The organism is Pseudomonas sp. Marseille-Q1929 (assembly GCF_017316265.1).
Taxonomy (GTDB): Bacteria; Pseudomonadota; Gammaproteobacteria; order Pseudomonadales; family Pseudomonadaceae; genus Aquipseudomonas.
On the sequence record NZ_JAFLWU010000014.1, the window covers coordinates 57,672 to 114,980 of the forward strand.

The 57,309-nt window shown below is 62.5% G+C and carries 47 protein-coding genes (2 of these 47 running past the window's edge); 22 read left to right on the forward strand and 25 right to left on the reverse strand.

The genetic code is table 11. From position 1 onward, the window contains the following. The 3 genes from J1G37_RS16490 to J1G37_RS16500 form a co-directional block, all read right to left on the reverse strand. Positions 1-516, reverse strand: the 5' portion of a protein-coding gene (locus J1G37_RS16490) for a cytochrome b (RefSeq protein WP_207043411.1). It extends 42 nt beyond the left edge of the window; only the first 516 of its 558 coding nucleotides appear in the window; it begins with the start codon at positions 514-516; its stop codon lies off the left edge, out of view. 114 nt (positions 517-630) lie between these two features. Then, complete coding sequence (gene phnX, locus J1G37_RS16495; protein ID WP_207043414.1) at positions 631-1,458, reverse strand: phosphonoacetaldehyde hydrolase; 828 nt, start codon at positions 1,456-1,458, stop codon at positions 631-633. Then, positions 1,455-2,576 (reverse strand): 2-aminoethylphosphonate--pyruvate transaminase, encoded by a 1,122-nt coding sequence (locus J1G37_RS16500; protein ID WP_207043416.1) that lies wholly within the window; start codon positions 2,574-2,576, stop codon positions 1,455-1,457. Before J1G37_RS16500 ends, phnX begins: the two co-directional genes overlap by 4 nt. A 111-nt stretch (positions 2,577-2,687) precedes the next feature. On the opposite strand from J1G37_RS16500, the gene J1G37_RS16505 reads away from it, so the two are divergent. Beyond that, positions 2,688-3,545 carry a LysR substrate-binding domain-containing protein gene (locus tag J1G37_RS16505; protein WP_207043418.1) on the forward strand — a complete coding sequence of 286 codons (858 nt, stop codon included), beginning with the start codon at positions 2,688-2,690 and terminating at the stop codon, positions 3,543-3,545. Positions 3,546-3,644: 99 nt separating this feature from the next. Then, on the forward strand, positions 3,645-4,352 hold the full coding sequence (locus J1G37_RS16510) for a YebC/PmpR family DNA-binding transcriptional regulator (protein WP_017736911.1): 708 nt from the start codon (positions 3,645-3,647) through the stop codon (positions 4,350-4,352). 133 nt (positions 4,353-4,485) lie between these two features. Here the strand turns inward: J1G37_RS16510 and J1G37_RS16515 are convergent, their stop codons facing one another. Beyond that, positions 4,486-5,778, reverse strand: a complete 1,293-nt coding sequence (locus J1G37_RS16515; protein WP_207043420.1) for a protein kinase — start codon at positions 5,776-5,778, stop codon at positions 4,486-4,488. Positions 5,779-5,817: 39 nt separating this feature from the next. Further along, positions 5,818-6,900 (reverse strand): cell division protein ZapE, encoded by a 1,083-nt coding sequence (gene zapE, locus J1G37_RS16520; protein ID WP_207043426.1) that lies wholly within the window; start codon positions 6,898-6,900, stop codon positions 5,818-5,820. Positions 6,901-7,124: 224 nt separating this feature from the next. Between zapE and J1G37_RS16525 the strand changes: the two genes are divergently transcribed. From J1G37_RS16525 to J1G37_RS16555, 7 genes are read left to right on the forward strand one after another with little or no spacing between them, the layout of a single operon-like run. Continuing rightward, a complete protein-coding gene (locus J1G37_RS16525) occupies positions 7,125-7,616 on the forward strand; it encodes a spore coat U domain-containing protein (protein WP_207043563.1) in 492 nt (163 codons plus the stop codon). Next, positions 7,610-8,152: a spore coat protein U domain-containing protein gene (locus tag J1G37_RS16530; RefSeq protein ID WP_207043428.1), complete on the forward strand. Its 543-nt coding sequence runs from the start codon at positions 7,610-7,612 to the stop codon at positions 8,150-8,152. Before J1G37_RS16525 ends, J1G37_RS16530 begins: the two co-directional genes overlap by 7 nt. 18 nt (positions 8,153-8,170) lie before the next feature. Beyond that, positions 8,171-8,704 carry a spore coat protein U domain-containing protein gene (locus J1G37_RS16535; protein WP_124528891.1) on the forward strand — a complete coding sequence of 178 codons (534 nt, stop codon included), beginning with the start codon at positions 8,171-8,173 and terminating at the stop codon, positions 8,702-8,704. A gap of 47 nt (positions 8,705-8,751) precedes the next feature. Then, positions 8,752-9,204 (forward strand): spore coat U domain-containing protein, encoded by a 453-nt coding sequence (locus tag J1G37_RS16540; RefSeq protein WP_207043564.1) that lies wholly within the window; start codon positions 8,752-8,754, stop codon positions 9,202-9,204. A gap of 26 nt (positions 9,205-9,230) precedes the next feature. Further along, positions 9,231-10,013, forward strand: coding sequence for a molecular chaperone (locus tag J1G37_RS16545; RefSeq protein ID WP_207043430.1), 783 nt, complete (start codon positions 9,231-9,233; stop codon positions 10,011-10,013). A 42-nt stretch (positions 10,014-10,055) separates the two neighbouring features. Then, positions 10,056-12,449, forward strand: coding sequence for a fimbria/pilus outer membrane usher protein (locus tag J1G37_RS16550; protein WP_207043431.1), 2,394 nt, complete (start codon positions 10,056-10,058; stop codon positions 12,447-12,449). 10 nt (positions 12,450-12,459) lie between these two features. Continuing rightward, a complete protein-coding gene (locus J1G37_RS16555) occupies positions 12,460-13,452 on the forward strand; it encodes a spore coat U domain-containing protein (RefSeq protein WP_207043432.1) in 993 nt (330 codons plus the stop codon). Here J1G37_RS16555 and J1G37_RS16560 read toward each other — a convergent pair. Then, positions 13,449-14,186 (reverse strand): anti-sigma factor, encoded by a 738-nt coding sequence (locus tag J1G37_RS16560; RefSeq protein ID WP_207043433.1) that lies wholly within the window; start codon positions 14,184-14,186, stop codon positions 13,449-13,451. The genes J1G37_RS16555 and J1G37_RS16560 overlap by 4 nt on opposite strands. Beyond that, complete coding sequence (locus tag J1G37_RS16565; protein WP_124529016.1) at positions 14,183-14,689, reverse strand: sigma-70 family RNA polymerase sigma factor; 507 nt, start codon at positions 14,687-14,689, stop codon at positions 14,183-14,185. The genes J1G37_RS16560 and J1G37_RS16565 overlap by 4 nt, the downstream gene beginning before the upstream one ends. Before the next feature lie 169 nt (positions 14,690-14,858). Here J1G37_RS16565 and J1G37_RS16570 point away from each other — a divergent pair, with 169 nt between their 5' ends. Together J1G37_RS16570 and J1G37_RS16575 are read left to right on the forward strand one after the other, a co-directional pair. Beyond that, on the forward strand, positions 14,859-15,941 hold the full coding sequence (locus J1G37_RS16570; protein WP_207043434.1) for a catalase family peroxidase: 1,083 nt from the start codon (positions 14,859-14,861) through the stop codon (positions 15,939-15,941). Then, positions 15,938-16,477, forward strand: a complete 540-nt coding sequence (locus tag J1G37_RS16575; RefSeq protein WP_207043435.1) for a cytochrome b — start codon at positions 15,938-15,940, stop codon at positions 16,475-16,477. Before J1G37_RS16570 ends, J1G37_RS16575 begins: the two co-directional genes overlap by 4 nt. Before the next feature lie 39 nt (positions 16,478-16,516). On the opposite strand, the gene J1G37_RS16580 is transcribed toward J1G37_RS16575, so the two are convergent. Both J1G37_RS16580 and J1G37_RS16585 read right to left on the reverse strand, forming a co-directional pair. Beyond that, positions 16,517-17,668 carry a M14-type cytosolic carboxypeptidase gene (locus tag J1G37_RS16580; protein WP_207043437.1) on the reverse strand — a complete coding sequence of 384 codons (1,152 nt, stop codon included), beginning with the start codon at positions 17,666-17,668 and terminating at the stop codon, positions 16,517-16,519. A gap of 465 nt (positions 17,669-18,133) precedes the next feature. Next, positions 18,134-18,484, reverse strand: a complete 351-nt coding sequence (locus J1G37_RS16585; RefSeq protein WP_207043439.1) for a DUF3077 domain-containing protein — start codon at positions 18,482-18,484, stop codon at positions 18,134-18,136. A 131-nt stretch (positions 18,485-18,615) separates the two neighbouring features. Between J1G37_RS16585 and J1G37_RS16590 the strand changes: the two genes are divergently transcribed. Further along, positions 18,616-19,251 carry an XRE family transcriptional regulator gene (locus J1G37_RS16590; RefSeq protein ID WP_207043441.1) on the forward strand — a complete coding sequence of 212 codons (636 nt, stop codon included), beginning with the start codon at positions 18,616-18,618 and terminating at the stop codon, positions 19,249-19,251. On the opposite strand, the gene J1G37_RS16595 is transcribed toward J1G37_RS16590, so the two are convergent. From J1G37_RS16595 to J1G37_RS16610, 4 genes are read right to left on the reverse strand one after another with little or no spacing between them, the layout of a single operon-like run. Further along, positions 19,248-21,173: an acetyl/propionyl/methylcrotonyl-CoA carboxylase subunit alpha gene (locus J1G37_RS16595; protein ID WP_207043443.1), complete on the reverse strand. Its 1,926-nt coding sequence runs from the start codon at positions 21,171-21,173 to the stop codon at positions 19,248-19,250. The genes J1G37_RS16590 and J1G37_RS16595 overlap by 4 nt on opposite strands. Further along, a complete protein-coding gene (locus J1G37_RS16600; protein WP_207043446.1) occupies positions 21,170-21,976 on the reverse strand; it encodes a gamma-carboxygeranoyl-CoA hydratase in 807 nt (268 codons plus the stop codon). Before J1G37_RS16600 ends, J1G37_RS16595 begins: the two co-directional genes overlap by 4 nt. A gap of 15 nt (positions 21,977-21,991) precedes the next feature. Continuing rightward, the gene (locus tag J1G37_RS16605; protein WP_207043447.1) at positions 21,992-23,599 is read right to left on the reverse strand and encodes a carboxyl transferase domain-containing protein; all 1,608 of its coding nucleotides are present in this window, start codon (positions 23,597-23,599) and stop codon (positions 21,992-21,994) included. An 11-nt stretch (positions 23,600-23,610) separates the two neighbouring features. Continuing rightward, complete coding sequence (locus J1G37_RS16610) at positions 23,611-24,774, reverse strand: isovaleryl-CoA dehydrogenase (RefSeq protein WP_207043449.1); 1,164 nt, start codon at positions 24,772-24,774, stop codon at positions 23,611-23,613. A gap of 150 nt (positions 24,775-24,924) precedes the next feature. Between J1G37_RS16610 and J1G37_RS16615 the strand changes: the two genes are divergently transcribed. After that, on the forward strand, positions 24,925-26,562 hold the full coding sequence (locus tag J1G37_RS16615) for an AMP-binding protein (RefSeq protein WP_207043451.1): 1,638 nt from the start codon (positions 24,925-24,927) through the stop codon (positions 26,560-26,562). 692 nt (positions 26,563-27,254) lie between these two features. On the opposite strand, the gene J1G37_RS16620 is transcribed toward J1G37_RS16615, so the two are convergent. The 3 genes from J1G37_RS16620 to J1G37_RS16630 are packed head-to-tail and all read right to left on the reverse strand — an operon-like array spanning position 27,255 to position 29,555. Further along, positions 27,255-28,154 carry a hydroxymethylglutaryl-CoA lyase gene (locus J1G37_RS16620; RefSeq protein ID WP_207043453.1) on the reverse strand — a complete coding sequence of 300 codons (900 nt, stop codon included), beginning with the start codon at positions 28,152-28,154 and terminating at the stop codon, positions 27,255-27,257. A 16-nt stretch (positions 28,155-28,170) separates the two neighbouring features. Further along, the gene (locus J1G37_RS16625) at positions 28,171-28,563 is read right to left on the reverse strand and encodes a MerR family DNA-binding transcriptional regulator (protein ID WP_017737716.1); all 393 of its coding nucleotides are present in this window, start codon (positions 28,561-28,563) and stop codon (positions 28,171-28,173) included. Positions 28,564-28,619: 56 nt separating this feature from the next. Beyond that, on the reverse strand, positions 28,620-29,555 hold the full coding sequence (locus J1G37_RS16630; protein WP_017737717.1) for a LysR family transcriptional regulator: 936 nt from the start codon (positions 29,553-29,555) through the stop codon (positions 28,620-28,622). A gap of 152 nt (positions 29,556-29,707) precedes the next feature. Here J1G37_RS16630 and J1G37_RS16635 point away from each other — a divergent pair, with 152 nt between their 5' ends. Then, positions 29,708-30,937, forward strand: coding sequence for an acyl-CoA dehydrogenase (locus J1G37_RS16635; protein WP_207043455.1), 1,230 nt, complete (start codon positions 29,708-29,710; stop codon positions 30,935-30,937). 120 nt (positions 30,938-31,057) lie between these two features. On the opposite strand, the gene J1G37_RS16640 is transcribed toward J1G37_RS16635, so the two are convergent. Both J1G37_RS16640 and xthA read right to left on the reverse strand, forming a co-directional pair. Beyond that, positions 31,058-32,389 carry a phosphate ABC transporter substrate-binding/OmpA family protein gene (locus J1G37_RS16640; RefSeq protein WP_207043457.1) on the reverse strand — a complete coding sequence of 444 codons (1,332 nt, stop codon included), beginning with the start codon at positions 32,387-32,389 and terminating at the stop codon, positions 31,058-31,060. 214 nt (positions 32,390-32,603) lie between these two features. Next, entirely contained in the window at positions 32,604-33,416 is an 813-nt protein-coding gene (gene xthA, locus J1G37_RS16645; protein WP_207043459.1) for an exodeoxyribonuclease III, read from the reverse strand. Between the two features lie 170 nt (positions 33,417-33,586). Here xthA and J1G37_RS16650 point away from each other — a divergent pair, with 170 nt between their 5' ends. The 3 genes from J1G37_RS16650 (at position 33,587) to J1G37_RS16660 (ending at position 39,700) form a co-directional block, all read left to right on the forward strand. Next, entirely contained in the window at positions 33,587-34,237 is a 651-nt protein-coding gene (locus J1G37_RS16650) for a GNAT family N-acetyltransferase (protein ID WP_124528933.1), read from the forward strand. A 64-nt stretch (positions 34,238-34,301) separates the two neighbouring features. Beyond that, positions 34,302-36,029 (forward strand): autotransporter assembly complex family protein, encoded by a 1,728-nt coding sequence (locus J1G37_RS16655; protein WP_207043461.1) that lies wholly within the window; start codon positions 34,302-34,304, stop codon positions 36,027-36,029. Further along, positions 36,029-39,700, forward strand: a complete 3,672-nt coding sequence (locus tag J1G37_RS16660) for a translocation/assembly module TamB domain-containing protein (protein WP_207043463.1) — start codon at positions 36,029-36,031, stop codon at positions 39,698-39,700. The genes J1G37_RS16655 and J1G37_RS16660 overlap by 1 nt, the downstream gene beginning before the upstream one ends. 115 nt (positions 39,701-39,815) lie before the next feature. On the opposite strand, the gene J1G37_RS16665 is transcribed toward J1G37_RS16660, so the two are convergent. The 7 genes from J1G37_RS16665 to J1G37_RS16695 all read right to left on the reverse strand — a co-directional run bounded on the left by J1G37_RS16665 (position 39,816) and on the right by J1G37_RS16695 (position 51,766). Then, positions 39,816-42,314 (reverse strand): fimbria/pilus outer membrane usher protein, encoded by a 2,499-nt coding sequence (locus J1G37_RS16665; protein WP_207043465.1) that lies wholly within the window; start codon positions 42,312-42,314, stop codon positions 39,816-39,818. Positions 42,315-42,399: 85 nt separating this feature from the next. Beyond that, positions 42,400-43,143 (reverse strand): molecular chaperone, encoded by a 744-nt coding sequence (locus tag J1G37_RS16670; RefSeq protein WP_207043467.1) that lies wholly within the window; start codon positions 43,141-43,143, stop codon positions 42,400-42,402. Positions 43,144-43,214: 71 nt separating this feature from the next. Continuing rightward, complete coding sequence (locus tag J1G37_RS16675) at positions 43,215-43,802, reverse strand: fimbrial protein (protein ID WP_207043469.1); 588 nt, start codon at positions 43,800-43,802, stop codon at positions 43,215-43,217. Between the two features lie 98 nt (positions 43,803-43,900). Continuing rightward, positions 43,901-44,548, reverse strand: coding sequence for a response regulator (locus J1G37_RS16680; protein ID WP_207043471.1), 648 nt, complete (start codon positions 44,546-44,548; stop codon positions 43,901-43,903). A 6-nt stretch (positions 44,549-44,554) separates the two neighbouring features. Continuing rightward, positions 44,555-47,722: a hybrid sensor histidine kinase/response regulator gene (locus J1G37_RS16685; protein ID WP_207043473.1), complete on the reverse strand. Its 3,168-nt coding sequence runs from the start codon at positions 47,720-47,722 to the stop codon at positions 44,555-44,557. Positions 47,723-47,790: 68 nt separating this feature from the next. Continuing rightward, complete coding sequence (locus tag J1G37_RS16690; RefSeq protein ID WP_207043475.1) at positions 47,791-48,978, reverse strand: EAL domain-containing response regulator; 1,188 nt, start codon at positions 48,976-48,978, stop codon at positions 47,791-47,793. Next, the gene (locus tag J1G37_RS16695; RefSeq protein WP_207043476.1) at positions 48,965-51,766 is read right to left on the reverse strand and encodes an ATP-binding protein; all 2,802 of its coding nucleotides are present in this window, start codon (positions 51,764-51,766) and stop codon (positions 48,965-48,967) included. Before J1G37_RS16695 ends, J1G37_RS16690 begins: the two co-directional genes overlap by 14 nt. Positions 51,767-51,929: 163 nt before the next feature. Here J1G37_RS16695 and J1G37_RS16700 point away from each other — a divergent pair, with 163 nt between their 5' ends. The 5 genes from J1G37_RS16700 to vgrG form a co-directional block, all read left to right on the forward strand. Further along, positions 51,930-52,403, forward strand: coding sequence for a MarR family transcriptional regulator (locus tag J1G37_RS16700; RefSeq protein WP_017734195.1), 474 nt, complete (start codon positions 51,930-51,932; stop codon positions 52,401-52,403). Next, a complete protein-coding gene (locus J1G37_RS16705; RefSeq protein ID WP_207043479.1) occupies positions 52,400-53,851 on the forward strand; it encodes an efflux transporter outer membrane subunit in 1,452 nt (483 codons plus the stop codon). The genes J1G37_RS16700 and J1G37_RS16705 overlap by 4 nt, the downstream gene beginning before the upstream one ends. Positions 53,852-53,866: 15 nt before the next feature. Next, a complete protein-coding gene (locus tag J1G37_RS16710; RefSeq protein ID WP_207043485.1) occupies positions 53,867-55,060 on the forward strand; it encodes an efflux RND transporter periplasmic adaptor subunit in 1,194 nt (397 codons plus the stop codon). Next, positions 55,060-56,589 carry a DHA2 family efflux MFS transporter permease subunit gene (locus J1G37_RS16715; protein WP_207043492.1) on the forward strand — a complete coding sequence of 510 codons (1,530 nt, stop codon included), beginning with the start codon at positions 55,060-55,062 and terminating at the stop codon, positions 56,587-56,589. The genes J1G37_RS16710 and J1G37_RS16715 overlap by 1 nt, the downstream gene beginning before the upstream one ends. Before the next feature lie 254 nt (positions 56,590-56,843). Then, a protein-coding gene (gene vgrG, locus J1G37_RS16720) for a type VI secretion system Vgr family protein (RefSeq protein WP_207043494.1) crosses the window boundary here: on the forward strand, positions 56,844-57,309 show its beginning. The gene runs 1,928 nt beyond the window's last position; only the first 466 of its 2,394 coding nucleotides appear in the window; it begins with the start codon at positions 56,844-56,846; its stop codon lies off the right edge, out of view.

Here is a 57,309-nt window from a genome sequence, read left to right on the forward strand (position 1 = left end):
GTTGTCGCGCAGGATGTAGTGGTGGCCAATCCCCGCCAACGCATGCAGCCCGATCAACCAATACCCGGCCTTGCCAAACCACACGTGCCAGCCTTCAATCTCCTTGGCCAGCGCCTTGTTCTCGGCGATCAGCGGCGGCAATTCCATGCCATAGAACATCACCGAGTGACCCTCGGCACTGACGATCAGCCAGCCGGCAATCGGCATGCCGATCATCAACGCATACAACGCGAAGTGCATCAGCGTTGCCAACAGGCTTTGCCATTGTGGCGGCGCCGGGACGATCTTCGGCGCCACGCCCAGGCTGCGGGCAAACAGGCGTAGCCACACCAGCACAAACACCGTGAGGCCGAGCATGAAGTGCATCTCGACAATCAACGTGCGTGCGCCGCTGCCTTTGGGAAACTGGCCGCGCAATTCAATGCAGGCGTAGACCACCGCCAGCAGCACCACCATCAACCAATGCAGCGCAATCGACATGGTGCTGTAACGCGTATCGGAATTTTTCCACGGCATTGCTGGTTTCCTCACTCATCAGGGCAAACCTCCATTCTTTGGTGATGGAGTCCTTTAACTGTATGCCGCTTTTGAGCGCTCTGCCTGGCACATATGCCCTTGTCTTGACCTCCGTCAGTCGCTTTGTGGCATTTCCCCACGCGCCAACCGCGCGTTGATATCCGCGATCACCCCCGGCAGGTCGTTGATCGTGTCGATCAGGTAGTGCGGGCGCGAGCCTTTGAACATTTTTTCGATGCGCGCGCGCTCGCTGGCCAGGGTGGCGCCATCCAGGCCACGGAATTGTGCGTAGCTCAGGCCCAGCGCGTTACCAGAGCAGGTCAGCGCCACGGTCCACATGCCGGCACGGCGGCCTTCGAGGATGCCCGGCACGGTGTCGTCGACCTTCACGCACGCCGCCACATCGTCAATGCCCAGGGCGATCACGTTGGCCAGGGCCTGGGCGGGCCAGGGGCGGCCGTTGGGCACTTCGTCAGTGGCGACCACGTGGTCGGCGACGTAGCCATTGGTTGCGGCCAGGGCGACGACCTTGTCCATCACTTGCTTGGGGTAGCCGGAGCAGGAGCCGATCTTCAGGCCCAGGCCACGCAGGGCGGCGATGGTGTCGAGGGCGCCGGGGATCAGCGCCGAGTGTTCGGCGATTTTCTCGATCTGCAACGGCATGAAGCGCAGGTAGAGCGCGGTCACGTCGTCGTCCGTCGGCGTACGGCCAAACACCTGGCGATAGCGTTCGGCGACCTGCGGCTGGTTGCACAGGGTGCGGATATGGTCCCACTTGCCCATGCCCATCGGGCCACGGGCTTCGTCGATGGACACTTGCACGTCGAACTCGGCAAACGCCTCGACAAAAATCTGCGTGGGCGCGAACGAGCCGAAATCGACCACGGTACCGGCCCAGTCGAGGATCACGGCTTGCAGGGTGTTGGGGTTTTGATAGTTCATGCTGGCGATCCGATAGAAGAAAGAGTAATGCCCATGGCGTGCAGCGCCTCGCCGATGGCGGCGACGGCGGCGTGCATCTCGGCGGCGTCAACGTGGCCGATGCAGCCGACGCGGAAGGTGTCCACCTGGGTCAACTTGCCCGGGTAGAGGATGAAACCCTTGGCCTTGACCCGCTCGTAGAAGTCCTTGAACTGGTAGCGCGGGTCTTGCGGCGCGTGGAAGGTGACGATGATCGGGGCCTGGATCGCGGCCGGCAGGAAACTGCGCAGGCCCAGTTCGGCCATGCCCTCCAGCAGCGTCTGGCAGTTGCGTGCATAGCGTTGCTGGCGTGCGGGCAGGCCGCCTTCTTCTGCATATTGCAGCAGCGCTTCGTGCAGGGCGGCGACCACATGGGTCGGCGGGGTGAAGCGCCATTGGCCGGTCTTGGCCAGGTAGGCGTGCTGCTCGAACAGGTCCATCGCCAGGGAGTGGCAGTTGCCTTGGGCGGCGGCCAATGCCTGTTTGTCGGCGAAGACAAACCCCATGCCAGGCACGCCTTCCAGGCATTTGCCGGACGCGGCGACCAGCGCGTCGAAAGGCACTGCGCGGGCATCGATGGGCAGGGCGCCGAAGGAGCTCATGGCATCGATGATCAGGCGCTTGCCGTGGTGTTTCACCACCTGAGCGATCTCGGCCAGGGGGTTGAGGATGCCGGTGCTGGTTTCGCAGTGGATCAACGCGACGTGGCTGATCGCCGGGTCGGCGTGCAGCAGGCGGTCCACATCGGCGGCGGTGGTGGGGTGGTCTTCGGCGGTTTCAAAGGTGCTGAAGTCGCGGCCGAGCACTTCGCAAATTTTCGCCAGGCGCTGGCCGTAGGCGCCGTTGATCAGCACCAGCACCTTGCCATGGCGTGGCACCAGGGTGCCGATGGCGGCTTCGACGGCGAAGGTGCCGCTGCCTTGCAAGGGCACGCAGTGGTGGCTGGCGGCGCCGTCGATGATCGCCAGCAGTTGCTCGCAGACGCTGGCGGTCAGTTGGTTGAAGCGTTCATCCCACGAGCCCCAATCCATCATCATTGCCTGGCGGGTGCGGGCGGACGTGGTCAGGGGGCCTGGGGTGAGCAGGATAGGCGCGGTCATTGCAGGTCCTCGTCAAGCGTTCGGTTCAAGCTACGGCGCCTAAATTGCAGTTTGGCTTGTCATCAATCAAATTGTTTGTTGTTATGCGAGCTATCAGTGAGGCCGATAGCTATGAACCTATTCCAACTGCGTGCATTCGATGCCGTGGCCCGTGAGGGCAGTTTCACCCGGGCGGCGGCGCGGCTGTTTATCAGCCAGCCGGCGGTGACCGGGCATATCAAGGCGCTGGAGGAGCACTACCAGATCCCCTTGCTACGGCGTACCGCGCGACGAGTGGAGGTGACCGAGGAAGGCGCACGGCTGGCGGCCATCACCCGGGCCATCTTCGGCTTGGTGGACGAGGCGCAGACAATGCTGGAAGCCAATCGCCAATTACTCACCGGGCGCCTGGAAGTGGCGGCCGACGGCCCGCACCTGGTGATGCCGATGATCGCCAGCCTGCGCGCGCGTTACCCCGGCATCACCGTCAACCTGCGCCTGGGCAATGCCCAGGAAACCCTGGCGGCGTTGCTGTCGGAGCATGCGGATGTGGCGGTTCTTACCGGGGTGGAGCCGCGCAATGGCCTGCATCTGCAGGCGCTGGGCGAGTCACGCATCTGCGCGCTGGTACCCGTCAACCATGCCTGGGCCACGCAGGCGGCGGGCATTCGCCTGGAGCAATTGCATGAGCAGATCATGGTGCTGCGCGAGCCCAGCTCCATCACTCGGCGCACCTTTGATGATGCCTGCCAGGCGGCGGCGGTGGCGCCCAAGGTGTTGCTGGAACTGGACAGCCGCGAGGCGGTGACCGAAGCCGTCGCCGCTGAATTGGGGGTGGGCGTGGTGTCATCCATGGAGGTCAGCCCGGACCCGCGCGTCAAGGCGATTGCCTTGCAAGGCGCCGGGTTGGTCAACCGGCATATGCTCGGCTGCCTGGAACGGCGTCGCTCGTTGCGCCTGATCCAGGCGTTTTTCGAGTTGGCGCCCTGACGGTTTTTTGGTGGAACGTTGCGTTTTTGCCCTATAAACTCTGCCCCCAAAGCGCCGGCCAGTAGACGTCTCGGCGCCATGGATATTAGAGAGTGAGTCATGGGCGCACAGTGGAAAGTCAAACATAAAGAAGCGGCATCCAATGCCAAGGGCAAGATCTTCGGCAAGCTGGTGAAAGAAATCACCATCGCCGCCCGCAACGGTGCCGACACCGCCACCAACGCCCACCTGCGACTGGTGGTGGAACAGGCCAAAAAGGCCTCGATGCCCAAGGAAACCCTGGACCGCGCCATCAAGAAAGGCGCAGGCCTGCTGGGTGAAACCGTGCAGTACCACCGCGTGACCTACGAAGGTTTCGCGCCGCACCAGGTGCCGTTGATCGTCGAGTGCGTCACCGACAACATCAACCGCACCGTGGCGGAAATCCGCGTGGCGTTCCGCAAGGGCCAACTGGGCGCTTCCGGCTCCGTGGCCTGGGACTTCAACCACGTCGGCCTGATCGAAGCCTCGCCAGATACCCCGGACGCTGATCCCGAGATGGCCGCCATCGAAGCCGGCGCCCAGGATTTCGAAGACGGCGAAGAAGCAGGCACCACCTTGTTCATCACCGAGACCACCGACCTGGATGCCGTGCAGAAAGCGCTGCCGGAGCAGGGTTTCACCGTGCTGTCGGCCAAGCTGGGCTACATCGCGAAGAACCCGGTGAGCGGTTTGACCGATGAGCAGATGGCTGAAGTCGAGGCGTTCCTGGAAGGCCTGGACAACCACGACGACGTGCAGGATATGTTCGTCGGCCTGGCTGGCTGATTTCTAACTGAATCAACACAGTCCAACATGTGGGAGCTGGCTTGCCTGCGATAGCGGTCTATCAGCTGCTGATATGCAAACTGACCCACCGCTATCGCAGGCAAGCCAGCTCCCACAGTTGTATTGGGTTTTGTCAGGCAGATTTGAGCAGGGCTTCGATTTCTTCGAAGCCAGGACGCGCCAGCACATCCGACTGACAGCAACGCTCGCGCAGTGCCACCAGCTCTTCACTCACCCCCGCCTCAACCCGCTCCAGCAATTCCCCCAGCAACACCCCAAACGCGCGCACTTCAATACGCTGCAATGCCCTGGTTTCCAAGGTGTCCGCCGTGGCATGGAACGACGCCGCGCCAAAATCCCCGAGCAGGCAATCGCCGGCCTCATTCCACAGAATGTTGTGGCCGTACAGGTCGCCATGAGTGATGCCATGGCGGTGCAGGTGCGCGGCCACTGACGCAATGCACCGCGCCATGCGCAAGGCCACGTCCAGGCTGAACAGCGTGCCCGGCGCGTAGACGTCGCGGGTACACGACGCCAGGCTCGGCAGGGCGGCGAGGTTGCGGTAGCTGGGGGCGATCAGGTCCATCACCAGCGCGGCCTGATCATCGGGGTGGCCGACGACACGGCCTTCCACCTTGATCAGGTTGGGGTGTAGCCCGGCGGCGATGCACGCCTGCATTTCGTGCAGCGGCGAGCCGTCGCTGGTGATGGTGCCTTTGTAGAGTTTTACCGCGACGGATTGCCCCGAGGGCTTCCACAGGGCCTTGTGGATCACCCCCGAGGCGCCTTCTCCAAGTACTTCGGCCAATTCCAGCTCGGACCAGGGAATGTCTGGCGTGCTGTCATCGTCAGACAGCTGCACCGCCATTTCCACCGGGTTCCCCGCATACGCCAGCCAGGTCAGGCTTGGCAGCGCCAGCAGCCACTCGGGCAGGCGGGTGAAACGGTTGGAGGCGATGCGCAGCAGTTCAAGGTTATGGCAGTTGGCCAGGCTTTCCGGCAATTGCGTCAGGTGATTGCCGGCCAGCATCAGCTTTTGCAGCAAGGGCCGCTCGCCCAGTTCAACGGGCAACTGGCTGATCTGGTTGTCGGTGAGGATCAGCCAGCGCAACCGTGGCGGTAGCGCGGCGGCGGGCACGCGGGTGATCTGGTTGGCCTTGAAGCCGACCATGCTCAGCGTGGCGCACTGGCCCAGGCATTCGGGCAGTTCGGTGAAGGCGTTATCGGAGCAGAACAGCACGCGCAGGTGCGGCAGGCGGTGCAGGTCGTCGGGCAGTCGACTCAGGGCGTTGCCGCTGAGGTTGAGGATTTCCAGGGAGTCGGCCAGCTCGAAGATTTCCCGGGGGAACTCGGTCAGCCCGCAGGACAGGTCCAGACGCGTGATACCGGCCAATTGGCCGGCCTTGAGTTGGGCGAGGGTATGCATGAATGGCGCGATCTCTGGGCAACGGGGCGTAAATGGTGCTCATGATAGCGGTTGCGCGCGGCTCTTTTGCAATTGTCCGAGGCGACTTGCGGTGCGCGCAAGGTCGATGGCCTGGCCGTGCAAGGCTTGTTCAAGGGGCTGTTCGCCGATCAGGATCAGGTGCTTGTCCCTGTCGTAGAGCACGTCCACCAGGTTGATAAAGCGCTGTTGTACGGCAATCGGGCAATCCGCCAGCGCGGGCAGGCCGTCGATGATCCAGTGGTCGAAGTCGTGGCACAGCAGCAGGTAGTCCATCACCGCCGTGAGCTGCTCGCACAGGTCGTTGAAGGTGAAGGCGATGGTGCGCCCCTGAAGCCTGCGGCATTGTAACTGGCGGTTGCCGACGATCAGGGGCAGCGCCGGGCAATCCGCGGCAGGCAGGCCGAGCGCTTCCCGTTGGCTCGCGGTGCCTGGCCACAGGTAGTGCCCGGCGGTGAAACGTTGCGTGCTGTGGGCTTGGGGCAGGCTGCGGAAGTCCTCGGGCGAGCTGACTTCCAACACGTCCATGCGCGCGGCGATCAGGTCGATCACCGGCTTGAACCGTTGGTGGTACAGCGGGTTGGGCAGCAGGCCAGCGGGCGGGTAGTTGGAGGTGACCAGCACCCACACACCGCGCTGAAACAGCGCCTTGAACAGCCGGCTGATCAGCATGGCATCGCCGATGTCATGCACGTGGAACTCGTCGAAACACAGCACCTGGCAACCGGCCAGCAGCTCATCCAGGGTCACCGCCAGGGCATCGTCCTGTGCACGGTGCTTGAACATGCCCCGGTGCAACCGCGCAAAGAAATCGTGGAAGTGCACACGCTGCTTTTCGGCCATCGGCAGCGCCTGGAAAAAACCGTCCAGCAGCCAGCTTTTGCCGCGCCCCACCGGACCGTGCAGGTACAGGCTGCGGGTCGGCTGGCGTGCCAGCAGGTGCCGGGATTCGCGGGCCAGGGCACTGATGGCGCGGGTTTGCCCGGCGCTGAGGGTATAGCCCTGTTGTGCGGCTTTTTGCGCAAAGAACGTGGTGATAGGCGAGGCGTCGTGGGGCACGGTTTTTTTACCGAGCAAGCGACGGATCAGTGAAAGCGCGGCCAATGGGAATCACTCTGTCTACCGGTGGTCGCCTACTTTAGGGTTGTCTTCGCGTTTTGACCAATACAGAAGGGGGCCTCGCGTTATCTCGAAAAAGCATGACACGTCTGCGTTGCCCGGTGAGCTGGCAGTTTCCCCCTGACTGACTAGGCTCATACACAGCAGTCACCCCTGTACAAGGATTTGGGGCAGTGAAGGGACGAGCAGTATTGGCAGTCATAAGCGCGATGCTCTGCACCACGGCGTACGCTGCGCAGCTTCAGGTCGAAGTGCGCATCGACGTGCAGCGGGGTTGCCAGTTGGTGGGTATCACCCGCGAGGCGGGCATCGAGCAACTGGGCGTGTTGGATTTTGGCAGCGGCCCGCGTCTGGACGACCCGGCCGGGCCCTTGAGTGCGGCCTTGATCAGCCAACGCCAGCCGCGCCTGGAGTGCAACCCCGACACGCCCTATCAGATGCGCGTTGACGGCGGCCTGCATGGTGGCACCGGCGAAGTGCGTTACCTGAGCGCCGTTGCCCCTTCGAGCAAACCCATTCCCTATCGCATTTATGCCGACGCCGCACGGCGCGTCCCATTGTCGGTGGACGTGCCGCTCAGCGGTCGGGTGCCGGATTCCGGCAGCGTCGATTTGCCCCTCTACGGTCGTATTGAACCGCTCAAGGATATTCCCGTCGTTGGGCGTTATTCCGACCTGCTCAAGGTCACGGTCACATGGTGAGTCGCGGCTTGGCCCTTGTGGCAATGGGTGGCTTGTTGCTGCTGGCGGATGACGCGCAGGCGGCGGTCACCGGGCAGATCCACGCGCGTCTGGTGATTACCGCCAGTTGCGAAGTGAGCAAAGGCGCCGACACCACCCCGGTGACCCCGGACAGTGGCTCGGCCGTGCTGGATTTCGGCAGCCATGGGCCGACCTGGGACAACCGCTTGACCAGCGGTGTAACCGATGGCGAGAAGGCGCCGCTGGCCGTGTCCTGCAATCCGTCGCTGGTGAGCAGCTTCACGGTGACCATCGACGGCGGCGTCAACGGTGATGGCACTACCCGGCGCCTGAGCAATGGGCGCCAGACCATTCCCTATCGTTTGTCGGCTGATGCATTGGGGCGCAGCGCCTACAGCATCGGCCAGCAACGCAATTTCGTCGTGACCCGGGGCACCCAAGTACCGATTCCGGTATTCGGCTCGGTGGTGGCGAATACCAGGGCCCTACCGGCCGGCATTTATACAGACACCCTGACGGTGACTCTGGATTGGTAAACCATGAGGATGAAGATCATGCATGCACGTGTATCCAAGGTTGTTTTTCCATTACTGGCACTGGCGTGGGTGTCGGGGTCACAGGCGGCCACGGTGGCCGGGACGATTGGCGCGACCCTGGTGCTGACCAGCAGCTGCCAGGTCAACGGCGCGGCGGCCACCGGGGGGATGAGCTTCGGCGCATTGACCTTCGGCGCCTCTAACAGCTTGTTTACCGAGTCTTCGGGCCAGGTCCTGGGCGGCGGCGGTGGCGCGTTGTCGATCCTGTGCTCGGCCGGCACCTCGCCGACACTGACCGTAGCTGGTGGCGCCAATGACGGCAAGTCCACCGGCGGCACCCGCGCATTGTTCGACGGCGTTGCCAACTACGTGCCTTACGATCTTTATACCGACAGCGGCCACTCGAACCTGGTGGCCATCGGCGGGGTCATCCCTCTCGCCGCCAGTACGGGTGTGGCCCAGGCCGTGAATATCTACGGTAAAGCCACCGGCAAGGCGGGGCTGCCGGCGGGCACGTATACCGATACGATCAATGTGACCCTGACGTTTTAACTGCCATGAAATGGGCGGGATGGGTCGCGCTGTGCATCGGTTGGGGGATGCCGGTGTCGCTGTTGGCCGTGACCAGCCAGTCGTTCCAGGTCAGTGCGACGATCACTCCGGGGTGCCTGGTGGTCAGCGGTGGCAGTAATTACGGCAGCCTGGCGTTCGGCAGTTATTCGGCGCTGGCGACCAGCACCGCGTCGGTGGCGCTGGCCAACTCGGTCGTCTTGCAGTGCACGCCAGGGGTGGCGTTGAGCATGACGGTCGATGGCGGTTTGTATAACAGCGGCGGGCGGCGGATGCAGCTCAACAGCGGCACGGCGAAGGTGGCGTATCAGCTGTTTCGTGATGCGGCGCTGAGCCAGAGCCTGGGCATCAGCCAGAGCGTCAGCGTGGCCTATGCCAACGCGAACAACATCACCTTGCCGATTTACGGCCGGGTGCAGCTACCGGGCAATACGCCTGGGGGGACGTACAGCGACACGCTGCAGGTGCAGCTGACGTGGTAAGGCGAATGGCATAAGGAGTGGGATCTATGTATGCAGCTTCCCGGCAATGGTGGGTAGCGGGTTTGTTCGGTGTGTTGGGGGTGGCGGGGCAGGTGCAGGCGGCCAGTTCGGTGCTGATCTGGCCGATTGACCCGGTGCTGGAGGCCGATCAACAGGCCAGTGCGTTGTGGTTGGAAAATCGCGGTACAGAGACGGCCAACCTGCAGATCCGCGTATTTGCCTGGACGCAGAGCGGGTTTGACGAGCAATACCAGAACCAGCGCGATGTGATCGGCAGCCCGCCGGTGGCGAAGATCGCGCCGGGGCAAAAGCAGTTGGTGCGCTTGACCCGCACCAAGGAAGTGCCGCCAGGCCAGGAGCTGGCGTATCGCATCATCATCGATGAGATCCCCTCTGCGGAGCCCGTAGTGACTGCGGCGGACGGCAAGACTGCAGCGGCGGTGCGCTTTCAGATGCGCTATTCGGTGCCGTTGTTCGCTTACGGCCCAGGCCTTTGGAGCAAGGTTGATGGCGCCCGCGACCGTGACCCTAAAACGGCCGGCAAACCGGATCTGAGTTGGAGGAAGATCAGCGTCGCTGGCCGCAACTATGTGGAGATGCATAACCAGGGCGCCGTGCATGCGCGCCTGACGGATGCCAGCTTCAAGCAGGGTGGCCAGTCACGCCCGCTGGTTGAGGGCCTGATGGGCTACGTGTTGCCGGGGGCGACCATGCGCTGGCAAGTGCCGGACGGCTTGCCGGCCGACCAGCCATTACAGCTGCGGGTCAACGGCGGCACCCAAGTGGAGAGCCTGGCGCCGGGTCGGTAGAGCAGGCGCGACAGGGCAGGGAATAGCCCCGGGTTTTAACGGATGGAGATGTCCATTGATGGACACAAAGCCTTGGTGAGCCAGGTTTGGGCTCGTTGTCTATGGCGGTCGGTATGGGTAGTGGGCGGCGTGTCGGGCCTGGTGTTTGCACCGCTGGGCCTGGCTGCGCCGTTGCCGCCGCCGCCCAGCAGTATGGAGGCTGTCGCCGATGCACAGTTGTTCCTGGAACTGGTGGTCAACCAGCAGGATACCGGCCGTGTGGTTGCCGTCAGCCAGCGTGCGGGTGGGCTGTTTCTGCCGGCGAGCGTGTTGCAGGAGATCGGCATGAAGCTGCCGGGCGAAGTGCCGGTGGAGGTCGACCTGGATAAGGTGCCAGGCCTGCACAGCGACTACGACAGCCAGGCCCAGCGCCTGCTGCTCAACGTGCCGGCGAGCTGGTTGCCGGCGCAGTTTATCGGCAATCGCAACAACTACCCGCGCACCCAGGCGATGACGAGCTTTGGCGCCTTGCTCAATTACGATGCCTACCTCAACGACACCGATGACAGCAGCACCTACCTGGGCATCTTCAACGAAGTGCGCCTGTTCGATACCTGGGGCACGCTGTCCAACACCGGCCAATACCGCACGACCATCGGCCGCGAGCCCCAGGACAGCACGTTCAATAATGGCTACCGGCGCTATGACACCACCTGGCGTTTCTCCGACGATGAGCGCCTGCTGACCTACGAGGCGGGCGACGTGATCAGCGGTGCCTTGCCCTGGAGCAACTCGGTGCGCCTGGGCGGGGTGCAGCTGTCCCGCGACTTCGGCGTGCGCCCGGACCTGGTGACCTACCCGTTGCCGCAGTTCGCCGGGGAAGCGGCGGTGCCGTCGTCGGTCGACCTGTTTATCAACGGCTACAAATCCAGCAGCGCCGACCTGCAGCCTGGGCCTTACACCTTGACCAACGTGCCGTTTATCAACGGTGCCGGCGAAGCCGTGGTGGTCACCACCGATGCCCTCGGACGGCAGGTGTCCACCACGGTGCCGTTCTATGTCACCAGCTCGTTGCTACAAAAAGGCCTGGCGGATTTTTCCCTGTCGGCCGGTAATCTGCGCCGCGACTACACCGTGCGCGACTTCGGCTACGGCCCCGGCGTGGCCAGCGGCACCTTCCGCTACGGGTTGTCGGATGCGTTGACCGTGGAAAGCCATGCCGAAGCGTCCAATGACCTGACCCTCGGCGGCGTGGGTGGCAACCTGCGCCTGGGCAACTTCGGCGTGCTCAACACCGCCATCAGCCAAAGCCAGTTCGACGGCGGTTCGGGCCAGCAACTGAGCCTGGGCTATCAATACAGCAGCCAGCATTACAGCCTGTCCTACCAGCGGGTCGAGCGCCGTGACCAATACGCCGACCTGACCCTGATCGACACCCCGTACGCCAGCCTCAGCAAGCGCAGCGAGCAGGTGACGCTGAGCCTGAACATGAATGACTTTGGCAGCCTCGGCGTGGGCTATTTCGATGTGCAGGCGGCGGACGATTCGCGCACCCGCCTGCTGAACCTGACGTGGAGCAAATCGCTGTGGCGCAACACCAGCTTCTACCTGTCGGCCAACCGCGAGATCGGTGACAGCAACTGGGCCGTGCAAGGGCAACTGATCATCCCGTTCGACGTCTACGGCAGCCTCAGCCTGGGCAGCGAGCGCAGCAACAGCGGGCAGGTGCAACAACGGGTGAATTACAGCCGCGCCGTGCCGGCCGGTGGCGGGGTGGGTTTCAACCTGGGCTATGCCAGCGGCGATGCGCCGACCTATCGCCAGGCCGACCTGACCTGGCGCTTGCAGTCCGTGCAGTTGCAGGCCGGCGTGTATGGCACGCGTGACGCACAAACGCGCTGGGCCGACGCGGCCGGGTCGCTGGTGTGGATGGACAAGGAGTTCTTTGTCGCCAACCAGGTCAACGATGCCTTTGTGGTGGTAAGCACTGGCGGGTTTGCCGGGGTGCCCGTGCGCTACGAGAACCAGGTGGTCGGCGAGACCGATCGCAATGGGCATTTGTTGGTGCCGTGGAGCAGCGCCTACTACCGCGCAAAATATGAGATCGACCCGTTGAACTTCCCCACCAACGTGCAAGTGGCCAACGTTGAACAACGGGTGGCGGTGCGCCGGGGCAGTGGTTACCTGTTGGAGTTTCCGGTGCGCCGGGTGGTGGCGGCCAGCATCACCCTGGTGGATGGCCAGCATCAGGACTTGCCCCTCGGCAGCCAGGTGCGGCATGAACAAAGCGCGGGGTTGGCGGTGGTCGGCTGGGACGGTTTGGTCTACCTGGAGAACCTCGCGGCGCATAACACGCTGCAAGTCACCCTCAGTGGCGGGCAAAGCTGCCAGGCCACCTTCGACCTGGACATCACGCAGGCGCAGGTGCCTCTGATCGGGCCGCTGGTGTGTCAATGAATTAAGGAGCATGCGTGTGCGGGGCAAGGAATGGTTGTGGAGTCTGTGGGTGGCGGTGAGCCTGGGTGTGTCGACGCAGGTGCACGCCGCGTGCAGCGCGGTTGCCACTTCGCCGGCCAGCTTTGGCCCGGTGAGTTCGATGTCGGTGCTTGCCACGGCGCAGCTCAGTTCCACCACCAACGCCGGCCTGAGTTGCACCCCGCTGTTGCTGTCGATACTCGGCAGTGGCGACCAATTCACCGCAAAGATCACGGGGTCGACTCAGGGCGGCCTGCTGGGGCCGACCGGTGATGTGATCCCCTATACGATCTATGGCAACAACTCCACGACGTATCCCATTACGCGAGGCACCACGTTCGACTTTGGCGGCAGTAGCGGTATCGCCCAGAGCTACGGGTTGGTGTTCGGCCCAGGCACCAAGACCTTGCCGCTGTATCTGCGCAGTGTCGCCGGCAGCAACGTGGCGGCCGGCCTGTACAGCGAAACCCTGAGCATTCTGTGGACCTGGAACTACTGTTCAAGCATCAACCTGCTCGGCATTTGCCTGGGCCGCGACAGTGGCACTGGCACGCAGGCGCTGACGGTCAGCATGCTGGTGACCAACGACTGCCTGATCACCACGCCGGCTATCGCCTTCGGCAGTGCCCCGGTGGTCAGTGGGTTTGCCACCGTCAACGGCCAGGCCAGCGTCAATTGCACCAAGGGCAGCGCCTACACCGTCGGCCTCAGCGATGGGCAGCAGCCGGTCAGCGTCGGCGGGCGCCGCCGGATGATTTCCGGCAGCAACTATTTGGCCTACGACATCTTTGTCAGCGCTGGCACCACCCGTTGGGGCAGCGTCGGCGCGGCGCGGCGGGCCAGTGCCACGGCGGACATCAACCCCGGCAACGGCCTGGGTACCGGCAGCCAGGGCTTTAACTACAACGCCAAAATCTACACCGACCAGGCCACGCCGCCCGGGGGCACCTACCTGGATAACGTGGTGCTGGATGTCGGCTTCTAGAGCTTTTGCAGCGCGGGCGCCGGCTGATTCACGGGGCTGACCATCGCATAGTTGTAGCCGCCGCCGGACCAGTAATCGGCCTGCAAGCCATCGGCACTGCGGCTGCCACGGGGCAGGAAACCGTTGTCCGGGCCCGGTGGGCGAATGTAGAAACTGACCCGCCGCCCTTGTTGATCCTCATACAACACCATCGCCGCCGCGCCCTGGTCGGTGCTCAGCAAGCGCCCGCTGACCGGCGCGTAGCCCGCTGCACTCAAGTCCGGCAGGCGGCTGGCCTGGCTGAAATAGCGATCCAGCCAGGCTTGCATGCTGCCGCCGTCTTGGACGTGATAGTCGGCGGGCAGCACACCGTCCTGGGCAAACAGGCGGTAGGCCTGCATGGCATCGGCCATCGGCACCAGGGCCGGTTGCGTCGCTTCGCGCGCCTGCCAACCGCCAATGCCGCCGAGGCTGACGGCGATCAACAGCACTGCCGCTGTAGCGAAATGCCGGCGGGATTGGTGCTTGAGGCGTTGGCGAATCTGCGCCGGGTCCAACTCTGGGTTGGCCGGCTGTTGCAGGGCGCCGCCGAGTGCGGCGCGCAGCAACTGCGCATCCTGCTGCCAGGCATGGACCTGGGCGGCAACGTCGGGGTGGGCGGCCAGATAGGTGTCGAGCACACGGCGATCGCTGTCCAGAAGCTGGTGATCGACGTAGGCATGCAAATCGCGTTCGCTGGGGGGCAGGCTGATCATTTGAGTATCCGCAGGGAAGGGCTGGCAATTTCGCCATCACTGAGTTGACGCAAGGCTTGGCGCGCGCGGGACAGGCGCGACATCACGGTGCCGATGGGCACCTCAAGGATGTCGGCGACTTCCTTGTAGCTCAAGCCTTCGACCGACACCCACAGCAGCAGGGCGCGCTGTTCGGGGTTGAGGCGGTCGAAGGCTTGCAGGGTGGATTGTGCGATGACCGTGCGTTCCACCGACGGCTGCGCGTCGTCGCGGCCGCTGAAAAACTCAAGCATGCGCGCGTAGCGACGGCTGCGGCGGTGGGCGTCGAGGAACTGGCGGTAGAGGATCGAAAACAGCCAGGCACGCAAATCGCCTTCGCTGCGCTTGTCGGCCCAGCGGGTGATGGCCCGTTCCAGGGTGGACTGCACCAGGTCGTCGGCGCTGCTGGCGTTACGGGTCAGGGACACGGCAAAGCGCCGTAGCCTGGGGATGAGTTCACGTAACGCTTCGTCGAGTTCATGCATGGGAGTCGGGTTGGTCACTACGCTGGGACTAGAGAGACGTCCGGCGTTGGCGGTTATTCCAGCTCCGGGGAAATAAATCATAGGCGGGGGAATAGAGCGGGTCGGCGTTCGTCTTAATGCTCCGACCTTATGTTCCACCCCCTAAGGCCTCTGGCCCTGGAGCTCCTTCATGGTAGATCACTCTTCACCGCCCCGTCCTGCGCTGAGTACCGCGAGCCTGATCGCACGCCTGGCCGGTATTGGTGCCGTGGTTACGCTGGTAGCCGGGGCATTTGCCTACGTCAACGGCACGCTCGACCCACAGCGCTTGCGGCCAAAAACCTTGGTCAATGCCTTGGAAACCAATAACGGTGTACACCCGGGTTTCCGGCGCAATCATGCCAAGGGCGTGTGTGTCGCCGGGTATTTCGAGAGCAGTGCACAAGCCCGCGCGTACTCCAGCGCCCAGGTGTTCAGCGCGGCTAAAACCCCGGTGGTCGGCCGTTTTGCGTTGCCCAGCGGTAACCCCTATGCGCCGGACAGCAGCGTGCCGATCCGCAGTTTTGCCGTGCAGTTCAGCCAGGCCAACGGCCAGCAATGGCGCACGGGGATGAACAGCATGCCAGTGTTCCCTGTGGGTACGCCTGAGGCGTTTTACGCGATGCTCAAGGCAGGGGCGCCGGACCCGGCTACTGGCAAGCCGAATCCTTCAAGCATGCCTGCGTTTTTTGCCGCGCACCCGGAGACGGCGGCGTTCCTGGCGTGGGTCAAGACCGCCAAGCCGTCGGCCAGTTACGCGACAGAAACCTACAACGGAATTAATGCGTTTTATCTGGTGGGTGCCGATGGCAAGCGCCAGGCGGTGCGCTGGGAGGTGGTGCCGCAGCGTCAGGATGCAGCAGGTGACACTGCGCCGGCCGGTGCCGATTTTCTCGAAAAGGACCTGGTGCAACGCCTGGCTGCAGGGCCGCTGCGTTGGCAGTTGAACATGACCCTGGCCAACCCCGGTGACCCACTGGACGACGCGAGCAAGACCTGGCCGGGCGAGCATAAGGTGCTGAACGCAGGGACGTTGGTGTTGCAGAGCAGCCAGCCGCAGGCGGAGGGCGATTGCCGCGACATCAACTTTGATCCGCTGATTCTGCCCAGCGGCATCGAAGCCTCCAATGACCCGCTGCTGGCCGCACGTTCAGCGGCATATGCCAGTTCCTACCTGCGTCGTGCCGGTGAAGTCAGTGCGCTGCACAGCGCCCCTCAGGAGTCGAAGCCATGAATGCCCAACCGCGTTTTTTTGCACCCTTGGCGCGTCTGCTGCACTGGCTGATGGCGCTGATGATCATCGCCATGCTGTTTATCGGGGCCGGGTTGGCGGCATCGGTGTCGGAGCGCCATGCGTGGTTGATCCATCTGCACAAGCCTTTGGGGATTGCGATCCTGGCGTTGGTGATTGTGCGGCTGGTGGTGCGTTTTTCCACGCGCCAGCCGCCGTTGCCCGCCGACTTGCCGCTGTGGCAAGTGCTGGCAGCCAAGGCGTCGCACTTGGTGTTGTACGGGTTGATGCTGGTGTTGCCGCTGCTGGGCTGGGCGATGATTTCAGCGGCGGGCGATCCGGTGATGCTCAGCAGCTCGGTGCAGTTGCCCGCGCTGGTGGCGGCGAATGCGCCGTTGTTCGCGGTGTTGCGCAAGGCCCACGGGTTTCTCGCCTATCTGTTGTTCCTGACGGTGCTGTTGCACCTGGCGGCGGCGTTGTTCCATGGGTTGATTCGCCGTGATGGCGTATTGCAAAGCATGACGGGGACCAAGGACTGATCTGGGTTGAGCGGGCGTGCTCGCTCAACCCATCCAAAATCAGCGCAACACGCCGACGATATCGGCGACGGTGCTCAGCACGTCCTTGCCCAATTGCATCGAGCGTTTGCCCGACCAGCCGGTGTGGGGGTTGGGCGCGTCGTCGTTGTCCTTGAAGGGCATTTCCAGGGTCAGCGACAGGCAGTCGTACTGTTCACCAACGGCATTGCAGGCCAGGGTCATGTTGGCCTCACCCGGCAAGTCGCGGGTGTATCCGTGGGTGGTCTGGAAGTCGCGGGTGAGGGCGCTCAGGTGGCTGCGGAAGTGTTTTTCCAGTGCTTCGATACGTGGCGTGTAGCCTGGGTTGCCTTCGCAGCCGGCGGTGAAGACGTAGGGGATTTCTTCGTCGCCATGGATGTCGAGGAACAGGTCGACGCCGTATTTCTCCATCTGTTGCTGGACGAACAGCACTTCCGGGCTGATCTCCTGGCTGGCGCTCTGCCAGGCACGGTTGAGGTCCTGGCCCATGGCGTTGGTGCGCAAGTGGCCATGGAACGCGCCATCCGGGTTCATGTTGGGTACCAGGTAAAGGTCGGCGACTTTCAGCAGTTTTTTCAGTTCGCTGTCACCGTCCTGTTGCAGGCGCTCGATGATGCCTTCCATAAACCATTCGGCCATGTGCTCACCGGGATGCTGCTGGGCAATGATCCAGATATTGCGTCGGCCTTCGCCGCCTTTGCCACGGCGCAGTAACTGAATGTCACGGCCCTCGACGCTTTTACCGGTGGCCAGCAACTGGGTGCCGGCGCGGCTCAAGGCTTGGCCGATCAGCCAGTCGTGGCGTTCGCGGCTGTAGGGCTCGAAATAGGCAATCCACGCATGTTTTTCGCGGGTTTCGAGGCTGATGTGCAGGAGCTCGCCGTCAAAGCGCGTGGGCACGCGGAACCAGTTGATATGGTCATAGGAGGCGACGGCGTTGTAACCGCTCCAGGCGTGTTTATAGGACGACTGGCTCGCGTTGCTCAGGCGGAAGGTGTGGGTGTGGCCCACATGCATGCCTTCGGCCTTGAAGTGAAACCACTGGAAATGTGCGCTGCGGGTGTCGGGTTTGATGGCGAGCAGCAACTGATAGGCATCGCTGGCGTCAAGCACCTGGATATTGCCACTGTCGAAGTCGGTACTGATCCTGATGGAGGTCAAGGCCACGGTCATAGTCTGGTTGCCTGAATATGAGTGTTGTGGCGGATATCTTACACAGGAGCCAGGCAAAATCTTGATGCAAAATTGTTGCAGAGAGGAGGGGGCGTCGTCCTTGACGCGCCAGCAGCTTAGAATCTATGAGATTGATTCTCAAGCGCTAATTCGCAAAGATCCGACCTAGAGCGTTCGTTCGGCTTTCTTTTGGCGATGGTCTTTTGCTACCATGCGCGCCATCAAGCAACACACAGTCTTCATTAGCCTGAAGCCATGCCAGGGAAACTGGCAAAAAAAAGACCCGGCCAAAGAGCCGGGTCAAAAACCGTGATTAGCCTGATGAGGAGATATTCCAAGAGTCCGACCTAAGGTCCCTTGGTCTATCGACTGATCTCGCGATCAGTTAGGTCCAATAATAATCATTATCATTTGCAAGTCAAATGTTTTTATCGTCGGGATAGAAATATTTTTCCTTTGCGCCTGTTAAACGTTTGCCTGGGCCTGCGGCGCACGCAACGATCGCTCCACCATCGCCTTCGCCATATCAATCAAATACACCACTGAAAACGCCAGGTCGCGGTTGTTGCCTTGGTGGCTGCTCGCCGATTCATAGGCGGTGGCTGCGGCGCTGCGCAACAGGTCCGAGGCGTGGATCAATGCATCCTCGTGGCTGATGCCGGGTTTGATGCTGAAGAAGCTGTCGTCCGCGCCGGGTATCGACACCTCTTCTTTCAAGTAATAGTCCAGCGCGCGCTGGGCGGCGCCACTGCTGCGCATGTCGAGAATATCTGCGGTTTCGGGTAAGTCGGGCAGAGAATTCGGGCTTGTGTTCATAAGGGGCGGTACTCCGGTTGGGTGTCGAAAACCTTATGTCCGATGATAGTACGTATCGTATTTATGTCGTTTTATGGATTACTACAAACTGTTTATTGCCCGGGAAAATACCTCACGTATTGTCAGGCCCCATGGATAAATGGATAGCGTTGGTCAAAGCCAACATGAAACACCCCAAGGTCACGCAGACCGAGTTGGCCGAGCGCTTGGGCATGACCCAGGGCGGGGTCGGCCACTGGCTGGCCAAACGACGCGTGCCGAGCGTGGCGGACATGAACAGGGTGCTGGCGGAGCTGGGCCTGGGCTACCTGGAGGTCTCGTTGCAGATTCGCGAACGGTCCGCCGAGGAACCCGGCGCGACGAACCACTACAACCCGTATTTCCGCTACCCGGTCAGCGATTGGAGCGGCCTGTGCGAAGCCCGTGAAGAACGTGCCACCTATGGCACGCCACGCTTCGAGCTGACGGATTACCACGCCCAAGGCGAAGCGTTCTGGCTGCCGGTCACGGGCGATGCCATGACCGCGCCCAGTGGCCTGAGCATCAGCGCGGGGATGATGATCCTGGTGGACCCGGCCATCACCGCCGAACCGGGCAAGCTGGTGGTTGCCCGATGGGCCGACAGCCCACAGGCAACCTTTCGCCAGTTGATGAAAGAGAGCGGCCAGCTGTACCTGGTGCCGCTCAATCCGACGTACCCGAAGCTGCTGCTCACCGACGATTGCCGCATCCTCGGCGTGGTGGTGCAGGCCACGGCGAAGTTCTAGCCCGCCGTGTCGAGTTCCACCAGCGCGCAACCTTCAGCAACCATTTCGCCTTCCTGGCAGAACAGTGCCTTGACCACGCCCGCCTGGGGCGCACGTATGCTGTGCTCCATTTTCATCGCCTCCAGCACCACCAGTTGCGTGCCGGCGTCCACGGTTTGGCCGACCTCGACCAGCACCCGCACGATGCTGCCGTTCATCGGCGCCGTGAGGCCACCCTGGTGAGACTGGTTGGCCTCCACCGCCGCAATCGGATCGAACAGGCTGACCGCGTGCACCTCGCCCTCCCAACGCAGGTACAAGGTATCGCCGCTGCGCACCGCCAGATGCGCGCGACGCACGCCCTGGTGCTCGATCCACAATTGTTCGTCGCGCAACGTCGCCGTTTCTGCCGCCAGCGTCACCAGCCGGTCCTGGCCATTGCAGCGCAAATGCAGGGACACCTCGGCAGGCAGCCCGGCACGAAAACCACGGGTGTCAGCCCACGGCCCATCGCCCACCGGCAAGCTCTGCATAAAGGCCGCACCGGCCGCCTGCCAGAACCCATCGCTCAACGCACCCGGCTCTGGCAGCAGTTCATCCTGATAACGCGGGATAAACCCCGTATCCAATTCAGCCGCCGCAAACGCCGGATGGCCGACGATGCGCCGCAAAAAGCCCAGGTTGGTCTTGAGCCCGCCGACGGCAAACTCATCAAGCATGCTCAGCAAGCGCAGGCGCGCCTGTTCACGGTCTTCGCCCCAGGCAATCAGCTTGCCGAGCATCGGGTCGTAGAAGGGCGACACGCTATCGCCTTGGGCGACGCCGCTGTCCACCCTACGCCCAGGACCTGCTGTCGATTCGCGGTACAGCGCCAGGTGCCCGGTCGCTGGCAGGAAATCATTGGCCGGGTCTTCGGCATACAAGCGCACTTCAATCGCATGGCCGACCAGCGGCACCTGCGCTTGCGTGATGGGCAGCGCTTCGCCCTGGGCGACACGAATCTGCCAGGCCACCAGGTCGAGGCCGGTAATTGCCTCGGTCACCGGATGCTCCACTTGCAGGCGCGTGTTCATCTCCATAAAGAAGAATTCGCCGCGCGCATCCAGCAAGAATTCCACGGTGCCGGCGCCGACATAACCGATGGCCTGGGCCGCGCGCACGGCGGCTTCGCCCATGGCCTTGCGCTGTTCAACGCTCAACCCCGGCGCCGGTGCTTCTTCGACGACCTTTTGATGGCGGCGCTGGATCGAGCAGTCGCGCTCATTGAGGTACAGGCAGTGGCCGTGTCTGTCGGCAAACACCTGGATTTCCACATGGCGCGGCTTGAGCAGGTATTTCTCCACCAGCATCTGCCCATTGCCGAATGAGGACAGCGCCTCACGCTGGGCAGAGGCGAGGGCCTCGGCAAGCTGGCTGACCTCCTCGACCACCTTCATGCCCTTGCCGCCGCCGCCCGCCGTAGCCTTGAGCAACACCGGATAACCGATGCGAGCGCAGGCGTCGCGGAATGTTTCCAGGTCCTGGGCTTCGCCGTGGTAACCCGGTACCAACGGCACGCCGGCAGTTTCCATCAGCGCCTTGGCCGCGGATTTGCTGCCCATGGCGTCAATGGCCGAGGCGGGCGGGCCGAGGAAGATCAAGCCGGCCGCCTCAATCGCGCGGGCAAACCCGGCGTTTTCCGACAAAAAACCATAACCTGGATGAATCGCCTGGGCGCCGCTCGCATGGGCGGCGGCGATCAACTTGTCGATTTGCAGGTAACTCTCGGTGGCCTTGCTGCCGCCCAGGTCAACGCGGATATCCGCCTCGCGGCTATGGCGCGCGTCGCGGTCCGTGGCGCTGTGCACGGCCACGGTGGTCAGGCCCATGGCCTTGGCGGTGCGCATCACCCGGCAGGCAATTTCACCGCGATTGGCCACCAGTACGGTGGTGAGTGTGCTCATGAACGCGGCTCCTGGGACTGCCAGCTCGGCGTACGTTTTTGCAGGAACGCACGCAGGCCTTCCTGGCCTTCGGCGCTGACGCGAATCCGGGCGATGGCATTTTCGCAATAGCGGCGCAACGCCGGTGTGAGGGCGCCGTTACCGACTTCGCGCAGCAAATCCTTGCTGGAACGCATCGCTGCCGGGCTGTTTTGCAACAGGTTGGCGACCCACAGTTCGACCTGCAGATCCAACTCGCTGATCGGATAGCTCTCTGCCAGCAAGCCGATCTCCCGCGCCCGCTGGCCGCCGAAACGCTCGGCGGTCAGGGTGTAACGCCGCGCCGCGCGTTCACCGATGGCCTGCACCACGAATGGGCTGATCACGGCCGGGGCCAAGCCAATGCGCACTTCCGACAGACAGAACTGCGCATCATCGGCGCCGATCGCCATGTCGCAGCAGCTGATCAGGCCCAGCGCGCCACCGTAGGCTGCGCCTTGCACCACCGCCAGGGTAGGGATTTTCAACTTGGCCAGGTTGTACATCAGCTCCGCCAGTTCGCGGGCGTCGTCCAGGTTGGTGTGGTAATCCAGCTCGGCCGACTGCTGCATCCAGGCCAGGTCGGCGCCCGCGCTGAAGTGTTTGCCGCGCCCGCGCAACACGAGAAAACGCAGGGAGGGATCGCCCTGCACCTGGTCGAGGGCGATGATCAGTTCGCGGATCATCTCGGCATTGAACGCGTTGTTCTTGGCTTCACGACTGAGCCACAGCGTGGCAAAGCCACGGCTGTCGGTGATCAGTTCGAGGGTGTTGAAATCGCTCATGGGGTACAGCTCCATTTACATGCGGAACACGCCGAAGCGGCTCGGCTCGATGGGGGCATTCAACGCGGCAGAGAGGGCCAGGGCCAGCACGTCACGGGTTTGCAGCGGGTCGATGACCCCGTCGTCCCATAGGCGCGCGCTGGAGTAGTAGGGGTGGCCCTGGGTTTCGTATTGGTCGAGGATCGGCTGCTTGATCGCGGCTTCTTCCTCGGCACTGAATCCCACGCCTGCGCGTTCGGCCTGCTCGCGCTTGACCTGCACCAGCACGCCAGCGGCCTGTTCGGCGCCCATCACGCCGATGCGCGCATTCGGCCACATCCACAAGAACCGTGGGTCATAGGCGCGGCCGCACATGCCATAGTTACCGGCGCCAAAGCTGCCGCCGATGATCACCGTGAACTTCGGCACCTTGGCGCAGGCCACGGCTGTGACCAGTTTGGCGCCGTGCTTGGCGATGCCGCCGGCTTCGTATTTCTGCCCGACCATGAAGCCGGTGATGTTCTGCAAAAACAGCAGGGGAATGCCGCGCTGGCACGCCAGCTCGATAAAGTGCGCGCCTTTTTGCGCGGCTTCGGCGAACAGGATGCCGTTGTTGGCGAGGATCGCAACCGGGTAGCCGTGCAGGTGCGCAAAACCGCACACCAGCGTGGTGCCGAACAGCGCCTTGAACTCATCGAACACCGAACCATCCACCAGCCGCGCGATCACTTCGCGCACATCGAACGGTTGTTTGGCATCGGCCGGGATCACGCCGTACAACTCTTCGCCGCTGTACAACGGCGCCACGGGCGGGCGTTGCAGCAACTGGCCCTGCTTGCGCCAGTTGAGGTTGGCGACGCTGCGCCGCGCCAATGCCAACGCGTGTTCATCGCTGTCGGCATAGTGGTCGGCCACACCGGAGATCTTGCAGTGCACATCGGCGCCACCAAGGTCTTCGGCGCTGACGACTTCGCCGGTGGCGGCCTTCACCAGCGGCGGTCCGGCGAGGAAGATGGTGGCTTGCTGGCGCACCATGATCGCTTCGTCGGCCATGGCCGGTACATAGGCGCCGCCGGCGGTGCACGAGCCCATCACCACGGCAATTTGCGGGATGCCCTGGGCGCTCATGTTGGCCTGGTTGAAGAAGATCCGCCCGAAGTGCTCGCGGTCGGGGAATACCTCGTCCTGGCGCGGCAGGTTGGCGCCGCCGGAATCCACCAGGTAGATGCACGGCAGGCGGTTCTGCTCGGCGATGGTCTGGGCGCGCAGGTGTTTTTTTACCGTGAGCGGGTAGTAGGAACCGCCTTTCACCGTGGCATCGTTGGCGACAATCATGCACTCGACGCCCTCCACGCGGCCGATCCCGGCAATCACCCCGGCGGCGGGCACGTCTTCGCCATACACCTGATGGGCGGCGAGTTGGCTCAGTTCGAGGAACGGCGAACCCGGGTCGAGCAGGCGGTTGATGCGCTCACGGGGCAGCAGTTTGCCGCGTGAGGTGTGGCGTTCCTGGGCTTTCGCGCCGCCGCCTTGTTGCACATGGGCGAGCAGGGTGTGCAGGGCATCGACTTGTTGGCGCATCGCCGCGCTATTGGCGGCAAATTCCGCCGAACGCGGGTTGAGCTGGGTATGCAAGGTGGCCATGGCGCGCTCCCTCAGCGGGTTTCGTTGAAGAGTTCGCGACCGATCAGCATCCGGCGAATCTCACTGGTGCCGGCGCCGATTTCATACAGCTTGGCGTCGCGCAGCAGGCGGCCGGCGGGGAATTCATTGATGTAGCCATTGCCGCCGAGGATCTGGATCGCGTCGAGGGCCATTTGCGTGGCGCGCTCGGCGCTGTAGAGGATCACGCCGGCGGCGTCCTTGCGCGTGGTCTCGCCGCGCTCGCACGCCTGGGCCACCGCGTAGAGGTAGGCGCGGCTGGCGTTGAGTTGGGTGTACATGTCGGCGACTTTGCCCTGGATCAGCTGGAATTCGCCGATGCTTTGGCCGAACTGCTTGCGGTCGTGGATGTAGGGCACGATCAGGTCCATGCAGGCTTGCATGATCCCGGTGGGGCCGCCGGAAAGGACCACGCGCTCGTAGTCCAGGCCGCTCATCAGCACTTTCACGCCGCCGTTGAGCGCGCCGAGGATGTTTTCTTCCGGTACTTCGACGTCATCGAAAAACAGTTCGCAGGTGTTGGACCCGCGCATGCCCAGCTTGTCGAATTTGCTGCTGCGGCTGAAGCCTTTCCAGTCCCGTTCGACGATGAACGCGGTGATGCCGTGGGCACCCTTTTCCAGGTCGGTCTTGGCGTAGATCACGTAGGTGCTGGCGTCGGGGCCGTTGGTGATCCAGGTCTTGCTGCCGTTGAGCACGTAGTGGTCGCCGCGTTTGTCGGCGCGCAGCTTCATCGAGACCACGTCGGAGCCGGCATTCGGCTCGCTCATGGCGAGGGCGCCGACGTGTTCGCCGCTGAGCAGTTGGGGCAGGTACTTGAGTTTTTGCGCGTGGTTGCCGTTGCGGTTGATCTGGTTCACACACAGGTTGGAGTGGGCGCCGTAGGACAACGCCACCGAGGCAGAACCGCGGCTGATCTCTTCCATCGCCACCACGTGGGCCAGGTAACCCAGGCCCGCGCCGCCGTATTCTTCCGGCACGGTAATGCCGAGCAGGCCCATGTCGCCGAACTTGCGCCACAGGTCGGCGGGGAACAGGTTGTCGCTGTCGATTTGCGCGGCGCGGGGTGCGATTTCCTTGGCTACAAAGGACTGCACCTGATCGCGCAGCATGTCGATGGTTTCGCCGAGGGCGAAGTTCAGGGACGGGTAACTCATGGACAGGCACCTTAATGTGAGCTTTGTTTTTGTGTGGGCTGAACGTCGGGGGAGGGCGCTCACCTTTACGTTAACGTAAGCTTGCGTTACGGCGCTGTCAATCGTAGTTTACGTTTACGTCAACCTACAAAAAAGACAACAGGGGTCGTTATGGAACAACCGAATCAGAGCTACAGCCGTGGCGCTCAGGACAAGACCTTGCTGGCCATGACGATTGGCCAGGCGTTCGATCACACCGTTGCGCAATTCCCTGATGGCGAAGCCCTGGTGGTGCGCCATCAGCAGCGCCGCTACACCTGGCGACAACTGGCCGAGACCGTTGACCTGCACGCCCGCGCCTTCCTTGCCCTGGGCATGCAAACCGGTGATCGCCTGGGCATCTGGGCCCCCAACTGTGCCGAGTGGTGCATCAGCCAGATCGCCAGTGCCAAGCTGGGCGTGATTCTGGTCAACATCAACCCGGCCTATCGCAGCAGCGAATTGGACTATGTGCTCAAGCAGTCCGGTTGCCAGTGGCTGGTGTGCGCGGGGGCGTTCAAGACCTCCGATTATCACGCGATGGTGCAGGCGCTGAAGCCGGACTTGCGCGGCCTCATCAGCCTCGACCCCAGCCCGCCGCCGGGCTTCATGCCCTGGTCGCAACTGGCGGCCCTCGGCGCCGGCGTCCCGCCCGAGCAACTGCACAACCGCCAGGCCAGCCTGCATTTCGATCAGCCCGTCAATATCCAGTACACCTCCGGCACCACCGGCTTTCCCAAGGGCGCCACCCTCAGCCACCACAACATTCTCAATAACGGTTACATGGTCGGCGAAAGCCTCGGCCTGACCGCGCAGGACCGCCTGGTGATCCCGGTGCCGCTGTATCACTGCTTCGGCATGGTTATGGGCAACCTCGGCTGCATCACCCATGGCACCACGATGATCTACCCGAATGATGGCTTCGACCCGTTGCTGACCCTCACCACGGTCGCTGAAGAACGCGCCACCGGCCTTTACGGCGTGCCTACCATGTTCATCGCCGTGCTCGATCACCCGCGTCGCGGCGAGTTCGACCTGGCCAGCCTGCGCACCGGCATCATGGCCGGCGCCACGTGCCCTATCGAAGTGATGCGCCGGGTGATCAGCGAGTTGCATATGGGCGAAGTACAGATCGCCTACGGCATGACCGAAACCAGCCCGGTGTCGTTGCAGACCGGCGCCAATGACGACCTGGAGCGCCGCGTCACCACGGTCGGGCGCACTCAGCCACAGTTGGAAAACAAGATCATCGACGTTGATGGCAACACGGTTGCGCGCGGTGAGATCGGTGAGCTGTGTACCCGTGGCTACAGCGTAATGCTCGGCTACTGGAACAACCCCGAAGGCACCCGCGAAGCCATCGACGACGCGGGCTGGATGCACACCGGTGACCTGGCGAGCATGGACGCCCACGGCTACGTGTGCATTGCCGGGCGTAACAAGGACATGATTATTCGCGGCGGCGAGAACGTTTATCCGCGTGAGCTGGAAGAGTTTTTCTTTACCCATCCGGCGGTGGCGGACGTGCAGGTCATTGGTATTCCGGATGAGCGTTATGGCGAAGAGATCGTGGCCTGGATCAAGTTTCACCCGGGCCATGTGGCTAATGCCCTTGAGTTGCAAACCTGGTGCAAGGGGCGCATCGCACACTTCAAGACGCCCAGGCATTTCAGGTTTGTGGAGGAGTTTCCGATGACGGTGACGGGCAAGATCCAGAAATTCCGCATGCGCGAGATTTCGATGGAGGAGTTGCAAACCCACTCTCAATAACACCTCAGGTTTATGGGGGAGCTGGCTTGCCTGCGATAGCGGTACATCCGCCACACATGCAGTGACTGACACACTGCTATCGCAGGCAAGCCAGCTCCCACACAAGCAACTTTCACATTTTGAATCGCGCTGTGTCAGGCAAATGGCTGAATCGCAGAAAGCACAAAGGGGACCCGAGGGTCCCCTTTAATTTGTCGTTGCGTGCTCTTTTTTTATTATTGAGGGGCGGTCTATTGTTGTTTTTGGCAACCGTTACCCTTTACCGCTGTTTTTGGCGACCCCCATCCGGGGTCAAGAGCAAACGTATTTTTTTGAACGCTGATCTGCTTCTTCGCACGCGATCCAACCAGTGGGTAGCTACCTGAGGTAGTTTTATTTTTCTCTACTGGTCGCGGGTTTCGGCATTGCCGTTCCCTGCGAAGCACATCTTCTCCAAAAAAATCTGTTAGCTGCGTCTCTGCCGTGTTGTTTTTGTTATGTCAGAGTCGTTTCGTCTTATTTTTATTAGGTTTGGCGCTTTTTATTCTTGTTATGCCATAGAGATAGCAGAAGCCGTGCCAACTTTTAAAAGTCCTTTAAAATCAATGGTTTGATTTTTGTATAGGTAATTGCCTACGGCAAATGAGACAAAATATGTTCCCGTGTTACTCGATGTGTAGGCAGGCGGTAACACATTGTCACGGCTATGCTACTCAACCGGCGTTACGTGCCTTGGCCACACGCGAGCCTGTTGGCCGACCGAGCACGCGGCTGATTTGTTCGCCCGCGCGGATCAAGGCCTCCAAGTCGACACCGGTCTCGATACCCAGGCCGTTGAGCAGGTACAGCACATCTTCGGTCGCCACGTTACCGCTGGCGCCTTTGGCGTAAGGGCAGCCGCCGAGGCCCGCGATAGAGCTGTCGAACACGTTGATCCCCTCCAACAGGCTGGCGTAGATATTCGCCACGGCCTGGCCGTAGGTGTCGTGGAAGTGCCCTGCGAGCTTGTCCCGTGGCACCTGCGCACCGACCACCTCGAACAGCCGCCGTGTAGCGCCCGCCGTGCCGGTGCCGATGGTGTCGCCCAGGGACACCTCGTAGCAGCCCATCGCATACAGCTCCCGCGCCACCGCCGCCACCTGCTCCGGGGCGATCTGGCCTTCGTACGGGCAACCCAGCACACAGGACACATACCCGCGCACACTGATCCCGTGTTGTTTCGCCGCCGCCATGATCGGCGCAAAGCGTTCCAGGCTTTCGCTGATGGAGCAGTTGATATTGCGCTGGGAAAACGCCTCGGACGCCGCCGCAAACACTGCCACTTCCTTGACCCCGGCGGCCAATGCATCCTCAAAACCGCGCAGGTTCGGCGCTAGTGCGCCATAGGTCACGCCCGGCTTGCGCTGGATCTGCGCAAACACCTCGGCCGACCCGGCCATCTGCGGCACCCATTTGGGTGAGACAAAACTGCCGACTTCGATATAACTCAAGCCGGCCGCACTGAGGGCGTCCACCAACTGGACCTTGTCGGCCACGCTGATGGGCTGGGCTTCGTTCTGCAAACCGTCGCGTGGGCCGACTTCCACCAGGCGCACATGGGAGGGGAGGGACATGGCAGCTACCTTCTGATCAATGGCCAACCTGGCTCATGGTGTGGGCCAGGGCCTGGGTGCAGCGCTCTTCGGCGGTGTCCAGTTCCAGCTTCATTTGTTCGATGTCCAGCAGTTGCTGTTCCAGCTGCTCACGGCGCTCGGCGATTTTGCTGAGCATGCTGTTGAGCTGGATGTGGTTGCCGCTGGTAGGGTCGTAGAGTTCGATCAACTCGCGGCATTCGGCCAGGGAAAAACCGATGCGCTTGCCCCGCAGGATCAATTTGAGGCTGACCTTGTCCCGCGCCGAGTAGATGCGCTCCTGGCCCCGGCGTTCCGGGGCCAGCAGGCCTTGTTCTTCGTAGAAGCGAATGGCGCGGGTGGTGATATCGAGCTCGCGGGCGAGGTCGGAGATGCTGTAGGTGGTGCTCATGCTAGTGCCCGAGAAGATGTCTTGGGCGCTAAGCTAATGGCTGGTTGACGTTAACGTCAAGCTTGCTTGCCATCCAACTTCTTCTCATGCGCCGTCACCTGCTGGCACAACTCAATCATCTGCTCACGCATCCACCGGTTCGCCGGGTCCTGGTCGGTGCTTTCGTGCCAGTACAGGTGGGTTTCCACCGGCGGCACATCGTTGACCGGCAGGTTGAACCAATGCAGTTCATGGCGGCGGGCAAAACGCTCGGGCACGGTCATCACCATGTCGGTCTGCTGCAACACTTGCGAGGCCATCAGGTAGTGCTGGGAGCGCAGGGCGATCTTGCGTTGCAGGCCCATCTTGCCCAGCGCCAGGTCCACATGGCCCAAGCCGTTGCGGCGGCTGGAGATATGAATGTGGGTCAGCCCCAGGTAGTCATCCAGCGTCAGTTTGTCCTTGCCCGCCAGTGGATGGCCCTTGCGCATGGCGCACACGTAGCGGTCTTCCATCAGCTTGACGTGGCGCACCTGCGGGTCGGTGTTGAGCGGCGCATCCACGGCAAAGTCCAGGCGCCCGGCGGCCAGTTCCTTGGTGGTTTCACGGCGCTTGGACAGGAAACTCTCGATCACCACCGTCGGCGCCAGGCGGCGCAGGCGCTGGAACAGCGCCGGCAATATCACCGCTTCCGTGAGGTCGGTCATGCTGATGCGGTAGGTCTTGGCCGCCTGCTGTGGGTTGAAGATGCGGCTTTCCTGCACCGACACCCGCAGCAACGACAGCGCATTACGCACCGGGCCGATGATGTTCTGCGCCATCGGCGTGGGCACCATGCCTTGGGCGGTGCGCACGAACAGCGGGTCGTTGAAGGTTTCGCGCAGCCGCGCCAGCGCGTTGGACACCGCCGGCTGGGTAATGCCGACAATCTGCCCGGCGCGGGTCAGGTTGGCTTCGGTGTAGATGGCGTCGAAGACGATAAACAGGTTGAGGTCGACCTTGCTCAGATTCATATGCATTGCGCTCTTATTGTTAGATGCCGATAGGCCGATCATATATCGGTGATGAATGTTAATACACGCCGAGAATAGGCTAGGTAAATTATCAGCGCTGTTCTAGCATCAATTTCATGACCTAAACAACCTCTCAGAGAAGGGAGCTGCTCATGGATTTCGCCTATTCGCCCAAGGTTCAGGAACTGCGTGAACGCGTCACCGCGTTTATGGACACATACGTCTACCCGGCCGAGCCGGTGTTCGAACGCCAGGTCAACGAAGGTGATCGCTGGCAGCCCACCGCGATCATGGAAGAGCTGAAGGCCAAGGCCAAAGCCGAAGGCTTGTGGAACCTGTTCCTGCCGGAATCCGAACTGGGTGCCGGCCTGACCAACCTCGAATACGCGCCATTGGCAGAAATCATGGGCCGCTCGCTGCTCGGCCCGGAGCCGTTCAACTGCTCCGCCCCCGACACCGGCAATATGGAAGTGTTGGTGCGCTACGCCAACGCCGAGCAGAAACAGCGTTGGCTTGAGCCGCTGCTGCGCGGTGAGATCCGCTCCGCGTTCGCCATGACCGAACCGGACGTCGCGTCCTCCGACGCCACCAACATGGCGGCCCGCGCCGAGCGTCAGGGCGACGAGTGGGTGATCAACGGCAAGAAATGGTGGACCTCCGGCGCCTGCGACCCGCGCTGCAAGATCCTGATCTTCATGGGCCTGAGCAACCCCGACGCTCCGCGCCACCAGCAGCACTCGATGATCCTCGTGCCGGTGGATGCCCCCGGGGTAAAAATCGTCCGTCCGCTACCGGTATTCGGCTACGACGACGCGCCCCACGGCCATGCCGAAGTGTTGTTTGACAACGTACGTGTGCCGTACGAAAGCGTCCTGCTCGGCGAAGGCCGCGGCTTCGAAATCGCCCAAGGCCGCCTGGGCCCAGGCCGCATCCACCACTGCATGCGCTCCATCGGCATGGCCGAGCGTGCGCTGGAACTGATGTGCAAACGCGCCGTCAGCCGTACTGCGTTCGGCAAGCCGCTGGCGCGTCTGGGCGGCAATATCGACAAGATCGCCGACTCGCGCATGGAGATCGACATGGCGCGCCTGCTGACCCTGAAAGCGGCGTACATGATGGACACCGTGGGTAACAAAGTGGCGAAAAGCGAAATCGCCCAGATCAAGGTCGTGGCGCCGAACGTGGCGTTGAAGGTGATCGACCGCGCGATCCAGATCCACGGCGGCGCCGGGGTTTCCAACGACTTCCCGCTGGCCTACATGTACGCCATGCAACGCACCCTGCGCCTGGCCGATGGCCCGGATGAAGTGCACCGGGCGGCGATTGGCAAGTTTGAGATTGGCAAGTATGTGCCTCGGGAGTTGATGCGTAGCGGGCAGTAACACCGCGTCGCCTGCATCGCGGGCAAGCCCGCTCCCACATTTTGAATGTGTTCACAAATCAAAGTGTGGGAGCGGGCTTGCCCGCGATGAGGCCAGTCGCCACAACCCAACCCCCAAGCCTCAGTACACCCAAACCTCCACCCGCCGATTCTTGATCCTACCCTCATCCGCCGTATTCGCCGCCACCGGCATCTGCGCACCAAACCCGCGAATATCCTTCAGCACAACGCCGCTCTTGACCAACTCCCGCCGCACCGCCATGCCGCGCAATTTCGACAGCAACGCCGCCCGCTGCGAGTCATCCTTGGCATCGCCAAACCCCACCAGCGTGACCTGCCGGTCGAGCTTGTCGTGGCCTTTCAGATACGCCACCACCCGTTGCAAATCCTGGCGGGCCTTGTTGTCGAGGCTGGCACTGCCTTCTTCGAAGCGGAAATTCACGGTCAAGCGCTGGGCCTCGCGGGCGATGGCCTGGTAATCCTCAGGCATCGACGAGCGCGCCTGCACGCTCATCGCCTGCACCTGCTGCGCAATAAACCCGCTGGCCGCGACAATCGCCTGGCCCTTGCTGCTCTGGGTAAAGTCCACCAGCGCCTTGGCCCACGGGTTGTGGCTGGACGGCGGCAGGTAGAAAAACAACCGCCGCGACAGCGGGTAATCTTCGGTGGCAATCAAGCTGTTCAACGGCAGCATCGGCTGCGAATCACCGTCGACAATCGCCACCGCCTTGGCCTGGCGCACGTAGAGCAGGCCGATAAAACCAATGCCTTGCGGGTCCTGGCTGACCGCATCTGACAACGCTTCGCTGGACTCGAAGCGTTTGGCCGTCGCCGCCAACGGTTTGCCGCGCAGGCGCAGCACCAGTTCCTTGAAGGTGTCGTAGGTACCGGACTGGTCGTCGCGCGCATATAAATGAATGTCCCCGCCGACACCGCCCAGGGCTTCCCAGGTGCTGATCTCGCCATTGAAGATCTGCGCCAGTTGTTCGGTGTTCAGGGTGGTCAACGGGTTTTGCGGGTTGAGGATGATGGCGAGGCCATCGATGGCGATCACTTGTTCGGCGTTGGGGCTTTTCAGGTCGCCGAGGGGTTCGAGGTCTACCAGTTCACTGTCTTTGATCGGGCGGGAGGACGCCGCCAGGTCGGCAGAGGATTTTTTCAACGCGGTGAAACCGGTGCTGGAACCATGGGCGGCGACTTCGATGCTGACGATCTTGCCCTGGCGCGTCTTTCCGACCACGCGCTGTTCGTTGGCGCCTTGTGCCGGTTCGCTGTGTACCGCCTGCAAACCCTGATGCTCCAGCAGCCCCTTGACCAGCGCCGGCCCGAGCGCCGCGCCAATGGTGTTGGAACCCTGGATGCGCAATGCGGGGCCTTGATCGGGAGCGGGCAGGGAGGCAGCAACGGCGGACAGGGGAAACAGGACCAGCAGGAACAGAACGCGCAGCCTCATGCCGGCACCTTCTCAAGCCAAAGGGAGTGCCGCGAGAATAAGTCAGTAAGGTTTCAGCAATATGACTGACACTCAACAGATCAAAATGTGGGAGCGGGCTTGCTCGCGAATACGGTGGTTCAGTCAAAAATTAGTTGCCTGACACTCCGCATTCGCGAGCAAGCCCGCTCCCACACAAGCCCGCTCCCACATTTAGAATGAGTACAGCCTGCGGTCAGCTCAGCTCAAGCCAGATCGGCGCATGGTCCGAAGGCTTTTCCAACCCCCGCAATTCATAATCCACCCCCGCATCCTTGACCCGTGGCAGCAAGCCATTGGACGCCAAAATCACGTCAATTCGCAGCCCACGCTTGGGCTCGTCCTCAAACCCACGGCTGCGGTAGTCAAACCAGCTGAAACGGTCGGCCACGTCCGGGTTCAGGTGGCGGAAGCTGTCCACCAGGCCCCAGTTTTTCAAGCGTGCCATCCACTCGCGCTCTTCCGGCAGGAAGCTGCACTTGCCGGTTTTCAGCCACCGCTTGGCGTTGTCGGCGCCGATGCCGATGTCGATGTCTTCCGGGGAGATGTTGATGTCGCCCATCACCACCAGCGGCTGGTCATTGCTGAACTGGCTTTCCAACAGCTGTTGCAGGTCTTCGTAGAAGCGCTTCTTCGCCGGGAACTTGGTCGGATGGTCGCGGCTTTCACCCTGTGGGAAATAGCCGTTCATGATGGTGATCGGGTTGCCGTTTTCGTCGGCGAACGTGCCCCAGATAAAGCGACGCTGGGCATCTTCTTCATCGCTGGCGAAGCCTTTGTGCAGGCTCAACGCCGGTTGGCGCGAGAGCAGGGCGACGCCGTAGTGGCCTTTTTGGCCGTGGTAGTACACGTGATAGCCAAGAGCCTGCACTTCGGCCAGGGGGAACTGGTCGTCGTGGACCTTGGTTTCTTGCAGGCCGATCACGTCCGGTTGGTGCTTCTCGATCAGTGCCGCCAGCTGATGAGGGCGGGCGCGCAGCCCGTTGATATTGAAGGAGACGATTTTCATGGTCGGCAGTCCAGTCTTGGCAAAAGGGCGATGCTAGCCGACAAGTCGGACGGGGGCCAGCGTGGCGGTAGGGCAGTTGCACTGCTAATGTCTGGGAACGACTGGAGTCGCGTAGGTTCGTACCCATAAGAACGCCATCCTTTTCAGTGGCGCCCAGGGAGATCAACTGTATGCCGGACACGTCCACTGCCCCCGCCGAAATCCGCCTGCTCAACAGCGGCTATTCCCGCGAGGCTCGCTCCCTGTTGTACCAGGCCTATCGGCATGAGCCGACGTTTGCCTACATCTTCGAGGCCGAACGCCCAGGTTACGAACAGCGCGTGCGCGCCACTGTGCGTGAACTGGTCAAGCAGCATTTTTTCCAGAAGCTGCCCGCCATCGGCCTGTTCGTCAACGACCGCCTGATCGGCATCGCCCTGATCGCGCCGCCGCAACGCCGCCTGGGGATTACCGAGAGCTGGGCCTGGCAACTGCGCATGTGGCTGAGCACCGGCGTACGCGGTACCCGGCGTTACCTGGACTACCATCACGCGGTGCTGGCGTGCCTGCCCGGCGAGGCGGTGCACATGCTGCCGCTGCTGGGCATTCACCCGCAGTTCCAGGGCAAACACTACGGCGAGCAACTGCTGGAGGCCGTGCACAACTGGTGTGCCGAAGACCCGCATTCGTCCGGCGTGGTGCTGGACACGGGGAATTCTCGCTATCTGGAATTCTATAAACGCCAGGGCTACGAGGAGATTGGTGAAGTCGCCGTAGGACCCATCCTGGAACATGTGTTTTTCCACGCCAATCCACAGCGGTTACATGCTGCAACGCCTTGATCCAGAATTATTCAGATAAATCCGGGTTCAAAGAAGCTCCCCGGCTCGTGTAGCATCCCCGCCTATGAAGTTTCCAGGAAGATTTACCAGCGGCTTGATTCTGCTGTTCACAAGCTGCGGCGCCTTGGCGCAAAGCGAACTGGACGTGCGCATCAAACCCTCAAACGACGCGTTGAAAGCCAACATCGAAGGCTATATCGGCGGGGTGGGCGATCGTGATGAAGAAGCGTTGCTGCGGTTCAGCCGTGGCGCCGAGGAGCAGGCGCGTAAAGCGGCCCAGGCCTTGGGCTTCTATCAGCCACAGATCGAGAGTGACGTGAAGGGCGGCAAGAACCCGCGCCTGATCCTCACCATCGACCCCGGCGAGCCGGTACATTTGCGCAACGTGACCATTCGGGTGGACGGCCAGGCCGCCAACCTCAAGGCGTTTCGCGTGCCCACCAGCGACGACCTCAAATCCGGTGCTGTGCTCAACCACGGCCATTACGAAGACGCCAAGCGTCTGATCCAGAACCAGGCCTCACGCTACGGCTTTTTCAGCGGGCGCTTTACCAGCCAGAAACTGGCAGTGGACCCGCAGGCAGGCGTGGCCGATATCGAACTGATCTACGACAGCGGCCCGCGCTATACCTTGGGCCAGGTCAACTTCAAGGGCGACACGCCGTTTGATGACGAACTGCTGCAACGCATGGTGCCGTTCAAAAGTGGCGCCCCCTACGACTCCGAACTGATCGCCGAACTCAACCAGAACCTGCAAGCCAGCGGCTTTTTCGAAGGTGTGCGCGTGGACGCCGCGCCCGCCGCCTCAACCAATGATGTGATCCCGGTGGCTGTGCAGCTGGAAACCCGCAAGCCGCGCACCATGGGCCTGGGCCTGGGCTACTCGACCGACGTCGGCCCGCGTGGCAAGGCCAACTGGACCCGGCACTGGGTCAACCCCCAGGGCCACAGTTATGGCTGGGAAGCCGAACTGTCGGCGCCGCGCCAGAACGTCGGCCTGTGGTACGACGTGCCGCTGGACCCACCGCTCACCGACAAACTGCGCTTCGCCGGTGGTTACCAGAACGAAGAATTGGCCAACACCGACACTCTGAGTAAATTGCTCACCCTCGGCCCCGAATGGCACAGCAAGTTGCCCAGCGGCTGGACCCGGGTGATCTCGCTCAAATACCAGCGCGAAGAATACCGCCTGGGCAATGACTCCGGCCTGAGTAACCTGGTGATGCCGGGCATCAGTTATTCCTACCTGCGCAGCGACAACCGCATCGACCCGCATAACGGCTACCGCCTGCAATTTGATTCCAAGGTGGCCAAAGAGGGCCTGGGCTCCGACACCAACCTGCTTTACGGCACGGCCATGGTCAAAGGCCTGACCACCTTGTGGGACAACCATCGCTTCCTCGCCCGTGCGCAGGTGGGCGGCAGTGCCACCAATGGCTACAAATCGGTGCCGCCGTCGCTGCGTTTCTTTGCCGGTGGCGACCAGAGCGTGCGCGGCTACGAGTACCAGACCCTGTCGCCCGAGAACGACCGGGGCGACCGCATTGGTGGCCGCTACATGGTGGCCCTCAGTGCGGAGTATCAATATTCCATCGCCGAGAAATGGCGGATCGCAACGTTTATCGACCAGGGCAACTCGTTTAATACCCTGGAAATGCCCAGCTTGAAGACCGGCGTGGGCGTCGGTATCCGCTGGGTTTCGCCGGTGGGGCCGATCCGCCTCGACCTGGCGCATGCCCTCGAAGAACCGGGCGGCATTCGACTGCACTTTTCCATGGGGCCTGAGTTGTGATGCGTGGTGTGAAAATAGCGGGGCTGGCCGTGGTGGCGATCCTCGCCGGGCTGTTGCTGGCCCTGTGGGCGGTACTCGGCACCCAGGCGGGCAGCCGCTGGGCCTTGGGCCGTGTGCCGGGCTTGAGCGTGGAGAATTTCCAGGGGCATTTGGGTGGGCGTTGGAGCGCCGATCACCTGCTGTGGCAACGGGACAGCAGCCGCGTCGAGCTGAAGGCGCCGACATTGGATTGGTCGCCCGCGTGCCTGTTGCGCATGACCTTATGTGTCAACCAACTGGACGTGGAGCAGGTCAGCCTGCAATTTCCACCCAGCACCGAGGAGAGCAGTGGGCCGATCCAATTGCCCGAGTTGAAACTGCCCGTGGCGATCCAATTGGGCGACGTTCGCGTCGGTAGCCTGCTGTTCAACGGCAGCGAAGAACTCAAGGGCCTGCAACTGGCCGCGCACTGGACTGCCGCGGGCATGCAGATCGATTCAGTGCACCTGCAACGCGACGATTTGGTCCTGGACCTGGCGGGCCTGCTGCAACCCACTGGCGACTGGCCACTGAGCGCCACCGGTAACCTGAGCCTGCCTTACGCACCCGACGGCGCGCCCTGGACTGTCGCGCTGAAAGTCGATGGCGACCTGCTCAAGACCCTCAAGCTCGACGCCGACAGCAGCGGCTACCTGCCGGCCAAGCTCAGCGGCGAGCTGCAACCCTTGGCGGACAACCTCCCGGCCCAGCTGCACATCACCGCCGATGGCTTCAAAGCCAGCGCCGACCTGCCCGACACCCTGCAACTCAATCAACTGGACCTCACGGCCAAAGGCGACCTGAAAAGCGGTTACCAACTGTTGGGCAAGGCCGTGCTGCCTGCGGAAAAAGGCCCGGTGGACTTGCTGCTGCAAGGCCGTGTCGACGCCAAGGGCGCACAGATCGCCGGCCTTGACCTCACGGCCGGCGACAAGCAAAGCCTCAAGCTCAGCGCCCAACTGGATTGGCAGCAAGGTTTCAGTGCCGACGCCAAGATCGATTGGCTGGACTTTCCCTGGCACCGTCTGTACCCGCTGATCGACGAGCCGCAAGTCACGCTGCGTACCTTCAATGGTGAGATTTCGTACAAAGACGGCAACTACCTGGGCAACCTCAAGGCCGACCTCGACGGCCCGGCCGGCAAGTTCAACGTGGTCACGCCGTTCAGTGGCGACCTCAAGCAAATCTTCCTGCCCGAACTGAAGCTCACTGCCGGCCAGGGCAAGGCCGAAGGCCACCTGAACGTGCAGTTCGCCGACGGCATCGCCTGGGATACCGCGCTGGACCTGTCGGCGCTGAACCCGGCGTACTGGGTCGCGGAACTGCCCGGCACCCTTGCAGGGCCGCTGCGCAGCAAGGGCGAATTCAAGAACGAACAGCTCAAGCTGAACGCCGACCTCGACCTCAAGGGCCGTCTGCGCGGGCAAACCGCCGTGCTCGCGGCCAAGGCCGAAGGTGCCGGTGAACAATGGACCCTGGCCAACCTCGACATCCGCCTGGGCGACAACCGCATCAACGGCAGTGGCAGCCTGCAACAACGCCTGGCCGGGCAGATCGACATCAAGCTGGCGCGCCTGGCCCAGTTGTGGCCGCAACTGCGCGGGCAAATCAATGGGCGCCTCGACGTCGCCGGCAGCCTCAAGGCGCCGCAAGGCAAGCTCGGCCTCAAGGGCCAGCAACTGGCGTTTGCCGACAATCGTCTGCAAAGCCTGAACCTCGACGCCACGCTGGACAGCGCCCAGCGCGCGAAGATCGACCTCAAGGGCAGCGGCATTCAAGCCGGTGACACCCAGGTCGGTACCCTGACCGCCAGCGCCCAGGGCGACATCAAGAACCAGAAGGTCCAACTGGACCTCGCCGGTCCGCTGCTCAAGCTGGCCCTGGCGTTGGACGGCAATCTCGACAAAGGCAACTGGCGCGGGCGCCTGGCCAGTGGTGATGTGCAGGCCGGTGGCCAGGACTGGAAGCTGCAAGCCCCGGCGAAAATCGACTACATGGCCGACGGCAAGCTGACCTTCGCTGCGCACTGCTGGGTGTCCGGCCCCGCCAGCCTGTGCGGTGAAGACCAGCGCCTGATGCCCGAGCCGAAGCTGCGTTACCACCTCAAGCAATTTCCCATCGACAGCCTGGCGGCGTTTCTGCCCAAGGACTTCGCGTGGCAAGGCAAGCTCAACGCCGACCTGCAACTTGACCTGCCCAACAGCGGCCCCAAAGGCGTGGTCGCCGTGGATGCCAGCGGTGGCACCTTGCGCGTCAAGGACAAGGACCACTGGCTGGACTTCCCCTACGACACCTTGAAGCTGGAAACCACCCTCAACCCCAAGCGCATCGACACCCAACTGAACTTCCGTGGCGGCAAGCTCGGCGAGCTGACGGTGCAGGCGCAGATCAACCCGCTGCCGAAGAACAAGCCGATTACCGGCAATTTCAGCCTGGTCGGCCTCGACCTCGCCGTGGCGCGGCCGTTTGTGCCGATGGTGGAAACCCTCAGCGGCAAGCTCAACGGCAACGGGCGTATCACCGGTGGCCTGCTGGCACCTCAGGTCAACGGCAACATCAACCTGGTGGGCGGCGAGGTCTCCGGGCCTGAACTGCCCATCAGCCTTGAAGGCCTCAACGTGCAGGCGCTGATTGCCGGTGAGAGCGTGCAGCTCAATGGCGCCTGGCGCAGCGGCAAGGCCGGGCAGGGCAGTCTCAAGGGCCAGATCGACTGGGGCCGCGCCCTGGCGGTGGACCTCAGCCTGCAAGGCGCGCAACTGCCGGTGACGGTGGAACCCTATGCCGTGCTGGAAGTGGCACCCGACCTGAAAATCAGCCTCAAGGACGACAAACTGGCCATTGCCGGCAAGGTGCAGATCCCGCGTGGTGATATCACCGTGCGTGAGCTGCCGCCGTCCACCGTGAAGGTTTCCGATGACACGGTGATCGTTGGCAGACAGACCGAAGAAGGCAAGCCGGCGATGGCCATGGCGATGGACATTGATGTGGTGGTGGGCGAGGACAAGCTCAACTTCTCGGGCTTTGGCCTCACCGCCAAGGTGCAGGGCCATGTGCATATCGGCGACAACCTCGACACCCGTGGCGAGCTGTGGCTCAACGACGGCCGCTACCGCGCCTACGGCCAGAAACTCGACGTGCGCCGCGCGCGCCTGTTGTTCGCCGGGCCCTTGGACCAGCCGTACCTGGACATCGAAGCGATCCGCAAGACCGACGACATCATCGCCGGTATCCGCCTGAGCGGCAGCGCCGAGCAACCCACCACACAAATCTTCTCCGAACCGGCCATGAGCCAGGAGCAGGCGTTGTCCTACCTGGTGCTGGGGCGTCCGCTGACCACCACCGGCGAAGACAACAATATGCTTGCCCAAGCCGCACTGGGCCTGGGCTTGATGGGCAGCGCCGGGGTCACCTCGGACCTGGCGAAGAACCTGGGTATCCAGGACTTTGAACTCGACACCCAAGGCAGCGGTACGACCACGGCGGTGGTGGCCAGCGGCAAGATCACCGAGAAGCTCAGCCTGCGTTACGGGGTGGGGGTGTTTGAACCGGCGAGCACGATTGCGCTGCGGTATCTGTTGAGCAAGAAGGTGTATCTGGAAGTGGCGAGTGGTGTGGCCAGTTCCCTGGACATCTTCTACAAACGCGACTTCTAAGCCTTATGCAGTAAGAAAAAATGTGGGAGCTGGCTTGCCTGCGATAGCGATCTACCAGTCACTTAATCGGTGACTGATACACCGCTATCGCAGGCAAGCCAGCTCCCACAGTTGTTCAGTGGTGGCTTTGGGGTTGTGGCAGGCAGGTCAAGTTCACCCGCTCATAATTCAACGCCTTGTTGCGTTCTCCCAACGCATACGATGCCCGGCACTGCTGCTCACCCCACTTGATCACCAGCGTGCCCGTATCCTGCTCAACCAAGGCCAGCGCCTTGCCGTTGGGATCGGAAATCGCCATCTGCTTGCCCGCCGTGTCTTCCAGCGAAGCACCAAACGGAATCGGCTTGTGCTGTGCATCGAACAGTGCGAACTGCACACGTCGCCCGGTCTTGCTGACATACCGCGCCAACACCACGGCACCGCGTCGCGGCACCACTTGCTGGGTGGCGTTGTCGATCTCGATGTCGACCCCCAGGTCGCGGGTGTCGAGGCTGATCCAGTTGACCCGATAGGGTTGCGCATTGGGCACTACCGCATAGCCATTGCTGCCGGTCTTGGCCCCGGAAAAACTGCCGATCTTCACCCCGGTCACCCCTTCGACTTGTGCCAGCGCAAAGGTCTCGCCCACGGTTTGTCCCAGGTTGATCCCGCCGCCGTGACCCACCACCGAGCCGGCCACATTAAGGCTCTGCGAGTTGTAGCCACGGCCCTGGCTGTAACTGGCGCTGACATCCATCACCGAAGTGCGGGTGCTGAGGTTGGCCGAGCCCGTGCTGCCACCGCTGCTGCTGTTGCCGCCTTGCAGCGAGTAATAGGTGTCGCTGTCGTCGGTCAGGTAGCCGTTGACGCCCACTTGGGTGGTGTCGTTGTTTTTCTGTGTGCTGGAGGAGACAAACGCCCGCGGCGCGCGCGGGGTCGAGCCGAGCGGGAACGACAACGACAGGTTGACCAGGGTGTCATTGTTCGACGGCCCGGTGTTACCCACATCCTTGGTGTAGGTGGCACCAACGTTGTAGCTCACCTGGCCCCAATAGTTGCTGTAGCCCGCCGACAGGCTTTGCGAACCGCCACGGCTCCAGTAGCGCTGGTCGCTGGCATTCACATAGACGCTGCCCAATTGCTGGTTGCGGCCCAGGCTCTGGTTGACGGTGAGGTCGGTGCGGGTTTTCGAGTTGCCGGTGCGCCGTTGGCCGTCGCTGCTCAGTTCCTCGACGTGTTCGGTGAGGGTGCGATAGCCCTCGGTGGAGTAACGGTAGGCGGCGAGGGTAAAGCTGGTGTCGGTGCCGGTAAACGTCTTGGCATACAAGGCACGCAGGCTGTTACCCGTGACGGCCTGGCCGAAGGTGCGGCTGGCGGAGTGGGTCATGTCCAGCGACACGGCGCCGATCGGCGTGTTGCGCCCGACACCCACGGACATCGCCTGGAAGTCCTGGCTGGCCTGCACCCCGACGATGCCGGACAAGTTGCTGCTGATGCCGTAGGCCAGGGTGCTGCTGACAAACTGCGGCGACTGTTGCCCGTCGCTGTTGCTGTTGTATTGGCCTGCCGACAGGCTGTATTTGAGTTGGCCTTCGCGCACCATGATCGGCAGGCTGGAAAACGCCTGCACCGTGACCCGGCGGCTGCCATCGGCTTCGATCACGGTGATTTCAAGGTCGCCGTTGGAACCGCTGGGGTAGATGTCGCTGATCTCGAACGGGCCTGGCGGCACGTTGGCGGTGTAGAGGATGTAGTTGTTCTGGCGGATCTCCACGGTGGCGCTGGTTTGCGCGATACCGCGGATGATCGGCGCATAGCCGCGCTCGCTGTCGGCGCGCATGCCGTCGTCGGAGCCCAGCTTGACCCCGCGATAACGCACGCTGTCGAACAGGTCGGCGTCGGAGAAAATATCCCCGGCGCTGAACTGGCCCTTCAACGCGGTCACGTCGTGTTGCACGTAGCTGCGGTTGCTCTTGAACGTGCTCGGGCGGTCGGTGCTGCTGTTGAAGTTCGACTCGTTGCGCAAGCGCCAGCCGCCCAGGTTGATGCCATTGCGCAGGCCGAGGTTGTTGGACAGGGTGTTTTGCCCCTCGGTGCTGTTGCGGTTGCTGCTCAACTGGTAGTTGATAAACGCCGCCGACACGCCGGCATCCCACAGCGCCGGGTCCACGTAGCCACGGCGGCCGCGCTCCATGGCGATCTGCGGCACACTCACCAGCAGACGCAGGCGCGGCACGTCGTAGCGCATGCTGGCGCCGGGGATCAGGGCGGGCAGGTCGAGACAGGCATTTGGGTCATCACCGACGAGTTTGCCGCTGGCCTGTAGCTTGGCGATATCGACACCCAGCTGTTGCACCATGTCCAGGGTCAGGCAGGCCTCGATCCTGCCGTTGCCGGGGTTGCGGCGGAAGTCGATATCGCGACGGCCCACCAGGGTTTCGTTGCCATACAAGTCCACCCGGTAGTTACCGGGTAGGACGTTGCTACTGGCCAGCAGCGATTGCAGATCGACCGAGGAGGCCGCGCCTTGCAGAAAGGAAGTATTGAACTGTTCATCGCCTTCGGCCTGGCACGCGGTGCTGAAACCCAGGGCAACCAGCAGCGGCGACCATCCATTGCGCTTGATTAAAAACATGCAGGAACCCTATATCACCTCCGATACGAACTAACGGAGCGAAGAGAAATACAGTGAAAGTGCGTTTGCCAGAATGGCAGACGGGTTATGGCGATTCTTTATTCAACGTGGCGCGGCTGTCGGCGCTGCTTGAAAGTTGTGCGGTATAGCGGTCTTGCGCGCCATAGTCATTAATGCTGCTGAACAATAACGTTGGTGAACTGTCCCGGCTAAGTTGCTTGAGGTTGAACTCTTTTTGTTCGCCGGGGGCGATCATCATCGAATCAAAAGGGTGTTCTTTGACACCGCCGGCTTGCAGGGTGATTTCGGCAATCGACACGTGATACAGCCCCGGGTTGGTCACCACCAGCACCGGCTTGCCGGCACGTTCGGCCAGGCTCCACATCAGCTCGGTCGGTGCCAGGTAGGCCTCGTTCTTCATGCCCGCCGGGCGGAAGAACACTTTGATGCGCTGGCGCACGGCAAGCTGCAAGGTGTTCTGCACTTTCGACGCCTGAGGGATTTCCTGCACGTTGAGCCACACCACCGATTCACGGTCGGCGGGCATGCCTGCGCCTTCGTAGATGACCCGCAACAGTTGTTGCTCCAGGCCGTTGACCCGCGCCAGGGGCGGGGTGACGGCAAACGGTGCGTTCGGGGTGTTGTCGGTGTCGACCCATGACTGGATCAGCACCGCGTCGCCGTTGTTGCGCACGGTGCTACCGGCTTCCTTGTGGCTGCCGTCAAAGATCAGGCGTGTGCTGCTCAATGAAATGCCAGCGGTGGCCTGGCTGGCCGCGAGCAGGCCCAACAGGCCCATGCAGAGGGACAGGGAGTGACGTTTAAACATGATGACTACCGCGCTGTTTGATGAAAGTGCAGGGCCGCAAGGCCCTGCACTGCGCCTGGGGTTCGCGCGGTTTATTCGTATTGCAGGGTGAACGGCAGGGTGGCGTCGCCACGACCGGCCACAGCCGTTGCCGCATCAGCGGTGGTGACGTAGGCGGCCGAGAATTTCAGCGTGGTGTTGCTGTCTTGCAGGGTGTTTTCGATCTTCGCGGTGGCCGGCGTGCTCAGGTCGATAAGTGCGCCATTGGCGTCGAGCAGGGCGATACCGACGTTCTTGGCGGCGCCCAGGCCGTCGATCAGTTTCAGTACCTTGGTACCGGTCACAACGCCCGTGCCTGCGCCTTTGTTTGGTTCGAACAACATCGCCACTTTGGTGCCGGCGTTGCAGCTGATCTTCATGTCGAAGTTCTCGGCGCTCAGGGTGCCGCTGCCTTGCGGTGCGGTGGCGGTGCCCATGTCTTTGATCGACACTTCGCCCATGTTGACCGAGATGGTTTTGTTCAGGCCGACGCCTTCAACGGAGCAGGCATCGTTGTTGATGGAACCGGTGAAGTTGATGGTGCCGCTACCGGCTTTGGTGGGGGTGCCAGGTTCGGCGGCGAACGCATGGCCAGCGGCGAAGATCGACAGGGCCATCAGTGTCCGAGAAAGCTGTTTCATGTTGTTTTTCCATACAGGGAGTTGAAACAACACGATATAGCGCGGGTGTTTAGTTGGACATAAGACGATCCTTAGAAGCTAAAGTGTTTGACTAAGTGCTAGTTGAACAAGTTGCGCTCTATGCAATAAGCCAATAAGTCCCGGTCGCTGCTAACTTCCAACTTGCGCATCGCTGCCACTTTCTGGGTGCTGATGGTCTTGGCACTTCGGTTCAAGTTTCGCGCGATCTCGTTGACACTTTGCCCGCCCACGAATAACCGCAGGATTTCATGTTCCTTGGGCGACAACCGGGTAAAGCGTTCATTCAAGTCCGCGCCAGACTCGATCACTGATGTGGGCGCCGGCCCGCTGTTGCGAATCGGGTTGCCCCGGGCAATCGCCTTGAGCGCTGCCTGGATCTCGTCGTGCAATTGGTGCTTCTGGATCACCGCCAGCACACCGAGTTCTTGCAGGCGCGTCAGGATCAACGGGTTCGAAATCATGGTCAGCACCAGCACACGCACGTGGGGGAAGTGCCGCGTCAGGTACTCCACCAGTTTCAGTCCGTCACCGTAGGGCGAATCGCCGGGCATATTGAAGTCGGTGATCACCAGGTCCACGCGAGTGGACTCCAACAGGCTGATCAACGCGCTGGAGCACACGGCCTCGCCGACCACGCGAAAGCGCTCGTTGCGCTCGATCAGCTCCCTGACCCCGACCAGCACGATGGGGTGATCGTCTGCGATGACTACGTTGAGGATTTCCATGGGTGTTTATCCAGAGTGAAATGATTCGAGGGCATCAAGCAAAGCATTGAGCTGCGCGAGGTTCTGCCGGACTTCAAGGGCCAGGGCAGGGGTGATGGCCATGCCGGTCAAGCGGCACTCCAACGCGACAAACGCGGTGGCCATGCCAGCAGCCTGCACCGCGCCCAGGGCGCCAGCCATGCTGTGCAGGTGCTGGGCCACGGCGTTGGCATCGTTCAGGTTCAGCGCCGCCAGGGTGGTGTGGACGTCCTGGCGCAGCGTGCTGACAAACAACTCACGCATTTTCGGCGATAGCTGTGGCAGTTCGACGGGCGCTGGCAGGGCGATCTGGCAATGTTGCTCCAGCTGCGCGCGCAAGGTGGCCAGGTTCAGTGGCTTGACCATCCAGGCGTTCATGCCGACGGCCGCGCAGCGCTCGCCTTCTTCGCGCAGGGCGTTGGCGGTGATGCCGATAATCGGCAGCGTGGCGTCTTGCTGGCGCAGGGCTTCGGTCAATTGGTAGCCGTTCATCACGGGCATGTTGACGTCGGTGAGGACCAGGTCGAACCGCTCCGGCAGCCATTGGGCCAGGGCCTGTTCGCCATTGGCGGTCAGCGTCACCGCGCAGCCCAGGGCTTCCAGTTGTTCCTGGATGATCGCCGCGTTGATCGCGTTGTCTTCGGCCACCAGCACGTGCAGGTTGAGGTCGTGGTGCTTGGCCGACGGCGCGGGGCGGCTGGGGCTGGCACCTTGCTGCGCCAAATCAATCGCCCAGGCAATTGCACGGATGTCATGGGCGTCGACGGCCCAATCTGCCCCGGCGCGTTGCGCGGGGTTCGGCCCGCCGGGCTCGGCGATGACCCGTGGTCCCGGCCAGGGTGGGCTGTTGGCGGCGGGCAGCAGGTCCACCAGCAACGCCGCGTCGGGCGCGGGTTCCGCCGTCACGAGGCGGCTGTCGAGGCCGAGGCGGTTGAGCCAGCCCGTGACGTGCTGCGCCAGCTCGGCGACCGGCGCGCGTACGTAGACGGCGGGTGCACCTGCGCTGAACACGGGGCAGTCAGCCAAGTCGCCCGGCACCCCTGCCAACGTGAGTTGCAGGGTAAAGCTGCTGCCCAGCCCGGGCTCGCTGACCAGGTTCAACTGGCCGTGCATCAACTCACACAACCATTTGCAGATTGCCAGGCCCAACCCGGCGCCGGCCTGGCTGGTGGCATCGTTGACCTGATAGAACGGGTCGAACAGTTGTTGCTGTTGTTCCTGGGAAATACCGACGCCCGAGTCACTCACTTGCCACTGCAGGTCCACCTGACCGTCCCCCTGTTCCGCCACCCGCACGCGCAGCACCACGCGGCCGTAATCGGTGAACTTGATCGCATTGCTCAGCAGGTTGTTGAGGATCTGGCGAATGCGCAGCGGGTCGCCGCGCAGGCGGTTGGGCAGCGTTGGGTCGATGCAGGCATACAGTTGCAGCCCCTTGGCTTGGGCGAAGGCGCTGTAGGTGCGCACGCTGTCTTCGATCAGCTCCAGCGGGCAGAAGTCCTGGTGTTCAAGGGTCATCTGTCCGGCCTCGATCTTCGATACATCCAGCACATCGCTGATCAGTTGAAACAGGGTGGCCGAGGAGCGCTGGATGGTGTGCAGGTAATCCTGCTGGCGCGGGGCGAGTGGGGTGAGGCCGAGTAATTCCAGGGTGCCCAGCACGCCATACAGTGGGGTGCGGATTTCGTGGCTCATGGTCGCCAGGAAGCGGCTTTTGGCCTGGTTCGCCGAGTCGGCAGCGTGGCGCGCGTCTTCCAGGGCGGCGGCGTCTTCGACATGCCGGGTCACATCGTGCAGCGCACACAGCCAGGCATCCTGGCCCTGGTAACGGGTGGGCACAAAGGCCACGTGCAGGTGGCGGCCGTCGATCTCCAAGTGCGCCTGGCCAGGTTGGGTGGGTGGCTGTTGCTCGAGCAACTCGATCAATTGGCGGGTGTCGTGCCACTGTTGAGCGCGTTGGTTCTCCAGGAGTACGCGGTGATCGTCGCGGCGGATCACGCACAGCCCGGTGGGCGCGGTGTCGATCACCGCGCGGCCGAACGCTTCGCTCTCGGCGATGCTGGCGTGTGCTTGATGGGCGGGCAGCACCACCGCTGCGGTGTACCAGCGATTGACCACGCGACTGCAACCCAGCGCCGCCAGCACCAGGGCCACCAGGCACAGCAAGGGCCACAGCGCGAAGTCGAGGAAGCTCGCCATACTGATGACGTAGATCGCGGTCCAGTGCTGCGCGCTGGCGCTGGTCAGCTTGAACACCAGGCCGTCGCGGGTGAAGTTGACGCCTTCATGCAGCACCTGGCCAGGCTTGAGGGTGCCCGTCAGCACCGCGCCGGCGGGGGTGATCAAGGTGAACTCATCGTAGGTCGTCCACTGCATCAACCGCTCGATATTGTTGATTTGCGCCAGTTTCAGCAGCGAGGCCACGATCACCCGGGAATTGGCGCCCTCGATGTCCAGGGCGGTCGAAGCCAGGTTGATATCGACGTAAGCCAGGAGGGTGGGCGCACCGTTGTCATCCGCGTAGGGTTGCCACTGCACCTGATGCGCTGGCGCGTTTTGCCCGTTCGGGCGCGTGTTCAACGGGGCCATGGCCTCGACCAGCGCGCCGATCGCGATCTGCCCCGCGCCGCGCAAGCGCCCGGCGGCGGGCACGGTCACGTCGTAGTTGTCCGGGCCATTGAGCAGGATCACCTGGGGCGACTGGTAGTGCGACGCCGCCCAGAACGCGCTGTAGTAGGCGGAAAGGTAGGTGCCGAGGGCGAAGACCTTGGGGTATTGGTCGGCGCCGATCTTGTCCGGGTTGATCTTCAGGCTGTAGGGCAGGGAGAACGGCAGCCCGCGTCCTTCAAAGATATTCGGCCCTGCCTCGGGCAGCGGCTTTTGGATAAACGGCGGCAGCATGGTCGAGGGGTCCAGCTTGTCCTGGACACTTTCCCGCGAGATGTTCTGCAGGAAGACCTCTTGTTCCTGGATATTTTCCATCAGCCGCGCGAAGTGGAACTGAAAGGTATCGCGCTGTTCCTCGATCACGCGCTGCACCCCCAGGTAACTGATGCCCAGCAACAGCAGCACCAGGGCGCCGAGCACCATCAGGCCTTTGTTCAGGCGCAACGAACTGCGCGCCAGTTTCTCCAGGAAGGCGTTGGGATGGGGCATTAGCGGGGGCAGCCTTTGGACACAATGACCTCGGTGGCAAGCGACGTACGTCAACAGCCGGCTGCGGGTCAATACGCGTTCGCCGGCCCGTCATGGGTCAGCAATTGCTGGAACTGATCCGAAGACACGGCGTGGGAGATCAGGAAACCCTGGACCTGAGTGCAGTCGATCTTACGCAACAGCGCAAGTTCTTGCGCAGTTTCCACACCTTCGGCCACCACGGTCAGGCCCAACTGGCGCCCCAGGCTGACAATACTGGTGAGCGCCTGGGCCATTTCTTCGTTGGCGTTGCAACCCTGCACCAGCGCGCGGTCGATCTTCAATTCGGTAAACGGCGCCGACACCAGGTTCATGTACGAACTGTAGCCCTTGCCGAAGTCGTCCTGGGACAGGCCGAAACCCTTGATGCGCAAGCGGCAGGCGCCGGCGTAGAAGTTACTGATGTCATCGGGCACCGAGCATTCCATCAGTTCGAAGCAGATCCGCGCGGGCAGGCCCTCATGGGCGTGGACGAAGGCGAGGATGCGGTCCGGCAGGTCATGGCTGTTGAGCAGGTGGGTGGGCAGGTTGACCGAGACCGGGATGTCATAGCCCTCTTGGCGCCACGTGGCCTGGGCGGCGATGGCCTGTTCGAGTATCCGCCAGAGCAAGCGTTCTTCCAGGTTGAAGGCGATCAGCGCGGGCAAGAACACCCCCGGCAGCAGCGTGCCATGCTCGGGGTGGATCCAGCGCACCAGCGCTTCGGCGGCGACGATACGGCCGTTGTTCAGGGCTTTCTTGGGTTGGAACCAGGCTTGCAGCTCGCCGTTATCGAGGGCGTTCAACAGGCTTTGGCGATCAATGCCGGGCTGGGTCTCGGCCGGTGCCATATGGCGCAGCACCTGCAATTGGTCGATCAGGCAGCGCAGGGCGGCGGCATTCACCGGTTTGGAAATCAGCCCGATGACCTTTACTTGCAGGTTGCTCGCCACCAGGCTGGCGCCCATCAGCATGCGCCGGGAGGCGGCGCTCATGATCGCCAGCGCCGGTCGCGAGGGTTGCGCGGCCAGGCCCTGGATAAATTGCACGCCGTCCATGCCCGGCATCAGCAGGTCGGTGAGCACCAGGTCATAGTCGCGCTTTTTCAGGCAGGCCAAGGCTTCTTCGCCGTCCTTGGCGCACTCCAGGTGAAAATCCCCCAGCTCGTTGAACAGGTTCTGCAAATACAGGTGTTGGAAGGGATGGTCTTCGACAATCAGGATGCTACAGGGCTTCATAAACGACTCGTTCGTAGGGAGCCAGGGCACTGAACAAGGCTCGCAGCGTAAAAGGTTTGACCAGGCACTGGTTCATGCCAGCTGCCAGGCACAAGGCGTCCTCACCGCGCAGGGCGTTGGCGGTGGCGCCGATGATCGGGGTGGTACAGCCCAGGTGGCGCAGGGCTTCGGCCAGTTCGTAGCCGTTGAGCCGGGGCATGTTGACGTCGGTGAGCACGATGTCGAAGGCGCCGTCGTGCCAGCGTGACAAGGCTTCTTCACCGTCGCTGCTCAAGACCACGGTGCAACCCAGCTCTTCGAGTTGGTCACGCAGGATCAGTTGGTTGATCACGTTGTCTTCGGCCACCAGGATGTGCAGGTGCAACGGGCGCAGGTCGCGCAGATCGCCTGGCGCCGACGGCAGGGCCACCTGGCCACCCTGGGCTTGGTGCACCGCTTGTTGGATGGCTTGCAGGTCATTGAGGTTGACCTTCCAGCCGCCGCCCGTGAACTGCGGGGCAAACGCGCCCTCGCCGCTGGCGATCACGCGGGGCCCGTGCCAAGGCGCGCTGAAGGATGCGTCGATGGGGCCGGGATGCAGTTCCAGGAGCACGCCGGTGTCGGCCAGCGCCAGGCAAGACGGCACGCCGATCTGCGGGCGGGCGCCCCAGCGGCGCAACCAGCCACAGGCGCTCTCGGCCAGTTCGCGTACCGGCGAAATCACGTAGACGATCTCTGCCGCCAGCTCGTTCAGGTGTGCAGCCGTTGCACTGGCGCAGGGTTGCTCCAACGGCAGGGTCAGGGAAAAACTGCTGCCCAGGCCGGGCTCGCTGACCGTGCGCAGGGTGCCGTTCATCAAGTGGGTCAGGCGCAGGCAAATGGGCAGGCCCAGGCCCGTGCCCGCGACTACGTTGGTGTTACCTTCGGTCTGGTAGAACGGCTCGAAAATCAGCGCCTGGTCGGCCGGCGCAATGCCTTTGCCGGTGTCCGAGACTTGCCATTGCAGGCACACCCGCTCGCCCTCGCGGCTGAGCAGCTTGACCCGCAGCACCACGCGCCCGGAGTCGGTGAACTTGACCGCGTTGCTCAGCAGGTTGTTGAGGATCTGCCGCACGCGGCTGACGTCGCCGATCAGCCGTTCCGGCAAATGCGGGTCGAGGCAGGCGTACAGTTGCAAACCCTTGCTGTGCGCGGCGGCGGCGTAGCCTTGTACCGCTTCCAGCACTAGGGCGGGCACGGAGAATTCGCTCAACTCCAGGGCCAGTTGCCCGGCTTCGATCTTGGACACGTCCAGCACATCGCAGATCAGTTGCAGCAAGGTCGCGGAGGAGCCTTCGATGGCGCGCAGGTAGCTTTTCTGTTGCGCGTCCAGGCGCGTGCGGGCCAGCAGTTCGAGGGTGCCGAGCACGCCGTAGAGCGGGGTGCGGATTTCATGGCTCATGGTCGCGAGGAACAGGGTCTTGGCTTCGTTGGCGGTATCGGCGGCCTGGCGCGCCTGTTCCAGCGCGGCTTCGATCTGGGTGCGCGCGCTGATGTCGCTGAAGGCGCAGAGCAATACGTCTTCACCTTTGTAGCGCGTGGGTGCGCAGCTCAGGTACAGATGGCGGCCATCGGCGGTCTCGAAGTAGTCCGTGAGGCGCGGTGTGGTCGGGTCGAAGGCGCCATTGATCCAGCCGGCGCCCAGTTGCGCGCTGCTGTGGCCGAGCCAGTGTTGGGCCAGGGTGTTTTCCAGCACGATTTGGCCGTCGGTGCGGCGCAGCACGCAAAGGGCCACAGGGGCGGTCTGGATCACGTCGCGGCTGAACAGCTCGCTTTCCACCAGCGCCTGGATGCGGTGGATCGCGGGTTTGATAAAGCGGTGCTCCAGGCGCCGGGTCAGCAGGCACACCAGGCTGATGCTCAGCAGGCAGAACAACAGCGCGCCGCTGATTTGCGGCCACAGGGCCCACAGCACCGCGCGCAGGTCGATGGAGTAGGTGAGTTGCCAGTCCGAGGATTTCAGCTGTTTGCGCAACACCAATTGCTCGGGCAGCCAGCCGTTGCCGACAAAACCAAAGAAGTCCTGTTGCCGCAGCAGCGGCAGGTGTTGCCCGGGCGGGGGCTTGTGGCTGTTGGTGAACAGCGGCATGCCCTGGGCATTGAACATGGTGAACTCACCGGCGCTGTGGTCGTTCAGGGCATTGGAGACTTCGCGGTCGTCCATTTCCAGGCCGAGCCAGCCGGACTCCGGGTCGCGCTCGTCCAGGCGAATGAAGATGTACAACTGTGAGTGCCCGTCGCTGGCGTGGGTCAGCCACAGTTCGCGCAAGGCGTCCTGATGTTTGAGGGCTTGCAGTTGGCCGAGCATCGCGGGGGGGAAGTCGGCGGCCGCCGGGGTGGTGTCGTACAGCCGCGACACCTGGGCTGCGCTGCTGACATACAGCAGGTTGAGCTGCTTGGCCTGCAAATAATCGCGCATGCGCTGGGTCAGCCAGATGCTCCATTGCCGGCCCGGCGTTTGCCCCAGCAGCAGGCGGATTTCTTCATCGGAGACCGGCAGGCTCACTTCGGCCTTGCGTGTGGCCGACAGGCTGAGGCTCTCCAGCAGCGCCTCGCGGGTGGTGAAAAAGGTATGCGCCTCGGCGATGGCGCTGCTCATGTAGCTGCGCCGCTGGGAGACTTCATTGTTGAAGGTGAACAGCAAAAAGCTGTACACGCCGCCGAGAATGCCCACCAGCAACACCAGGGCAAACACGCGCAAGAGGCGGCGTGCGGCATAGGGCGTGGAGAGGACCGGACTGATTTGATGGAGGACGTTCTTTAATCGCATCCCGGCACTGTAGGGACGGGGGAGTGTAGGAGAAATCAGACGATCCTTAGAACCGTTCCGCTGAAATACCAAGCAAGCTAATTATTCCATTTGACATTCGCTGCCTAAGCAGTAACATCTCGTCACACATTCACTGCTTAGGCAGTAATAAGGTGACTTCCCAATGAAACACTTCACCCCCGACAACTTCCACAACTGCCACCTCGGCCTGTTGCTGGGCCGCGCCGCACTGCTCAAAGACCGAATTATCGACACCCATATGGAGCCGTACGGCATCACCGCCGCGCAGTTCAAGGTGTTGGTGATCATGGCGCTCTACGGCATCGATACCCCGGCCGAACTGTGTCGCCACCTGTCGCTGGACAGCGGCTCGATGACCCGCATGCTCGACCGCCTGGAGCAGAAGGGCTTGCTCGAACGCCAACGCTCAGCTCAGGACCGCCGCCAAGTGCAGCTGGTGCTGACGGCAGAAGGCCAGAAACTGGCGGACACCTTGCCCCACGTTGGCACCGAAGCCCTGAACCAACTGGCCGGCTCCCTGGAACCTGGCGAACTGGCAGATCTGGAACGCATCCTCAAGAAAATTCTGATAGCCGCAGGTGACTCCATCACCCTGCTGCGGGTAGGTAAAGAATGAACACACGTGCCCTTTGCCTGGTGCTGGTGGCCATGAGCATGGCCGGCTGCGCCAACTTCAGCGGCCTCGACACCCAGGGCCAGCGCCTCGACGCCAACACCCTGCACACCGGTAAATCCCTGAGCGGCGTGACGCTGTCGCCAGCCGCTTGGCCGAGCGCAGACTGGTGGAGAAGCCTCGGCGACCCACAACTCGACGGCCTGATCGTCGAGGCCCTGCAAAACAGCCCGGACATGCAAGTCGCCAGCGCCCGTGCCCACCAGGCCGAAGCTGCTGCGTTTGCCGCCGATGCCGCGCGCATGCCGACCCTGGACGCCAGCGCTGGTGTCAGCCGCTCGCGCCTGGCCAAGGATAAAGACCCGCTGGGGCAGGGCGATGCCTACGCCACCGTGCGAAATATCGGCGCCAGCTTCAATTACAACTTCGACCTGTGGGGTGGCCAGCGCGCCGCCTGGGAAGCCGCGCTGGGCCAGGCCCGCGCCGCCGAAGTCGATCAGCAGGCCGCACGCCTGACCCTGGCCGCCAACGTGGCCAAGGCCTACAGCGATCTGGGCCAGGCGCATATCGTGCGTGACCTGGCCAACGATGACCTCAAGCGCACCCGGCAGATGCTTGACCTCGGCAAGCGTCGCCTGAATTCGGGCATCGACAGCCAATACCAGTACCAGCAGACCGAAAGCCTGGAAGCCAGCTCGCAGTCGCAATTGATCGACGCAGAAAAACAACTGGCCAGCGCCAAGATCGCCCTCGCCGTATTGCTCGGCAAAGGTCCCGACCGGGGCGGCGAACTGAGCCGTCCCAACGTGCTCAAGCCCAGCGCCGTCGCCGTGCCGTCGGTACTGCCCGCCGAACTGCTCGGCCGGCGTCCCGACCTGATCGCGGCGCGCTGGCGTGTCGAGGCCGCGAGCAAGAACATCGCCGCGAGCAAAACCCGCTTCTACCCCAACCTCAACCTCAGCGCGAGCGCCGGGGCCGAGTCGTTGCTGGGGGATGCGATGTTTGGTTCGGCCAGCCGTTTCTTCAGCATTGCGCCGACCATCTCGCTGCCGATCTTCGACGGCGGCCGCCTGCGCGCCGACCTCGATGCCCGCGACGCCGACTACGACCTGGCCGTGGCCCAGTACAACAAAACCCTGGTGCAAGCCTTGGGTGACATTGGCAACACCATCACCCAACTGCGCGACACCGGACGGCAGATCCAGGCCCAGCAACACGCCGCCGACATCGCCCAGCAGTCCTACGACACCGGCGTGCAGCGCTACAGCTCCGGCGTCGGCAACTACCTGGATGTGCTGAGCATCGAGCAGCAATTGCTGCAGGCCCAGCGCCAGTTGGCCACGCTCAACGCGGCGCAGATCGATCTGTCGATTCAATTGATGCAGGCCCTGGGTGGCGGGTTCAACGCCGCAAACGTGGCCGCGGCCACCCCAGCAACGCGTACGGAATAATTTGAGGTAATCGTCATGGCCACTGCCGACAGCAACACCGCAACAGCGCAAGACAACAACCCACGTAAACGCAAGGTCATGCTGATTGGCCTGGCGCTGATCGTCATCCTTGGCGTCGCCGGCGTATGGGCCTGGCATGAGCTTTACGGGCGCTTCAGCGAAAGCACCGACGACGCCTACGTGAACGGCAACGTGGTGGAAATCACCCCGCTGGTCACCGGCACTGTGGTCAGCATCGGCGCCGACGATGGCGACCTGGTCCACGAAGGCCAGGTGCTGGTTAACTTCGACCCGAACGACGCCGCCGTCGGCCTGCAAAGTGCCCAAGCCAACCTGGCCCGCACCGTGCGCCAGGTACGTGGCTTGTACAGCAACGTCGATGGCATGAAGGCCCAGGTGCTGGCGCAGCAAGCCAACGTGCAAAAGGCCCAGGACAACTACACCCGGCGTAAGAACCTCGCCGCTGGCGGGGCGATTTCCCAGGAAGAGCTGTCCCACGCTCGCGATGACCTGACCTCGGCGCAAAACGCCCTGGCCAACGTGCAGCAACAGTTCAAGACCAGCAGCGCGCTGGTGGATGACACGGTAATTTCGTCCCACCCGGACGTGCAGGCCGCCGCCGCCCAACTGCGTCAGGCGTATCTCACGGATGCGCGCAGCACCTTGATTGCACCGGTGACTGGCTACGTGGCCAAGCGCACCGTGCAACTGGGCCAGCGCGTACAACCGGGCACGGCGTTGATGGCGGTGATCCCGCTGAACCAGCTGTGGATCGACGCCAACTTCAAGGAAACCCAACTGCGCGATATGCGCATCGGCCAGCCGGTGGACATCGAGTCGGACATCTACGGCAGCGACGTGAAGTTCAGCGGCACCATCGACAGCCTCGGCGCGGGTACCGGCAGTGCGTTTGCCCTGCTGCCGGCGCAGAACGCCACCGGTAACTGGATCAAGATCGTGCAGCGGGTGCCGGTGCGCATCCATATCAATGCCGAGGAATTGGCCAAGCATCCGCTGCGGGTGGGCTTGTCCACCGTGGTCAACGTGGATCTGCACGACCAGAGCGGCCCGGTGCTGGCGCAACAGGCGCCGCAAAAAGCTTCGTTCAGCACCAACGTGTATGACCGCCAACTCGCCGAAGCCGACGCCATGATCACCCAGTTGATCCATGACAACAGCCTCGCCGCGCCCAAGGCTGTGCAACGCTAATGAGCAATAACGCCTCCTTCACGCCACCCAGCCTGTTGATGGCCACTATTGGCCTGTCGCTGGCGACCTTTATGCAGGTGCTCGACACCACCATCGCCAACGTGGCGTTGCCGACGATTTCCGGCAACCTCGGCGTGAGTTCGGAGCAGGGCACCTGGGTCATCACTTCGTTTGCGGTGAGCAACGCCATCGCCTTGCCGCTCACCGGTTGGCTCAGCCGCCGGTTTGGCGAGGTCAAGCTGTTCCTCTGGGCGACGATCCTGTTTGTGCTGGCCTCGTTCCTCTGCGGCATTTCCACCTCGATGCCCGAGCTGATTGGTTTTCGCGTGCTGCAAGGCTTGGTCGCCGGGCCGTTGTACCCGATGACCCAGACGTTGCTGATCGCGGTCTACCCACCGGCGAGGCGCGGCATGGCCCTGGCGCTGCTGGCGATGGTCACGGTGGTGGCGCCGATTGCCGGGCCGATCCTCGGCGGCTGGATCACCGACAGTTACAGCTGGCCGTGGATCTTCTTTATCAACGTGCCCATCGGCATCTTTGCGGTGATGGTGGTGCGTTCGCAGCTGAAGAAGCGCCCGGTGGTCACCAGCCACCAACCGATGGATTACGTCGGGCTGCTGAGCTTGATCGTCGGCGTGGGCGCCTTGCAGATCATCCTCGACAAGGGCAATGACCTGGACTGGTTCGAATCCAACTTCATCATCATTGGTGCGGCGATTTCGGTGATTGCCCTGGCGGTGTTCATCATCTGGGAACTCACCGACAAACACCCGGTGGTCAACCTGCGGCTGTTTGCCTACCGTAACTTTCGCATCGGCACCATCGTGTTGATCCTGGGTTATGCGGGCTTCTTTGGTATCAACCTGATCCTGCCGCAATGGTTGCAAACCCAGATGGGCTACACCGCGACCTGGGCCGGCCTGGCGGTAGCGCCGATTGGCATCTTGCCGGTGTTGATGTCGCCGTTCGTGGGCAAGTACGCGCACAAGTTCGACCTGCGCTTGCTGGCGGGCCTGGCGTTCCTGGCGATTGGCTTGAGCTGCTTTATGCGCGCGGGCTTCACCAATCAGGTGGATTTCCAGCACATCGCTCTGGTGCAGCTGTTCATGGGCATCGGCGTGGCGCTGTTCTTTATGCCGACCTTGAGCATCCTGATGTCCGATTTGCCGCCGCACCAGATTGCCGACGGCGCCGGTCTGGCGACGTTCCTGCGCACCCTGGGCGGCAGCTTTGCGGCATCGCTGACCACCTGGATCTGGATTCGCCGGGCGGACCAGCACCATGCGTACATGAGCGAAAACATGACCACCTACGACTCGGCCACGCGCAATGCGCTGGACGCGTTGGGCGGGGCAGGGCAGAAGGCCTATACGCAGCTGGACCAGATTCTCACCAGCCAGGCGTACATGATGTCCACCGTGGATTACTTCACGTTGCTGGGGTGGATGTTCATGGGGTTGATGTTGCTGGTGTGGCTGGCGAAGCCGCCGTTTACGGCGAAGGCGGGGCCTGCGGCAAGCGGCCACTGATTCCGGGAGTGTGGAATACAATCCCATGTGGGAGCGGGCTTGCTCGCGAAGGCGGTGGTTCAGTCGATACATAAGTTGACTGACACACCGCCTTCGCGAGCAAGCCCGCTCCCACATTTGGATCTGTGTTCACATTGGCAACTGACGCTAAAGCTTGGGAAGCACCCTGCTTTTAAAGAGGACCTTTCCGACATTATTCACCGATAGCAAATCTTTACTCTCTGGACTTTCGCACCGTCCAGGGATGACAAGGTATGACTAGCAGCGTATTGCCGAGTGCTTTCTTTGATCACAGCCGCCACAGACTGAGGGTCTACGGTGTCGACCCCTTGCTCGACGTGCTGGCCTTTCACGGCGAAGAGCGGCTGAGTCGCCCTTTCAAGTACCAGATCGAATTCACGTGCACCGAGCGTGACCTCGCCGTCGACCAAATCTTGGGCAAACCCGCGACGTTCAGTCTGTTTCACGTGCCGCCCAAGCCTGTGCTGGTTTGGCAGCCACCACCAAAAAACCAACCACTTCGCACCCTGGCCGGGGTTGTCACCGGCTTCAAGCGCCTGTCTGGCTCCAATGATGAAGGCCGCTACGAAATCACCCTGGAACCGCGCTTGGCGCTGTTGGCGCAGGGCAAGCAATTTCGCATTTACCAGCAGCAATCCGTGCCGCAGATCGTCGAACATATCCTGCGTAATCGTCATGGTTTTGAGGGGCAGGATTTTT

Bases quoted from the DNA above. Each gene is read 5' to 3' on its own strand.
- J1G37_RS16600 (WP_207043446.1), bottom strand. From the start codon at position 21,976: ATGAGCGATTTCAACACCCTCGAACTGATCACCGACAGCCGTGGCTTT.
- J1G37_RS16635 (WP_207043455.1), top strand. From the start codon at position 29,708: ATGGATTTCGCCTATTCGCCCAAGGTTCAGGAACTGCGTGAACGCGTC.
- J1G37_RS16605 (WP_207043447.1), bottom strand. From the start codon at position 23,599: ATGGCCACCTTGCATACCCAGCTCAACCCGCGTTCGGCGGAATTTGCC.
- J1G37_RS16510 (WP_017736911.1), top strand. From the start codon at position 3,645: ATGGGCGCACAGTGGAAAGTCAAACATAAAGAAGCGGCATCCAATGCC.
- J1G37_RS16505 (WP_207043418.1), top strand. From the start codon at position 2,688: ATGAACCTATTCCAACTGCGTGCATTCGATGCCGTGGCCCGTGAGGGC.
- J1G37_RS16550 (WP_207043431.1), top strand. From the start codon at position 10,056: ATGGAGATGTCCATTGATGGACACAAAGCCTTGGTGAGCCAGGTTTGG.
- J1G37_RS16565 (WP_124529016.1), bottom strand. From the start codon at position 14,689: ATGCATGAACTCGACGAAGCGTTACGTGAACTCATCCCCAGGCTACGG.
- J1G37_RS16630 (WP_017737717.1), bottom strand. From the start codon at position 29,555: ATGAATCTGAGCAAGGTCGACCTCAACCTGTTTATCGTCTTCGACGCC.
- J1G37_RS16615 (WP_207043451.1), top strand. From the start codon at position 24,925: ATGGAACAACCGAATCAGAGCTACAGCCGTGGCGCTCAGGACAAGACC.
- J1G37_RS16540 (WP_207043564.1), top strand. From the start codon at position 8,752: ATGCCGGTGTCGCTGTTGGCCGTGACCAGCCAGTCGTTCCAGGTCAGT.
- J1G37_RS16515 (WP_207043420.1), bottom strand. From the start codon at position 5,778: ATGCATACCCTCGCCCAACTCAAGGCCGGCCAATTGGCCGGTATCACG.
- J1G37_RS16690 (WP_207043475.1), bottom strand. From the start codon at position 48,978: ATGAAGCCCTGTAGCATCCTGATTGTCGAAGACCATCCCTTCCAACAC.
- J1G37_RS16585 (WP_207043439.1), bottom strand. From the start codon at position 18,484: ATGAACACAAGCCCGAATTCTCTGCCCGACTTACCCGAAACCGCAGAT.
- phnX (WP_207043414.1), bottom strand. From the start codon at position 1,458: ATGAACTATCAAAACCCCAACACCCTGCAAGCCGTGATCCTCGACTGG.
- J1G37_RS16500 (WP_207043416.1), bottom strand. From the start codon at position 2,576: ATGACCGCGCCTATCCTGCTCACCCCAGGCCCCCTGACCACGTCCGCC.
- J1G37_RS16595 (WP_207043443.1), bottom strand. From the start codon at position 21,173: ATGAGCACACTCACCACCGTACTGGTGGCCAATCGCGGTGAAATTGCC.
- J1G37_RS16535 (WP_124528891.1), top strand. From the start codon at position 8,171: ATGCATGCACGTGTATCCAAGGTTGTTTTTCCATTACTGGCACTGGCG.
- J1G37_RS16705 (WP_207043479.1), top strand. From the start codon at position 52,400: ATGAACACACGTGCCCTTTGCCTGGTGCTGGTGGCCATGAGCATGGCC.
- J1G37_RS16640 (WP_207043457.1), bottom strand. From the start codon at position 32,389: ATGAGGCTGCGCGTTCTGTTCCTGCTGGTCCTGTTTCCCCTGTCCGCC.
- J1G37_RS16650 (WP_124528933.1), top strand. From the start codon at position 33,587: ATGCCGGACACGTCCACTGCCCCCGCCGAAATCCGCCTGCTCAACAGC.
- J1G37_RS16710 (WP_207043485.1), top strand. From the start codon at position 53,867: ATGGCCACTGCCGACAGCAACACCGCAACAGCGCAAGACAACAACCCA.
- J1G37_RS16575 (WP_207043435.1), top strand. From the start codon at position 15,938: ATGAATGCCCAACCGCGTTTTTTTGCACCCTTGGCGCGTCTGCTGCAC.
- J1G37_RS16655 (WP_207043461.1), top strand. From the start codon at position 34,302: ATGAAGTTTCCAGGAAGATTTACCAGCGGCTTGATTCTGCTGTTCACA.
- J1G37_RS16680 (WP_207043471.1), bottom strand. From the start codon at position 44,548: ATGGAAATCCTCAACGTAGTCATCGCAGACGATCACCCCATCGTGCTG.
- J1G37_RS16530 (WP_207043428.1), top strand. From the start codon at position 7,610: ATGGTGAGTCGCGGCTTGGCCCTTGTGGCAATGGGTGGCTTGTTGCTG.
- J1G37_RS16620 (WP_207043453.1), bottom strand. From the start codon at position 28,154: ATGTCCCTCCCCTCCCATGTGCGCCTGGTGGAAGTCGGCCCACGCGAC.
- J1G37_RS16590 (WP_207043441.1), top strand. From the start codon at position 18,616: ATGGATAAATGGATAGCGTTGGTCAAAGCCAACATGAAACACCCCAAG.
- J1G37_RS16685 (WP_207043473.1), bottom strand. From the start codon at position 47,722: ATGCCCCATCCCAACGCCTTCCTGGAGAAACTGGCGCGCAGTTCGTTG.
- J1G37_RS16715 (WP_207043492.1), top strand. From the start codon at position 55,060: ATGAGCAATAACGCCTCCTTCACGCCACCCAGCCTGTTGATGGCCACT.
- J1G37_RS16675 (WP_207043469.1), bottom strand. From the start codon at position 43,802: ATGAAACAGCTTTCTCGGACACTGATGGCCCTGTCGATCTTCGCCGCT.
- J1G37_RS16610 (WP_207043449.1), bottom strand. From the start codon at position 24,774: ATGAGTTACCCGTCCCTGAACTTCGCCCTCGGCGAAACCATCGACATG.
- J1G37_RS16525 (WP_207043563.1), top strand. From the start codon at position 7,125: ATGCTCTGCACCACGGCGTACGCTGCGCAGCTTCAGGTCGAAGTGCGC.
- J1G37_RS16555 (WP_207043432.1), top strand. From the start codon at position 12,460: ATGCGTGTGCGGGGCAAGGAATGGTTGTGGAGTCTGTGGGTGGCGGTG.
- J1G37_RS16545 (WP_207043430.1), top strand. From the start codon at position 9,231: ATGTATGCAGCTTCCCGGCAATGGTGGGTAGCGGGTTTGTTCGGTGTG.
- J1G37_RS16560 (WP_207043433.1), bottom strand. From the start codon at position 14,186: ATGATCAGCCTGCCCCCCAGCGAACGCGATTTGCATGCCTACGTCGAT.
- J1G37_RS16570 (WP_207043434.1), top strand. From the start codon at position 14,859: ATGGTAGATCACTCTTCACCGCCCCGTCCTGCGCTGAGTACCGCGAGC.
- J1G37_RS16580 (WP_207043437.1), bottom strand. From the start codon at position 17,668: ATGACCGTGGCCTTGACCTCCATCAGGATCAGTACCGACTTCGACAGT.
- xthA (WP_207043459.1), bottom strand. From the start codon at position 33,416: ATGAAAATCGTCTCCTTCAATATCAACGGGCTGCGCGCCCGCCCTCAT.
- J1G37_RS16700 (WP_017734195.1), top strand. From the start codon at position 51,930: ATGAAACACTTCACCCCCGACAACTTCCACAACTGCCACCTCGGCCTG.
- J1G37_RS16625 (WP_017737716.1), bottom strand. From the start codon at position 28,563: ATGAGCACCACCTACAGCATCTCCGACCTCGCCCGCGAGCTCGATATC.
- J1G37_RS16670 (WP_207043467.1), bottom strand. From the start codon at position 43,143: ATGTTTAAACGTCACTCCCTGTCCCTCTGCATGGGCCTGTTGGGCCTG.
- J1G37_RS16695 (WP_207043476.1), bottom strand. From the start codon at position 51,766: ATGCGATTAAAGAACGTCCTCCATCAAATCAGTCCGGTCCTCTCCACG.
- J1G37_RS16665 (WP_207043465.1), bottom strand. From the start codon at position 42,314: ATGTTTTTAATCAAGCGCAATGGATGGTCGCCGCTGCTGGTTGCCCTG.
- J1G37_RS16660 (WP_207043463.1), top strand. From the start codon at position 36,029: ATGCGTGGTGTGAAAATAGCGGGGCTGGCCGTGGTGGCGATCCTCGCC.